Annotated in this window: 51 protein-coding genes and 2 pseudogenes (2 of these 53 only partly in view); 26 read left to right on the top strand and 27 right to left on the bottom strand. The window is 73.3% G+C overall.

All coding sequences use genetic code 11. The annotated features are described in order from the left end of the window. Positions 1-346, bottom strand: the 5' portion of a protein-coding gene (locus IE318_RS02935; RefSeq protein ID WP_030164380.1) for a luciferase domain-containing protein. It extends 35 nt beyond the left edge of the window; only the first 346 of its 381 coding nucleotides appear in the window; it begins with the start codon at positions 344-346; the stop codon falls past the left edge of the window. A gap of 208 nt (positions 347-554) precedes the next feature. Here IE318_RS02935 and IE318_RS02930 point away from each other — a divergent pair, with 208 nt between their 5' ends. The 3 genes from IE318_RS02930 to IE318_RS02920 all read left to right on the top strand — a co-directional run bounded on the left by IE318_RS02930 (position 555) and on the right by IE318_RS02920 (position 3,465). Further along, positions 555-1,136, top strand: coding sequence for an Rv1733c family protein (locus tag IE318_RS02930; RefSeq protein WP_444546213.1), 582 nt, complete (start codon positions 555-557; stop codon positions 1,134-1,136). 277 nt (positions 1,137-1,413) lie between these two features. Then, a complete protein-coding gene (locus IE318_RS02925) occupies positions 1,414-2,583 on the top strand; it encodes an MFS transporter (RefSeq protein WP_189896421.1) in 1,170 nt (389 codons plus the stop codon). Between the two features lie 108 nt (positions 2,584-2,691). After that, a complete protein-coding gene (locus tag IE318_RS02920; RefSeq protein WP_189895947.1) occupies positions 2,692-3,465 on the top strand; it encodes a maleylpyruvate isomerase family mycothiol-dependent enzyme in 774 nt (257 codons plus the stop codon). 110 nt (positions 3,466-3,575) lie between these two features. Here IE318_RS02920 and IE318_RS02915 read toward each other — a convergent pair whose 3' ends face one another. The 3 genes from IE318_RS02915 to IE318_RS02905 all read right to left on the bottom strand — a co-directional run bounded on the left by IE318_RS02915 (position 3,576) and on the right by IE318_RS02905 (position 6,271). Continuing rightward, positions 3,576-4,241 carry a response regulator gene (locus IE318_RS02915; protein ID WP_189895944.1) on the bottom strand — a complete coding sequence of 222 codons (666 nt, stop codon included), beginning with the start codon at positions 4,239-4,241 and terminating at the stop codon, positions 3,576-3,578. Beyond that, entirely contained in the window at positions 4,238-5,470 is a 1,233-nt protein-coding gene (locus tag IE318_RS02910; protein ID WP_189895941.1) for a sensor histidine kinase, read from the bottom strand. The genes IE318_RS02915 and IE318_RS02910 overlap by 4 nt, the downstream gene beginning before the upstream one ends. A gap of 111 nt (positions 5,471-5,581) precedes the next feature. Beyond that, entirely contained in the window at positions 5,582-6,271 is a 690-nt protein-coding gene (locus IE318_RS02905) for a TetR/AcrR family transcriptional regulator (protein ID WP_189895939.1), read from the bottom strand. 132 nt (positions 6,272-6,403) lie between these two features. Here IE318_RS02905 and IE318_RS02900 point away from each other — a divergent pair, with 132 nt between their 5' ends. Further along, positions 6,404-6,853, top strand: a complete 450-nt coding sequence (locus IE318_RS02900) for a nitroreductase family deazaflavin-dependent oxidoreductase (protein ID WP_030164360.1) — start codon at positions 6,404-6,406, stop codon at positions 6,851-6,853. 27 nt (positions 6,854-6,880) lie between these two features. Here IE318_RS02900 and IE318_RS02895 read toward each other — a convergent pair whose 3' ends face one another. Further along, entirely contained in the window at positions 6,881-8,152 is a 1,272-nt protein-coding gene (locus IE318_RS02895) for a geranylgeranyl reductase family protein (protein ID WP_189895937.1), read from the bottom strand. Between the two features lie 216 nt (positions 8,153-8,368). On the opposite strand from IE318_RS02895, the gene IE318_RS02890 reads away from it, so the two are divergent. Both IE318_RS02890 and IE318_RS02885 read left to right on the top strand, forming a co-directional pair. Continuing rightward, positions 8,369-9,724, top strand: a complete 1,356-nt coding sequence (locus tag IE318_RS02890; protein WP_189895935.1) for a dipeptidase — start codon at positions 8,369-8,371, stop codon at positions 9,722-9,724. Positions 9,725-9,792: 68 nt separating this feature from the next. Next, a complete protein-coding gene (locus IE318_RS02885; protein ID WP_189895932.1) occupies positions 9,793-10,509 on the top strand; it encodes an MBL fold metallo-hydrolase in 717 nt (238 codons plus the stop codon). Between the two features lie 49 nt (positions 10,510-10,558). Here the strand turns inward: IE318_RS02885 and IE318_RS02880 are convergent, their stop codons facing one another. Further along, on the bottom strand, positions 10,559-11,608 hold the full coding sequence (locus IE318_RS02880) for an NUDIX hydrolase (RefSeq protein ID WP_030164348.1): 1,050 nt from the start codon (positions 11,606-11,608) through the stop codon (positions 10,559-10,561). Between the two features lie 144 nt (positions 11,609-11,752). Then, a complete protein-coding gene (locus tag IE318_RS02875) occupies positions 11,753-11,947 on the bottom strand; it encodes a hypothetical protein (protein ID WP_030164347.1) in 195 nt (64 codons plus the stop codon). Positions 11,948-12,157: 210 nt separating this feature from the next. On the opposite strand from IE318_RS02875, the gene IE318_RS02870 reads away from it, so the two are divergent. Further along, positions 12,158-14,200, top strand: coding sequence for an NPCBM/NEW2 domain-containing protein (locus tag IE318_RS02870; RefSeq protein ID WP_189895929.1), 2,043 nt, complete (start codon positions 12,158-12,160; stop codon positions 14,198-14,200). A 77-nt stretch (positions 14,201-14,277) separates the two neighbouring features. On the opposite strand, the gene IE318_RS02865 is transcribed toward IE318_RS02870, so the two are convergent. Beyond that, a complete protein-coding gene (locus tag IE318_RS02865; protein WP_189895926.1) occupies positions 14,278-15,231 on the bottom strand; it encodes an ROK family protein in 954 nt (317 codons plus the stop codon). Between the two features lie 185 nt (positions 15,232-15,416). On the opposite strand from IE318_RS02865, the gene IE318_RS02860 reads away from it, so the two are divergent. After that, on the top strand, positions 15,417-16,517 hold the full coding sequence (locus IE318_RS02860) for a LacI family DNA-binding transcriptional regulator (protein ID WP_189895924.1): 1,101 nt from the start codon (positions 15,417-15,419) through the stop codon (positions 16,515-16,517). 45 nt (positions 16,518-16,562) lie between these two features. On the opposite strand, the gene IE318_RS02855 is transcribed toward IE318_RS02860, so the two are convergent. The 5 genes from IE318_RS02855 to IE318_RS02835 all read right to left on the bottom strand — a co-directional run bounded on the left by IE318_RS02855 (position 16,563) and on the right by IE318_RS02835 (position 21,174). Next, positions 16,563-17,867 carry a DUF6986 family protein gene (locus IE318_RS02855; RefSeq protein ID WP_189895922.1) on the bottom strand — a complete coding sequence of 435 codons (1,305 nt, stop codon included), beginning with the start codon at positions 17,865-17,867 and terminating at the stop codon, positions 16,563-16,565. Positions 17,868-18,068: 201 nt separating this feature from the next. Beyond that, a complete protein-coding gene (locus IE318_RS02850; protein ID WP_030164334.1) occupies positions 18,069-19,031 on the bottom strand; it encodes an electron transfer flavoprotein subunit alpha/FixB family protein in 963 nt (320 codons plus the stop codon). Between the two features lie 72 nt (positions 19,032-19,103). Continuing rightward, positions 19,104-19,889 carry an electron transfer flavoprotein subunit beta/FixA family protein gene (locus IE318_RS02845; protein WP_189895920.1) on the bottom strand — a complete coding sequence of 262 codons (786 nt, stop codon included), beginning with the start codon at positions 19,887-19,889 and terminating at the stop codon, positions 19,104-19,106. A 220-nt stretch (positions 19,890-20,109) separates the two neighbouring features. Then, complete coding sequence (locus tag IE318_RS02840; protein ID WP_030164327.1) at positions 20,110-20,628, bottom strand: flavin reductase family protein; 519 nt, start codon at positions 20,626-20,628, stop codon at positions 20,110-20,112. A gap of 198 nt (positions 20,629-20,826) precedes the next feature. Continuing rightward, positions 20,827-21,174 carry a TlpA family protein disulfide reductase gene (locus IE318_RS02835; protein ID WP_189895918.1) on the bottom strand — a complete coding sequence of 116 codons (348 nt, stop codon included), beginning with the start codon at positions 21,172-21,174 and terminating at the stop codon, positions 20,827-20,829. 236 nt (positions 21,175-21,410) lie between these two features. Between IE318_RS02835 and IE318_RS02830 the strand changes: the two genes are divergently transcribed. Continuing rightward, positions 21,411-22,139 (top strand): lysophospholipid acyltransferase family protein, encoded by a 729-nt coding sequence (locus IE318_RS02830; RefSeq protein WP_189895916.1) that lies wholly within the window; start codon positions 21,411-21,413, stop codon positions 22,137-22,139. 37 nt (positions 22,140-22,176) lie between these two features. Here IE318_RS02830 and IE318_RS02825 read toward each other — a convergent pair whose 3' ends face one another. From IE318_RS02825 to IE318_RS02810, 4 genes are all read right to left on the bottom strand, one after another. Beyond that, the gene (locus IE318_RS02825; protein WP_189895914.1) at positions 22,177-22,770 is read right to left on the bottom strand and encodes a transglutaminase domain-containing protein; all 594 of its coding nucleotides are present in this window, start codon (positions 22,768-22,770) and stop codon (positions 22,177-22,179) included. A 128-nt stretch (positions 22,771-22,898) separates the two neighbouring features. Further along, on the bottom strand, positions 22,899-23,969 hold the full coding sequence (locus tag IE318_RS02820; protein WP_189895913.1) for a threonine aldolase family protein: 1,071 nt from the start codon (positions 23,967-23,969) through the stop codon (positions 22,899-22,901). Further along, complete coding sequence (locus tag IE318_RS02815; RefSeq protein WP_189895911.1) at positions 23,966-24,718, bottom strand: SDR family NAD(P)-dependent oxidoreductase; 753 nt, start codon at positions 24,716-24,718, stop codon at positions 23,966-23,968. The genes IE318_RS02820 and IE318_RS02815 overlap by 4 nt, the downstream gene beginning before the upstream one ends. Before the next feature lie 35 nt (positions 24,719-24,753). Next, entirely contained in the window at positions 24,754-26,151 is a 1,398-nt protein-coding gene (locus IE318_RS02810; RefSeq protein ID WP_189895908.1) for a DUF6421 family protein, read from the bottom strand. A 509-nt stretch (positions 26,152-26,660) separates the two neighbouring features. On the opposite strand from IE318_RS02810, the gene IE318_RS02805 reads away from it, so the two are divergent. After that, positions 26,661-27,344 (top strand): glycerophosphodiester phosphodiesterase, encoded by a 684-nt coding sequence (locus IE318_RS02805; RefSeq protein WP_189895906.1) that lies wholly within the window; start codon positions 26,661-26,663, stop codon positions 27,342-27,344. A 21-nt stretch (positions 27,345-27,365) separates the two neighbouring features. On the opposite strand, the gene IE318_RS02800 is transcribed toward IE318_RS02805, so the two are convergent. Continuing rightward, positions 27,366-27,956, bottom strand: coding sequence for a GNAT family N-acetyltransferase (locus tag IE318_RS02800; RefSeq protein ID WP_373311059.1), 591 nt, complete (start codon positions 27,954-27,956; stop codon positions 27,366-27,368). 40 nt (positions 27,957-27,996) lie between these two features. On the opposite strand from IE318_RS02800, the gene IE318_RS02795 reads away from it, so the two are divergent. Together IE318_RS02795 and IE318_RS02790 are read left to right on the top strand one after the other, a co-directional pair. Further along, entirely contained in the window at positions 27,997-28,389 is a 393-nt protein-coding gene (locus IE318_RS02795; RefSeq protein ID WP_189895904.1) for a VOC family protein, read from the top strand. A 290-nt stretch (positions 28,390-28,679) separates the two neighbouring features. Next, complete coding sequence (locus tag IE318_RS02790) at positions 28,680-29,462, top strand: VOC family protein (protein WP_189895902.1); 783 nt, start codon at positions 28,680-28,682, stop codon at positions 29,460-29,462. A gap of 1 nt (position 29,463) precedes the next feature. Here the strand turns inward: IE318_RS02790 and IE318_RS02785 are convergent, their stop codons facing one another. Both IE318_RS02785 and IE318_RS02780 read right to left on the bottom strand, forming a co-directional pair. Then, entirely contained in the window at positions 29,464-30,135 is a 672-nt protein-coding gene (locus IE318_RS02785; RefSeq protein ID WP_189895900.1) for a MarR family winged helix-turn-helix transcriptional regulator, read from the bottom strand. Beyond that, positions 30,132-31,826, bottom strand: coding sequence for an FUSC family protein (locus IE318_RS02780; RefSeq protein WP_189895898.1), 1,695 nt, complete (start codon positions 31,824-31,826; stop codon positions 30,132-30,134). The genes IE318_RS02785 and IE318_RS02780 overlap by 4 nt, the downstream gene beginning before the upstream one ends. Before the next feature lie 202 nt (positions 31,827-32,028). Here IE318_RS02780 and IE318_RS02775 point away from each other — a divergent pair, with 202 nt between their 5' ends. The 4 genes from IE318_RS02775 to IE318_RS02760 all read left to right on the top strand — a co-directional run bounded on the left by IE318_RS02775 (position 32,029) and on the right by IE318_RS02760 (position 35,198). Then, entirely contained in the window at positions 32,029-32,607 is a 579-nt protein-coding gene (locus tag IE318_RS02775; protein WP_189895895.1) for a DUF5134 domain-containing protein, read from the top strand. 166 nt (positions 32,608-32,773) lie between these two features. Continuing rightward, positions 32,774-33,709 carry a M56 family metallopeptidase gene (locus IE318_RS02770; protein ID WP_189895893.1) on the top strand — a complete coding sequence of 312 codons (936 nt, stop codon included), beginning with the start codon at positions 32,774-32,776 and terminating at the stop codon, positions 33,707-33,709. Positions 33,710-33,773: 64 nt separating this feature from the next. Further along, positions 33,774-34,457 carry a phosphatase PAP2 family protein gene (locus IE318_RS02765; protein WP_189895891.1) on the top strand — a complete coding sequence of 228 codons (684 nt, stop codon included), beginning with the start codon at positions 33,774-33,776 and terminating at the stop codon, positions 34,455-34,457. Between the two features lie 15 nt (positions 34,458-34,472). After that, positions 34,473-35,198, top strand: coding sequence for an HAD family hydrolase (locus IE318_RS02760; protein ID WP_189895888.1), 726 nt, complete (start codon positions 34,473-34,475; stop codon positions 35,196-35,198). A gap of 95 nt (positions 35,199-35,293) precedes the next feature. On the opposite strand, the gene IE318_RS02755 is transcribed toward IE318_RS02760, so the two are convergent. Then, positions 35,294-35,926: a TetR/AcrR family transcriptional regulator gene (locus IE318_RS02755; protein ID WP_189895885.1), complete on the bottom strand. Its 633-nt coding sequence runs from the start codon at positions 35,924-35,926 to the stop codon at positions 35,294-35,296. A gap of 70 nt (positions 35,927-35,996) precedes the next feature. Here IE318_RS02755 and IE318_RS02750 point away from each other — a divergent pair, with 70 nt between their 5' ends. The 3 genes from IE318_RS02750 to IE318_RS02740 all read left to right on the top strand — a co-directional run bounded on the left by IE318_RS02750 (position 35,997) and on the right by IE318_RS02740 (position 39,657). Continuing rightward, positions 35,997-36,716 (top strand): NAD(P)-dependent oxidoreductase, encoded by a 720-nt coding sequence (locus tag IE318_RS02750; RefSeq protein ID WP_189895883.1) that lies wholly within the window; start codon positions 35,997-35,999, stop codon positions 36,714-36,716. Between the two features lie 149 nt (positions 36,717-36,865). Further along, complete coding sequence (locus tag IE318_RS02745) at positions 36,866-37,540, top strand: TetR/AcrR family transcriptional regulator (RefSeq protein ID WP_189895880.1); 675 nt, start codon at positions 36,866-36,868, stop codon at positions 37,538-37,540. Between the two features lie 770 nt (positions 37,541-38,310). After that, the gene (locus IE318_RS02740; protein ID WP_189895876.1) at positions 38,311-39,657 is read left to right on the top strand and encodes an FAD-dependent oxidoreductase; all 1,347 of its coding nucleotides are present in this window, start codon (positions 38,311-38,313) and stop codon (positions 39,655-39,657) included. A 79-nt stretch (positions 39,658-39,736) separates the two neighbouring features. Here the strand turns inward: IE318_RS02740 and IE318_RS02735 are convergent, their stop codons facing one another. After that, positions 39,737-40,135, bottom strand: a complete 399-nt coding sequence (locus IE318_RS02735) for an ArsR/SmtB family transcription factor (protein ID WP_030164262.1) — start codon at positions 40,133-40,135, stop codon at positions 39,737-39,739. A gap of 141 nt (positions 40,136-40,276) precedes the next feature. Between IE318_RS02735 and IE318_RS02730 the strand changes: the two genes are divergently transcribed. Beyond that, positions 40,277-41,356 (top strand): NADH:flavin oxidoreductase/NADH oxidase, encoded by a 1,080-nt coding sequence (locus IE318_RS02730; RefSeq protein ID WP_189895874.1) that lies wholly within the window; start codon positions 40,277-40,279, stop codon positions 41,354-41,356. Positions 41,357-41,417: 61 nt separating this feature from the next. Here IE318_RS02730 and IE318_RS02725 read toward each other — a convergent pair whose 3' ends face one another. Together IE318_RS02725 and IE318_RS46465 are read right to left on the bottom strand one after the other, a co-directional pair. Further along, positions 41,418-45,782, bottom strand: coding sequence for a cation-translocating P-type ATPase (locus tag IE318_RS02725; protein ID WP_189895871.1), 4,365 nt, complete (start codon positions 45,780-45,782; stop codon positions 41,418-41,420). Positions 45,783-45,790: 8 nt separating this feature from the next. Next, the gene (locus IE318_RS46465) at positions 45,791-46,597 is read right to left on the bottom strand and encodes a hypothetical protein (RefSeq protein ID WP_373311045.1); all 807 of its coding nucleotides are present in this window, start codon (positions 46,595-46,597) and stop codon (positions 45,791-45,793) included. A gap of 402 nt (positions 46,598-46,999) precedes the next feature. On the opposite strand from IE318_RS46465, the pseudogene IE318_RS02715 reads away from it, so the two are divergent. Continuing rightward, positions 47,000-47,919 (top strand): annotated as a pseudogene (locus IE318_RS02715) (pectate lyase family protein). A gap of 75 nt (positions 47,920-47,994) precedes the next feature. Beyond that, on the top strand, positions 47,995-48,798 hold the full coding sequence (locus tag IE318_RS02710) for a pectate lyase (RefSeq protein WP_189895861.1): 804 nt from the start codon (positions 47,995-47,997) through the stop codon (positions 48,796-48,798). A 152-nt stretch (positions 48,799-48,950) separates the two neighbouring features. On the opposite strand, the gene IE318_RS02705 is transcribed toward IE318_RS02710, so the two are convergent. After that, complete coding sequence (locus tag IE318_RS02705; protein WP_030164244.1) at positions 48,951-49,571, bottom strand: Rv1733c family protein; 621 nt, start codon at positions 49,569-49,571, stop codon at positions 48,951-48,953. A gap of 291 nt (positions 49,572-49,862) precedes the next feature. Here IE318_RS02705 and IE318_RS02700 point away from each other — a divergent pair, with 291 nt between their 5' ends. The 4 genes and pseudogenes from IE318_RS02700 (at position 49,863) to IE318_RS02685 (ending at position 53,867) form a co-directional block, all read left to right on the top strand. Next, positions 49,863-50,948 (top strand): WD40/YVTN/BNR-like repeat-containing protein, encoded by a 1,086-nt coding sequence (locus IE318_RS02700; RefSeq protein ID WP_189895857.1) that lies wholly within the window; start codon positions 49,863-49,865, stop codon positions 50,946-50,948. A gap of 116 nt (positions 50,949-51,064) precedes the next feature. Further along, the gene (locus IE318_RS02695) at positions 51,065-51,742 is read left to right on the top strand and encodes a uracil-DNA glycosylase (RefSeq protein WP_189895855.1); all 678 of its coding nucleotides are present in this window, start codon (positions 51,065-51,067) and stop codon (positions 51,740-51,742) included. A gap of 68 nt (positions 51,743-51,810) precedes the next feature. Further along, positions 51,811-52,738 (top strand): annotated as a pseudogene (locus IE318_RS02690) (BadF/BadG/BcrA/BcrD ATPase family protein). 205 nt (positions 52,739-52,943) lie between these two features. Then, positions 52,944-53,867, top strand: coding sequence for a sirohydrochlorin chelatase (locus IE318_RS02685; protein ID WP_189895853.1), 924 nt, complete (start codon positions 52,944-52,946; stop codon positions 53,865-53,867). Positions 53,868-54,042: 175 nt separating this feature from the next. Here IE318_RS02685 and IE318_RS02680 read toward each other — a convergent pair whose 3' ends face one another. Beyond that, the gene (locus tag IE318_RS02680; RefSeq protein WP_189895851.1) at positions 54,043-55,083 is read right to left on the bottom strand and encodes a lactonase family protein; all 1,041 of its coding nucleotides are present in this window, start codon (positions 55,081-55,083) and stop codon (positions 54,043-54,045) included. Between the two features lie 133 nt (positions 55,084-55,216). Further along, positions 55,217-55,384, bottom strand: the final stretch of a protein-coding gene (locus IE318_RS02675; protein WP_189895849.1) for an FUSC family protein. The gene runs 1,338 nt beyond the window's last position; the window shows 168 of its 1,506 coding nt (coding positions 1,339-1,506); its start codon lies off the right edge, out of view; its stop codon occupies positions 55,217-55,219.

Here is a 55,384-nt window from a genome sequence, read left to right as displayed (position 1 = left end):
TGCAGCCGGAGGGCACCGCACGGTCCTCGGCGGGACCGCTCTGGTGGGCCTTGAGCGCCACGCTCGTCAGCGACAGGAGGAGATCGACGTCGGCCGACGCGTCCAGGCGGATCGTCACCCAGGACGAGCCCGGTACGACGCGGATGGCGGCGAAGCGCTTCAGGTCGCCCGCGAGACGGCGTATGGCCCGGTCGGTGAGGTGGAGATCGACGTCCCGGCCGGAGTGGAAGTGGGCGATCTCCCCGTGCGCCGAGCTGAGCGCCTGCCCGGTGCCGCAGCTCGGGGCCGCTTCCATCAGGTCGGGCCAGGTGGCCAGTTGGGCGAGGGCACGCGCCGCGAGCGTCATGGTCCCATCATGGCGCGCTCACCGCACGGCAACCGATGCGTGAGCGAGCCTTAACCGATCCGTGTCCAAAAGCGACGGCGTGCCGTCCGATCCACTCCGGCCCTTCCGGCTCCTGGTCTCCGGTGACCCGCATTTCCGGCGGCACCAGGAGCCTCTGATCGCTTCTGGGGGCACACTTGGATTAAGGGCCGTAGGTGGGCACGAGGGGGTGTCGAAGGTGACACGTCGTGCGGGAGTCTGGCTGTGGCGGTGGCGGCGCAGTCCACTCAGGCGGACCAGTGATGTCGTGGAGGCGTGGATCCTTCTCGTCGCCTGGGCCCTCGCCCTGGCGGGCGGACTGCTGGCGGGGGTGCTGACGGCGAGCGCCATGCAGCAGAGCGCGCAACGGGTGCGCGAGCAGAGCCGGCCCGTGTCGGCCGTCCTCACCCACGAGGCGGCGCAGGGTTCCGCCCGGCCGACGAGCAGCGCCCTGGCGTGGGGGACGGTGCGCTGGAGCGAACCGGACGGCTCGACGCACACGGACCGGGCCAGGGTCCCGGCCTCCGCGACGCCCGGCTCCCATGTCACGGTGTGGACGAACGGGCACGGCACGCTGACGTCGCCGCCCGCCTCCACGGCCGACACCGCCTTCCAGTCCGGGCTGGGCGGGCTGTGGGCGGGCGCCGCCACGGCCGGCCTCGTCATCGGCGGCGCCAAGTTGATCCAGAGCCGGCTCGACCGCCGCCGCTTCGACCAGTGGGCCGAGGAGTGGGCCCGGGTGGACACCTGGTGGGGCCGCAAGACGGGCTGACGGCCCCGGCAGAGCCGCCTTCAGCACGGCCGACGCCCGTCGGTCGCGGTGCCCCGCACGAAGATCCGCGTCACAGCGCTGTCCACGCCCGTCGGCGCCTGCGGCCCGCGCGCAGATCCGCGTCACAGCACCGTGCACACCCGGCGGCGCCATGCCCCACGCCCGCTGCCCCGACGGGCCGGCCGCAGCCTCACGCAACTCACCCCTTGTCCCCGGCCCGTCCCGTACCTAGCCTGACTTTGTGCCGCTTCTAAACAAAGTCCGTCCGCACAACGCCGTGCCGGACAACGCCCTCACACGACTCCGCGCCGCCCTGACCGCCTTCTTCGCCCTGGACGGCTTCGTCTTCGCCGGCTGGGTGGTCCGCATCCCGGCCGTCAAGCACCAGACCCACGCCTCCACCGGGGCGCTCGGTCTCGCCCTTCTCGGGGTGTCCGCCGGGGCCGTCGTCACCATGACCCTCACCGGCCGCCTGTGCCGCCGGTACGGCAGCCATCCGGTCACCGTCGTCTGCGCCGTCCTTCTCTCCCTCAGCGTCGCTCTGCCCCCGCTCACCCACTCCGCCTGGGCGCTGGGCGCGGTCCTGCTGGTCTTCGGTGCCGCGTACGGCGGCATCAACGTCGCCTTCAACAGCGCGGCCGTCGACCTGGTGGCCGCGCTGCGGCGGCCGATCATGCCGAGCTTCCACGCGGCCTTCAGCCTCGGCGGCATGGTGGGAGCCGGAGTCGGCGGATTCGTGGCCGGGCACCTGACCCCCACCCGCCATCTGCTGTGCCTGACGGTGATCGGCCTGCTCGTCACCGCCGTCGCCGGGCGCACGCTCCTGCGGCAGCCGCCGCCGCGACCGGCCGAGCGGGCGCAGGACCGGTCGGAGCCGCCGCATCCGCGGCGCCTGGACGGCCGTACCCGCGGTGTCGTCGTCGTCCTGGGCCTCATCGCGCTGTGCACGGCCTACGGCGAAGGGGCCATGGCCGACTGGGGCGCGCTCCACTTCCAGCAGGACCTGGGCGCCTCGCCGGGTGTCGCGGCGGCCGGCTACTCCTGTTTCGCCCTGGCGATGACGGTCGGGCGGCTGACCGGCAGCACCCTCCTCCAGCGGCTGGGCCGCACCCGCACGATCGTGGCCGGGGGTTCCACCGCCGCGGCCGGCATGCTGCTCGGCTGTCTCGCGCCGTCGGTGTGGGCGGCACTGCTCGGCTTCGCCGTCACGGGGGTCGGGCTCGCCAACCTCTTCCCGGTCGCCGTGGAACGCGCCGGCGCCCTGGCCGGTCCGAGCGGTGTCGCGGTCGCCTCCACACTCGGCTACGGCGGCATGCTCGTCGGCCCCCCGGCCATCGGATTCATGGCCGACTGGCTCTCCCTGCCGGCCGCGCTCACCAGCGTCGCCGTCCTGGCCGCGGTCGCCGCGGCGGTCGGATTCACCACCAGGCGGTCGACCGGCGGGTGACCGACGACGGCCCCCGCTCGCCCGCACGCGCCGCTCCGGTGCCGTACGGCGTGTCCCACCCGGCAGTCTCTGCGCTCACCGGCGCGATCCGTCCGGCAGACTTCCCCCATGAAGACTGCCGAGTTCCTTCAGGCGCTGGATCGGGAGGGCCGTCTGCTGGCCGCCGCGGCCGAGGAGGCGGGGACCGACGCCGTCGTGCCGACGTGTCCGGGCTGGCGGGTACGGGACCTGCTGGGGCACACGGGCGCGGTGCACGAGTGGGCCGCCGCCTTCGTCGCCGACGGGCACACGTCACCGCGCCCCATCGGGGACCCGCCCGAGCTCGACGGCACCGAGCTGGTGGCCTGGTACCGGGACAGCCACCGGCGACTCGTGGACATCCTGGCCGGGGCGCCGGCCGACGTGGAGTGCTGGACGTTCCACCCCGCGCCCCAGGAGCCACCGTCGCCCCTGGCCTTCTGGACCCGGCGGCAGGCGCACGAGACGGCCGTCCACCGCTACGACGCGGAGCAGGCGCGCGGCGCCGCGCCGACCACGATCGAGGGCGAGTTCGCCGTCGACGGCATCGACGAGCTGCTGCGCGGCTTCCACGCCCGCTCCAGGAGCCGGGTCCGCACCCCCGAGCCGCGCGTGCTCCGGGTGCGCGCCACGGGCACGACTGACGGCGCGGACACGGCCGGCAGCGCGGACGCGGTGTGGACCGTACGGCTCTCGGACGGTCCACCGGTCACGGTCCGGGACGCCTCCGCGGCGCCCGACGCCGAACTCTCCGGTCCGGCCGACCTGCTGTACCTGGCGCTGTGGAACCGGGTCCCGGTGCCGCACGTGACGGGCGACGGTTCGCTCGTCGCGCTGTGGCGGGAGACCTCGGCGATCGGCTGAGTCCGGGCCGGACGACGGTCCGGGACCGAGCCCGGTCCGGGTTCCGAGCCCGGTCCGGGTTCCGAGTCCGGTCCGGCGGGCGTGCGGCTCGCAGCGGGCGTGCGGCTGCCTCAGCCCAGCCAGCCGGGCCTGACCAGCCCCGACTCGTAGGCCAGGACGACCAGTTGGGCCCGGTCACGGGCGCCGAGCTTCACCATGGTGCGGCTGACGTGGGTCTTCGCGGTGAGCGGGCTGACCACCAGACGGCGGGCGATCTCCTCGTTGGACAGGCCGATACCGACCAGGGTCATGACCTCGCGTTCGCGCTCGGTGAGCCGGGCGAGGGCGTCGGCGGTGGCGGGCTCCTTGGAGCGGGCCGCGAACTCGGCGATCAGCCGCCGGGTGACTCCGGGGGACAGCAGGGCGTCGCCGCCGACCACCGCCCGTACCGCGCGCAGAAGTTCATCGGGTTCGGTGTCCTTGACCAGGAAGCCGGAGGCGCCCGAGCGGATCGCCTCGAAGACGTACTCGTCGAGTTCGAAGGTGGTGAGCATGACCACCTTGACGTCCTTCAGGCCGGGGTCCTCGGTGATGCGGCGGGTCGCGGCCAGGCCGTCCAGCGCCGGCATGCGGATGTCCATCAGCACCACGTCGGGGCGCAGTTCGCGCACCATGCGCAGGGCCTCCTCGCCGTCGGCGGCCTCCCCGGCGACCTCGATGTCCGGCTGCGCGTCGAGCAGTGCCCTGAAGCCGGCCCGCACCAGTGACTGGTCGTCGGCGAGAGTCACGCGGATCACCGGTCCTCCTCCTTGATCGTCAGCGGCAGCTCGGCGAGCACCCGCCAGCCGCCGTCGGGGCGCGGGCCCGCGTCGATGGTGCCACCGAGCGCGGCGGCCCGCTCACGCATCCCGGCCAGGCCGTTGCCGCTGCCGCCCGCGTCCGCGCCGGTCGCCGGGCCGTCGTCGTCGATGCGCAGCCTCAGCGTGTCGCCGTCGTGGTCGAGGCGCACGCGCGCGTTCCGGGAGCCCGAGTGCCGTACGACGTTGGTGAGGGCCTCCTGCACGATGCGGAAGGCGGCGAGGTCGGTGCCGGGCGGCAGCCGGGGTGGGGAGCCCTCCACCTCGACAGTGAGGCCGGCTCTCGCCGCCTGGTCCACGAGTTCGGGCAGCCGGCCCAGGCCGGGCGCCGGGGCGCGCGGGGCGGCGCCGGGGGCGCGCAGGGTGTCGAGCACCTGGCGCACCTCCCCCAGTGCCTCCTTGCTGGCGGCCTTGATGGTGGTCAGCGCGGTGCGCGCCTGCTCCGGGTCGGTGTCCAGGAGCGCGAGGCCGACGCCCGCCTGCACGTTGATGACGGAGATGCTGTGGGCGAGGACGTCGTGGAGTTCGCGGGCGATGCGCAGCCGTTCGGCGTCGGCGCGCCGCCGGGCCGCCTGGGCTCGCTCGGCGCGTTCCTTGGCCCACTGCTCGCGGCGGACCCGGCCCAGCTCGGAGACGGCGACGACGGCCACCACCCAGGTGGCGATGACGAGTTGCTGCCCCCAGGAGGAGGCGGTGTCGCCGGGCGGCGGCAGCCACCGGTAGAGCCAGAGCGCGATGAGCGCGTGCCCGGCCCACAGCAGGCCCACGGACGCCCAGGCGGCCCTGCGGTGCCCGGCGACGACGGCGCTGAAGCAGCTCACGGCGACGGCCAGGAACACCGGGCCGTACGGATATCCGGCGGCGAAGTAGGCCAGCGTGGCCACGGCCGTGCCGTACGCGACGAACACCGGGTGCCGCTTGCGCCACAGCAGCAGCCCGCAGGCCACGCCCAGCAGCGTGTACGCGTAGGGGTCGAGCGCCTCCCGGTTGCCGTGCTGGTTGTGGGCCGAGAAATGGGAGCCGATGAGCACGAAGGCGGTGAACAGCGCGGTGGAGACGACGGGCCAGTGGGCGCCCGGCGTCTCCTCCTCGTCGGTGCGGGACCACCACGGGGGCCCGTGCCGCCACCAGTGCGGCGGACCGCCCGGGCGCAGGCGCTGCTCTTCCATGACCGCCACGCTAGACGCCCCTCGCCGCCCGCGCGTCACTCCGGCGAGGTGATCACTCGTACTCCCCGGGAAGTACGGCCGCCGACGTGCCGCAGCGGCCGGACAGGGAGGTCAGAACCTCAGGCCCACCTCGTGGGCGAGCCGGACGGCCGCGTGCCGGAAGAACGGCGCGCGGTCCTCCACCACCCGGTGGAACTGGCCGAACACCTCGAAGCCGACCAGCCCGAACAGCTGCGCCCAGGCGGCGATGAGGGCGGCGACCACCGCGGGGGGCAGGTCGGGCGCGAGGTCGGCTCTCATCCGCTCGGCCTCCTCGCGCAGGTCGGCGGGGACCGAGGGCGCGGTCAGCGCAGCCCGTTCGTGGGCGTCGCGGGTGATGCCGATGAAGAGGAGGCCGACGCGGGCCGCCGACGGGACGGTCGTCTCCGGCGCGGTGTAGCCGGGCACGGGCGAGCCGTAGATGAGGGCGTACTCGTGCGGGTGGGCGAGGGCCCAGCCGCGCACCGCCTCGCACACGGCGGTCCAGCGCTCCAGGGGCCCCGTGTCGGCGACCGAGCGGTGCGCGGCCTCCGCGGCCTCGCCCAGCGAGTCGTAGGCGTCGATGATCAGAGCGGTGAGCAGGTCGTCACGGCTGGGGAAGTACCGGTACAGCGCGGAGGAGACCATGCCCAGTTCGCGGGCGACGGCACGTAGCGAGAGCTTCGCCGCGCCCTCCGCGGCGAGCTGTCTGCGCGCCGCGTCCTTGATCGCGGCGGTGATCTCCGTCCTGGCCCGGGCTCGGGCGCCTCGTGCGGTGCTCATGGAGGACAGTGTTCCACGTTTCCAGAGCACTGCACACAAAAGAGAGCACCGCTCTTGCTTTGACGCACCGATCTGCGCCACACTGAGGAAAGCGAGAGCACCGCTCACACTTTCCGCTTCCGGGAGGAAGTCATGTCCGCACACGTCCGCAAGCCCGGCTGGTTCACCGTCAACGTCCTCAACCGCGCGGTGGCCTGGACGGCCCGCCGCGGCCTCAGCGTCTGGGGTTCCCGAATCCTGGCGGTGCGCGGCCGCAAGAGCGGCGAGTGGCGGACCACCCCGGTGAACCTGCTGACCGTCGACGGACAGAAGTACCTGCTGGCGCCGCGCGGCCACGTCCAGTGGACGCACAACATGCGCGCGGCGGGCGGCGGCGAACTGCGCCTGGGCAAGCGGGTGGAGGTCTTCACCGCGACGGAGGTCGCCGACGACGACAAGGCGCCGCTGCTGCGCGCCTACCTCAAGCGCTGGAAGGCCGAGGTCGGGGTCTTCTTCGACGGCGTCGGCCCCGACTCCCCCGAGGCCGAACTGCGCCGCATCGCCCCGAACCACCCGGTCTTCCGCGTGACGGTCACGAACTGACCGTCACCGTCACGGACTGATCGCCGCTCACGAACCGACCGTGTCCCGCGCGGTCCGCTCGTCCTCGTCGGCGGGCGTGACCGACGCCGAGGGCCGCCGGTCCATGGCGGTCAGGGCGCGCTGTGCGACAGGGTGGGTACGGACCAGCTCGCCCAGCGAGGTCGAGCCCTGGGTGATCTCCTTGAACGCCCTCCAGGCGGGGCGGAAGCCGGTCAGGGCCGCGTGGAAGAGACCGGGACGGCGTTCGAAGACCGCGAGCATCCGCCGGCCGACGGCCATCTCGACGCCGAGCCCGGCCTTGATCGCGAACGCGTAGTTCAGGGCCTGGCGGCGGGCGTCCACCGCGTCGTGCGCCTCGGCGATCCGCACCGCCCACTCGCCCGCGAGCCGCCCGGAGCGCAGCGCGAACGAGATGCCCTCGCGCGTCCACGGCTCCAGCATCCCGGCCGCGTCCCCGCACACCAGCACCCGTCCGCGCGACAGCGGCGAGTCCTCTGCGCGGCAGCGGGTCAGGTGCCCGGAGGAGATGCTCGGCTCGAAACCGGCCAGGCCGAGGCGGGCGATGAAGTCCTCCAGGTACCGCTTGGTGGCGGCGCCTTCGCCGCGGGCCGAGATCACCCCGACCGTCAGCGTGTCCCCCTTGGGGAACACCCAGCCGTAACTGCCCGGGATCGGGCCCCAGTCGATCAGGACCCGTCCGCGCCAGTCCTCGGCCACGGTCTCGGGCACCGGGATCTCCGCCTCCAGGCCGAGGTCCACCTGGTCCAGCTTCACACCGACATGGGCGCCTATGCGGCTGGCGCTGCCGTCGGCGCCGACCACGGCGCGCGCGAGGACCGTCTCGCCACCCTGGAGGACCACGGCGACCGTGCGCCGGTCCGGCACCGCCGAGCCGTGCTGCTCGACCCGCACCACGGTCGCGCCGGTGCGCAGCTCGGCACCCGCCTTCTGCGCGTGCTCGACCAGCTGCTGGTCGAACTCGGGCCGGTTGATCAGCCCGAACAGCATCTGCTTGGAGCGGCGGGTGCGGGTGAAGCGGCCGTTGTTCGAGAACGTCACCGCGTGCACCCGGTCCTTCAGCGGAAGCTCGAAGCCCGGCGGCAGGGAGTCGCGCGACGGGCCGATGATCCCGCCGCCGCACGTCTTGTAGCGCGGCAGCTCCGCCTTCTCCAGCAGCAGCACGCGCCGTCCCGCGACCGCCGCCGCGTAGGCGGCCGAGGCCCCCGCGGGTCCCGCGCCCACCACGACGACGTCCCACACCCGCCGCACGTCGTCCGCCGAAGAGTTCTCGCTGCTCACGATGGTCCACCGCTCCAGATCAAGCCGGCTGCCGCTGCTGTCCCCCGCATCCTACGGCGGCCGTCGCCGGGGTCCGCTGTGGGAGGATCGGCTGCGTATGCGCCCCGCCCACCGGGACGCGCCTACGCTGACACGATCATCTTCGAACACAGAAGTGCTCGGACGTACCGCCCAGGTGCGCACCGGCACCACGTCGCACCCACAAGGAGCGTGCCCATGTCGTCGAATCCGGTCGCCGAGACCGTCGCCTCCCTGATGCCCAGGGCCAAGGCGGAGCTCGCCGAACTGGTGGCCTTCAAGTCGGTGGCGGACTTCGACCAGTACCCGAAGAGCGAGAGCGAGGGCGCCGCGAACTGGGTCGCGGACGCGCTGCGCGCCGAGGGCTTCACCGACGTGGCACTGCTCGACACCCCCGACGGCACCCAGTCCGTGTACGGCTACCTGCCCGGCCCCGAGGGCGCGAAGACGGTCCTGCTGTACGCCCACTACGACGTGCAGCCGCCGCTGGACGAGGCCGCCTGGGCCACCCCGCCCTTCGAGCTGACCGAGCGCGACGGCCGCTGGTACGGACGCGGCAGCGCCGACTGCAAGGGCGGGGTCATCATGCACCTGCTCGCGCTGCGCGCCCTGAAGGCGAACGGCGGCATACCGGTCAGCGTCAAGGTGATCGCCGAGGGCTCGGAGGAGATGGGCACCGGCGGCCTGGAGCGCTACGCCGAGGAGCACCCCGAACTCCTGAAGGCCGACACCGTCGTGATCGGCGACGCCGGCAACTTCCGTGTGGGCCTGCCCACCGTCACCACCACCCTACGCGGCATGACCCTCGTCCGCGTCCAGGTCGACACCCTCGAGGGCAACCTGCACTCCGGCCAGTTCGGCGGCGCCGCCCCGGACGCGCTCGCGGCGCTGGTCCGCGCCCTGGACTCGCTGCGCGCCGAGGACGGCTCCACGACGGTCGACGGCCTGGACGGCGACTCGGCGTGGGACGGCCTTCAGTACGACGAGGAGCAGTTCCGCAAGGACGCCAAGGTGCTCGACGGGGTGGAGCTGATCGGCTCCGGCACGGTCGCCGACCGGATCTGGGCCCGCCCGGCGGTCACGGTCCTCGGCATCGACTGCCCGCCGGTCGTCGGCGCCACGCCGTCCGTGCAGGCCGGCGCCCGCGCGCTGATCAGCCTCCGGGTGCCGCCGGGCGTCGACGCGGTCGAGGCCACCAAGCTGCTCCAGGCCCACCTGGAGGCGCACACGCCGTGGGGCGCCCGGGTGCACACCGAGCAGATCGGCCAGGGCCAGGCCTTCCGCGCCGACACCACGAGCCCCGCCTACCAGGCGATGGCCGACGCGATGGCGGTCGCCTACCCGGGCCAGGAGATGCAGTACGCCGGGCAGGGCGGCTCCATCCCGCTGTGCAACACGCTCGCCGCACTCTACCCGCAGGCCGAGATCCTGCTCATCGGCCTGAGCGAGCCGGAGGCGCAGATCCACGCCGTGAACGAGAGCGTCTCTCCGGAGGAACTCGAGCGGCTGTCGGTCGCCGAGGCGCTGTTCCTGCGCAACTACGCGGCGGGCTGAGCGACACTCCGCTCTGCCCACGGCAGAGGGCCCTCGACCCCGCTGGGGGCCCTCCCTAGGGTCGTGGCATGGACGTCGTAGAGCTCCTTCCGCGGCTTCACCTGCTGCGCTTCCCCGTGGGACAGGCCTACCTCTGGCGCGACGGCGACGAGCTGACCCTCGTGGACGCCGGGGCGAAAGGCGCGGGCGCGCCGATCGCCGAGGCGATCAAGGCCCTGGGCCGGGACCCCGCCGACGTACGGCGGATCGTGCTCACCCACTTCCACGAGGACCACGCGGGCGGAGCGGCCGAGGTGGCCGGACTGTGCGGGGCCGAGGTGCTGGCCCACCGCCTGGACGCGCCGGTCGTCCGCGGCGAGGTGCCGGGGCCGCCGCCGGTCTTCGAGGACTGGGAGCGGCCCCTCCACGCCAGAGCCCTCGAGCAGCTGCCCGAGGGCGAGCCGTCGCGCCCGAAGCAGGTGACCGAACTGTCCGACGGCGACGTGCTCGACTTCGGCGGCGGCGCCCGCGTGGTCCACGCCCCCGGTCACACCCACGGCAGCATCGCCGTCCATCTCCCGGCCCACGGTGTGCTGTTCACCGGCGACGCGGTCGCCGCCTCGCCGGTGGACGGAGCGGTCGTGCTCGGCGTGTTCAACCTCGACCGGGCGCAGGCGATCGCCTCCTTCCGACGGCTCGCCGCGCTCGACGCGGAGATGGCCTGCTTCGGCCACGGCGATCCGGTGACCGCACGGGCCGGCCGGGCGCTGCGGGAATCGGCGGACCGGTACCGGACGCCCGGCTGAGAAGGGGGCATGCCCCTCGCGAACACCGTCGCCGGGCGCTTCCGGGGTGTCAGCCGCCGACCGGGACACCTGCCTCCAGGTAGACCGCCGCGCCGCGCTCACGCGCCCGCAGCGCCCAGCGCAGCCGTTCGTAGCGGACGGGCGGCAGCAGCCTGGCGGCCTCCTGCTCGGTGACGAACCGGCAGTCGCGCAGCTCGGGCCCGGGCAGCAGCAGACGGCCGGCCGCCGCGGAGTCCAGCCGTCCGCCGTCGAAGAGCAGCCGCAGACCGCCGAAGGCGGGCGGCGCGGGCCGTTCCCAGTCGACGACGAGCAGCCGGGGCACCTCGTCCAGCCGCAGCCCGGTCTCCTCGGCGACCTCGCGCATCCCCGCGCGGGCCGGGGCCTCGCCGGGTTCGACGACCCCTCCGGGGAACTCCCAGCCGGGCTTGTAGGTGGGGTCGACGAGCAGCACACGGTCCTGCTCGTCGAAGAGGAGCACGCCGGAGGCGACGGTCTCCGCGGTGGGCTCCGGCGTCTGCACGATGTCGCAGACGGGTACGGCGCCGCTGCCGACGGCCTCGGCGATGCGGACGGCCGTCTCGTACGGGGTGAGGGCGCCGGTGTCGACGAGGTGGGCGTCGGCGGTCAGCCAGGAGGCGAGGGCGGCGCGGTAGGGCTCGATGTGGTCGTAGGCCCACTGACGTGTCCGCGTCTCGCCGTCGGGCAGGTCGGGTGGCACCTCGCGGCCGGCTATCCGCTCCCGCAGGATCGTTTCCGCCGGGGCGAGGAGGACGTGCCGGACGCCGATCCGGCGGGCGGCGAGGCCGCCGAAGATCTCGTCGCGGTACTCCTGACGCAGCAGGGTCATGGGAACCACGAGGGTGCCGCCCAGCTCGGCGAGCATCGCCGCCGCCGTGTCGATCACCAGCCGGCGCCAGATCGGCAGGTCCTGGAAGTCGCCGACCTCGGCGAGGTGCTTGGGCGGCAGGAGGTGGTGCGTGAGCATGCCGCCGATGATCTCGGGGTCGAAGAGCGTGCTGTTCGGGATCAGGTCGATCAGTTCCCGTGCGGTGGTGGACTTCCCCGCACCGAACGAGCCGTTGATCCAGACGACGGTCACAGGTCCCCCTCTTCTGTTGGCCCCCTGTGGCTTGCCCGCTTCACCCTGCCACGGAAACCAGGCCCAGTTGAGGGCGCGGACACGCCACGGCGCCGGCACCCCCGCGAGGGGGCGCCGGCGCCGCCGTCCGTGTCCGGACCGGCCTCAGGCGTCCTGCCCCAGGGGGCCGTCGCCGAGGTCGAGGCTGTCCTGGCTGACGAGGTGGTCCATCGTGCCCACGGTGTCCTTGACGTTCAGATCCTCCAGGGCGCCGCGGTCGGCGGCGTGCGAGGGGGTGACGGCGGCCACCACGAAGCCGGTGGCGAGGGAGGCGAGGGCGAGCATGCTGCGCTTCTTCATGGCCGGTTCAACTGCGTCGGCCCGGCGGAGGTCACGCACCCCGTCGACGGCGGCGCGTTGCTGACAGGAACCCTCCGCTTGAACGGTATCGAACAGATCGGCCGCGCCCCTTCCAACAGAGTTCGACAGGTTCTAACGTAAGCGCGCTTCAATGATGCGAACATGACGTCACTGCCCACCTCGTCCTCGCGAGTTCGGAGGAACGCTCCCATGCGCCACCCGCACACGCGCACGATCCGCCGAAGAGTGCTCGGCACCCTCACCGCGGGACTGCTGTGTACGGCCGGACTGGCCGTACCCGTCGTCGCGGCCCCCGTCCAGTCCGGCGCCACGCCCGTCGAAGACGCGGCGACGCCCGCCCTCGCCGACGGGCTCGCCCTCACCCCGCCGATGGGCTTCAACAACTGGAACTCCACGCACTGCCGTGCCGACTTCAACGAGTCCATGGTCAAGGGCATCGCCGACCTCTTCGTCGACAAGGGCCTGAAGGCCGCCGGATACCAGTACGTCAACCTCGACGACTGCTGGGCCCTGCCGAGCCGGGACGCCGACGGCAAGCTCGTCCCCGACCCGGTCCGCTTCCCGAACGGGATCAAGGCGGTCGCCGACTACGTGCACTCCAAGGGGCTCAAGCTCGGCATCTACACCAGCGCGGGCACCAAGACGTGCAACAGCGCCGGCTTCCCGGGCGCCCTCGGTCACGAGTACAGCGACGCGCAGCAGTTCGCCGACTGGGGCGTCGACTACCTCAAGTACGACAACTGCAACAACCAGGGTGTGGACGCCAAGCAGCGCTACACCACCATGCGGGACGCCCTCGAGGCGACCGGCCGGCCCATCGTCTACAGCATCTGCGAGTGGGGGCAGAACAAGCCCTGGGAGTGGGCGTCGGACGTCGGACACCTGTGGCGCACCACCGGTGACATCAGCGACAGCTGGGGCTCGATGCTGTCGATCCTGAAGCAGAACCTGCCGCTCGCCCCGTACGCCGGTCCCGGCCACTGGAACGACCCGGACATGCTGGAGGTCGGCAACGGCGGCATGACCGACACCGAGTACCGCACGCACTTCTCGATGTGGTCGGTCATGGCGGCGCCGCTCCTCATCGGCTCGGACCTGCGCAAGGCCTCCCCGGCGACCTTCGACATCCTGGCCAACAAGGAGGTCATCGCCGTCGACCAGGACCCCCTGGGCAAGCAGGGCGCCGTCGTCTCCTCCGAGGGCGGACGCTGGGTGGTCGCCAAGGAGATGAAGGACGGCAGCCGCGCGGTGGCCCTGTTCAACGAGACCGGCGCCCCGCAGCGCATCGCCACCACCGCGCGGGCCGTGGGACTGCCCGACGCGGACGCCTACACCCTGCGCGACCTGTGGCAGCACCGGAGCTACAACACCGCCGGCGCGATCTCGGCCACCGTCCCGGCCCACGGCACGATCCTCGTCCGGGTGTCGGCGGACCCGCGCTGGGCCGAGAACCCGCCCGCCGTCGAACTCGGCCTGAGCGGCAGCCCGCTGATCCAGGCGGGCAAGCCCGCCGGCCTGACCACCACGGTCACCGACCTGGGCCGCACACCGGCCACCCGCGTCAGCGTGTCGCTGAGCGGCCCGGAGGGCTGGACGGTGCGGGCCCAGTCCCCGACGACCGCCCTCGTCGTACCGACCGGCAGGGCACTGCGCACCGCGTGGACGGTCACGGCGCCGCCCGGCACACCCACGGGCTCGTACGACCTGACGCTGAAGGCGACTCACCGCTCCCCGACCGGCGAACGCGTCGACAGCACCCTGCCGCTCAGCGCGTCCGTGGTGGTACCGCCGCCCGCCGGAACGTCGTACCTCGGTGACCTGCCCTGGCTGTCGGCGACCAACGGCTACGGTCCCGTGGAGCGCAACACGAGCAACGGCGAGAGCGCCGCGGGCGACGGCCATCCGATCACCATCGGCGGTGTGGTGTACGCCAAGGGGCTCGGCGTCCATGCCCAGAGCGACGTGGAGTACTACACCGGCGGGGCGTGCACCAAGGTCACCGCGGACGTCGGCGTCGACGACGAGAAGGGCGCCAAGGGCACCGTCGCCTTCGAGATCTGGGCGGACGGCACCAAGGCCGCCTCGACCGGCGTCCTCACCAACGCCATGCCCGCCCAGCCGATCACGGCGGACGTCACCGGGGCGCAGGTGATCCGGCTCGTCGTCACCAACGGCGGCGACAACACCGACTCCGACCACGCGGACTGGGCGAACGCGCAGCTCAGCTGCTGAGGCACCCGACAGTCTGCGTGCGGGACCCGGCCGAGAAGGGCGGGTCCCGTGCGGGGCCTCCGCGGCGGTCGTCGCCGTCAGACGCCGGCGGCCGTGGTGTTCGCCCGGGCCTCCAGGGCCGCCGCGGCGGCTCCCACCAGGCCGGCGTCGGTGCCCATGCGGGCCGGGACGACGGTCAGGTGCCGGACGAAGGAGAGGGTCGCGTAGTCGGCGAGGGCCTGGCGCAGAGGGGCGAGGAGCACGTCGCCCGCCTTGCCCACTCCCCCGCCGATCACCGCGATGTCGATCTCGACGAGAGTCGCGGTCGCGGCGATGCCCGCGGCCAGGGCCCGGGCGGCACGCTCGAAGGAGGCCACGGCCACCGCGTCCCCGGCGCGCGCGGCGGCGGCCACCGCGGCGGCCGAGGTGTCACCGTCGGGACCCGGGCGCCAGCCGTTCTCGAGAGCCCTGCGGGCGATGTTCGGGCCGCTGGCGATGCGCTCGACGCAGCCGCGTGAGCCGCACGGGCACGGGTCGCCGTCCAGGTCGACGCTGATGTGGCCGATGTGGCCGGCGTTGCCCGTCGGCCCGGGGTGCAGCCGGCCGCCCAGGACCAGGCCGCCGCCCACGCCGGTGGAGACCACCATGCACAGCGCGTTGTCGTGGCCGCGGGCGGCGCCCTGCCAGTGTTCGGCCGCCGTGATGGCCACGCCGTCACCGATCAGCACCACGGGCAGCCCTCCCGTGGCGGCCCGGGCCCGCTCGACGAGCGGATAGTCGCGCCAGCCCGGCACGTTGACGGGGCTGACCGTGCCGGCGGAGGCGTCCACCGGGCCCGCGCTGCCGATGCCGAGGGCCCGGGCCCTCCCCCACAGCGGCGTCGCGGCCAGTTCCCCCAGCACGTCCTCCACGGCCCGCATCACGGTGTCGCCGTCCTCCTGCGCGGGCGTGGCGCGCTGCGCGCGCACCAGGATGCTGCCGTGGCCGTCCACCAGCGCTCCGGCAATCTTGGTGCCGCCGATGTCGAGCGCCGCCACGAGGTCGGTGTGCATCTGAGTCAGATCTCCCCGTCAACCATGAAGGAACCAAGAGGTGCGCGCAGCCCGGTCTCGCGGTGGGGGCGCAGGCCGGAGTATGCGGTGAACAGTCTCTCTCGCTGATGACAACGTTGTCCAGGCTCTATGCTCGACGCCACATCCTCATACGCACCGCACCCGGGGATCGAACCGCCCCCTCCGTGGACGACAGGACAGGACGCCGCATCGTGCCAGAGCCCGCACCCCGAGCAGACCGCCCGGCCGACCGCCTCCGGGACCGCCCGTCCGGGACCCGCTACGGCAACCGTCCGACGATGAAGGACGTGGCGGCCCGGGCCGGCGTCGGTCTGAAGACCGTCTCCCGGGTGGTCAACGGCGAGCCCGGCGTCACCCCGGACACCGAGCGGCGCGTCCAGGAGGCCATCGAGGCCCTCGGCTTCCGGCGCAACGACAGCGCGCGGGTGCTGCGCAAGGGCCGTACGGCGAGCATCGGGCTGATCCTGGAGGACCTCGCCGACCCGTTCTACGGGCCGCTGAGCCGCGCGGTCGAGGAGGTCGCCCGGGCGCACGGGGCCCTGCTGATCAACGGCTCCAGCGCGGAGGACCCCGACCGTGAGCAGGAGCTGGCGCTCGCGCTGTGTGCGCGCCGGGTGGACGGGCTGGTCGTGATCCCGGCCGGTGACGACCACCGGTACCTGGAACCGGAGATCAGGGCGGGCGTGGCGACGGTGTTCGTGGACCGCCCGGCGGGCCGCATAGACGCCGACGTCGTGCTGTCGGACAACTTCGGCGGTGCCCGCGACGGCGTGGCGCACCTGATCGCGCACGGCCACCGCAGGATCGGCTTCATCGGCGACATGCCCCGGATCCACACCGCCGCCGAGCGTCTGCGCGGCTACCGGGCGGCGATGGAGGACGCGGGGATATCCGTGGCGGACTCCTGGATGTCGCTGGGCGTCACCGATCCGGAGCGGGTGCGCCGGGCCGCCGAGGCCATGCTGACCGGGCCGGAGCCGGTCACCGCCGTCTTCACGGGCAACAACCGGGTGACGGTCACGGTGATCCGCGTCCTGGCCGGGCTGCCCCGTCCGGTCGCCCTCGTCGGTTTCGACGACATCGAGCTGGCCGACCTCCTCCAGCCGGGCGTCACCGTCGTCGCCCAGGACGCGGCGGCCCTCGGGCGCACCGCCACCGAACGCCTCTTCCGGCAGCTGGACGGCACCCTTCTCGGCCCCGAACGCATCGAGCTGCCGACCCGGCTGGTCACACGGGGTTCGGGCGAGCTGCCGCCCTCGGTCTGAGCGGACGCCGGCGCATCGCGCGACACGGGCGGCGTCCGCCCCGGACTACTGGGCGGAGGCCGTGAGGTCGCCGCGGCGCGGTGCGGCGAAGCCCTCCAGGTCGGCCCGGGTCAGGCCGGTGAGGCGGGCCACCTCGGCGATGTCGAGGGCGCCGCAGTCCAGGCCGCGCAGCAGGTAGCCGCCGAGTGCCTTGGCGGTGGCGGGCTCGTCCATCACGTCGCCGCCGGTGCGGCTGGCGTAGCGGGACAGACGGGCCGCCGCCTGCTCGAACCCCTCGCGGTAGAAGGCGAACACGGCCGCGTACCGGGTGGGGATGTGGCCGGGGTGCATGTCCCAGCCCTGGTAGTAGGCGCGGGCCAGGGCACGGCGGGTGAGGCCGTAGTGCAGCCGCCAGGCGTCGTGCACCTTCTCGGTCGGGCCGACCGGCAGGACGTTGGTGGAGCCGTCCGAGACGCGTACGCCGGTGCCGGCCGCGGCGACCTGCATGACGGCCTTGGCGTGGTCGGCGGCCGGATGGTCGCTGGCCTGGTAGGCGGCCGAGACGCCGAGGCAGGCGCTGTAGTCGAAGGTGCCGTAGTGCAGGCCCGTGGCCCGGCCCTCGGCGGCCTGGATCATACGGGCGACGGTGGCGGTGCCGTCGGCGGCGAGGATGGACTGGCTGGTCTCGATCTGGATCTCGAAGCCGAGGCGGCCCGGCTGAAGCCCATGGGCCTTCTCGAAGGCCTCCAGGAGCCGGACCATCGCAGTGACCTGCTCGGGGTACGTCACCTTGGGCAGCGTCAGGACCAGCCCGCCGGGCAGGCCGCCGGCCTCCATCAGCCCGGTGAGGAAGACGTCGAGGGTGCGGATGCCCCGGTCGCGCACCGGTGCCTCCATGCACTTCATGCGGATGCCCATGTAGGGCGCCGCCGTGTCCTTCGCGTACGCCTCGGCGACCAGCCGGGCCGCGCGGGCGGCCGCCTGGTCCTCCTCGGCGTCGGGCCGGGGCCCGTAGCCGTCCTCGAAGTCGATGCGCAGGTCTTCGATCGGCTCGCGTTCCAGCTTGGCGCGGACGCGCGAGTAGACCGGCTCTGCGAGTTCGTCGCTCAGCCCCAGCACGCGGGCGAAGGCGGCGGCGTCGGGGGCGTGTTCGTCGAGGGCGGCGAGGGCCTGGTCGCCCCAGGAGCGGATGGTGTCGGCGGCGAAGACGTCACCGGGTACGTAGACGGTGTGGACGGGCTGGCGGGTCCCCGGGTCGCCCGGGTAGCGGCGCTCCAGCTCGGCGTCGACCGGTGCGAGGGAGGCGCTGATCTCCTCGCTGACGGCGCCCGCCAGGCTCGTCGCCACCTGCTCCTGCTGGCCGTGACCCATTCCCACACCCTCCAGTTATTCCACTCTACGGAATCAACAATCCGTAGAGCGAAGTTATCCATGGATCTTCCGTGGGGTCAACACCTGTCCGCAGCCTGGGCCCTCGGCGGCCCGAGGACAACCGGAGAACGCCGAGGCCCCCGTGACCGGGCGGGTCACGGGGGCCTCGTGGCGACTCGGGTACGAGCCGGCGGGCGGGACTCAGCCCTTGCGGGCCTTGATCTCCTCGGTCAGCTGCGGGACGACCTCGAACAGGTCGCCGACCACGCCGTAGTCGACCAGGTCGAAGATCGGGGCCTCCGGGTCCTTGTTGACCGCCACGATCGTCTTCGAGGTCTGCATGCCGGCGCGGTGCTGGATGGCGCCGGAGATGCCGTTGGCGATGTACAGCTGCGGAGACACGGACTTGCCGGTCTGGCCGACCTGGTTGGTGTGCGGGTACCAGCCCGCGTCCACCGCGGCACGCGAGGCGCCGACGGCCGCACCGAGGGAGTCGGCGAGCGCCTCGATGATCGCGAAGTTCTCGGCGCCGTTGACGCCACGGCCGCCGGAGACCACGATCGCGGCCTCGGTCAGCTCCGGACGGCCCGTCGACTCACGCGCCGTACGACCCGTGACCTTGGTGCCGGTGGCCTGGTCGGAGAACGTCACGCTCAGGGCCTCGACCGCACCGGCGGCCGGAGCGGCCTCCACGGCGGCGCTGTTGGGCTTGACCGTGATGACCGGCGTGCCCTTGGAGACACGGGACTTGGTGGTGAAGGAGGCGGCGAACACCGACTGGGTGGCCACCGGACCCTCGTCGCCGGCCTCCAGGTCGACGGCGTCGGTGATGATGCCGGAGCCGATGCGCAGCGCGAGGCGGGCGGCGATCTCCTTGCCCTCCGCGGAGGACGGCACCAGCACGGCGGCCGGGGACACGGCGGCGACCGCGGCCTGCAGCGCGTCCACCTTCGGCACCACCAGGTACTCGCCGTACTCGGCGGCCTCGTGGGTCAGGACCTTCACGGCACCGTGCTCGGCCAGCGTGGCGGCGGTGTCGGCGGCACCGTTGCCCAGCGCGACGGCGACCGGCTCGCCGACACGGCGGGCCAGGGTCAGCAGCTCCAGGGTGGGCTTGCGGACGGCACCGTCCACGTGGTCGACGTAGACGAGGACTTCAGCCATGGGACTTCTTCTCTCCTGCTTGCGAAGTATGAGGGGCGGAAAGCGAATGCGGGCTCAGACGAACCTCTGGGCTCAGATGAACTTCTGGCTCGCGAGGAACTCAGCGAGCTGCTTGCCGCCCTCGCCCTCGTCCTTGACGATCGTGCCCGCGGTGCGCGCGGGGCGCTCGGCCGCCGACTCGACCACCGTGTAGGCGTTCTCCAGGCCGACCTCGTCCGCGTCGATGTCCAGGTCGGACAGGTCCCAGGACTGAACCGGCTTCTTCTTGGCCGCCATGATGCCCTTGAAGGACGGGTAGCGCGCCTCACCGGACTGGTCGGTCACGGAGATGACGGCCGGAAGCTGCGCCTCGAGCTGCTCCGAGGCGGCGTCCCCGTCGCGGCGGCCCTTGACCGTGCCGTCCTCGACCGACACCTGGGACAGCAGGGTCACCTGCGGAACGCCCAGGCGCTCGGCCACCAGCGCGGGGACGACGCCCATGGTGCCGTCGGTGGAGGCCATGCCGGAGATCACCAGGTCGTAGCCGGCCTTCTCGATCGCCTTGGCCAGCACCAGGGAGGTGCCGATGGCGTCGGTGCCGTGCAGGTCCTCGTCCTCGACGTGGATCGCCTTGTCCGCACCCATGGACAGCGCCTTGCGCAGCGCGTCCTTGGCGTCCTCCGGGCCCACCGTCAGCACGGTGACCTCGGCGTCGTCGGCGTCCTCGGCGATCTGCAGCGCCTGCTCGACGGCGTACTCGTCCAGCTCGGAGAGCAGACCGTCCACGTCGTCCCGGTCGACGGTCAGGTCATCGGCGAAGTGCCGGTCGCCAGTGGCGTCGGGCACGTACTTCACAGTGACAACGATCCTCAAGCTCACGCCGGCTCTCCTACTGCATCGTCATTTCAGGGCTGCCTTCTTGCAGGCAGCATAGGCGCCTGAAGCGGCCGATCCCGGTCGGGGCGACCCCGCGTCCCGGCCGGAACATTACTCGCCAGTACACCCAGTTCATGCCCGCTAAGCAAGCGCTTTGAACTGTGACCTTCGCAACGCAGCGTAACCGGAACTCGACCGTTCCGCAGGCGGGTGGGCCGCGGGTTCAGTCGCGCAGACCGTTGAAACGTCCCTGGTGGTACACCAGCGGACGCCCGGTGCCAGTGGGGTCGCCGTGGACGACCTCGGCGATGACGAGGCGGTGGTCGCCCGCCGGAACGCGCCCGACGACCCGGCAGACCAGCCAGGCCAGTACGTCGTCGAGAACGGGCACCCGCTCGGGGCCCTCGCGCCAGGACGTGGCCGGGCCGAACCGGTCGGCGCCGCTGCGGGCGAAGGTGGCGGCCAGTTCCTCCTGGTGCTCGCCGAGTATGTGGACGCCGATGTGGTCGGTGCGGGAGATCGCGGGCCAACTGGAGCCCGTGGTGCCGATGCCGAAGGAGACGAGCGGGGGCTCCGCGGAGACGGAGGTCAGGGAGGTGGCGGTGAAACCGACCGGTCCCGCCTCGCCGCGAGCGGTGATCACCGCGACGCCTGCCGCGTGCCGCCGGAAGACGGAGCGGAGCAGGTCGGGCGAGGCGAGCCGGGCGGCGGCGGGCGGGACGAGGTCGGACGGGGCCGTCATGGAGTTGTCCTTCTGCTGGAGGGAGGCGCGGGATCCGTGGCTGCTCAGGAGTCCGGACAGCGCGCGCTCGCGGTGCGGGCGAGGACGGCCGTCCGACGGCGTTCCCGTCCGGGACGAAGGAGTTCCCAAGGCATACGGGTCAGGCTGACGATAGGTGGTGCGTGCAGTCAAGTACGCCCCCGGAACGTGGGAGATGCCTCACTGGCCCGTGCCGGGGCCTTTGACCGCCGCTCCGAGGGCCGCGATGACGTCCGCCCTGCGGGGCTGACCCGCGGCGCGGCGCACGATGCGGCCGCCGGCGTCGAGGACCAGCACGGTGGGGGTCCGGACGATGTCCAGTTCGCGTACGAGGTCCAGGTGGTCCTCGGCGTCGATGTCCACGTGGGCGACTCCGGGGACCATTCCGGCCACCTCGCTCAGGACCCTGCGGGTCGCCCGGCAGGGTGCGCAGAAGGCGGTGGAGAACTGCACCAGCGTGGCGCGCGCGCCCAGCCCCTCGCCCAAATCGGCCGCACCCAGCCACCGGTCCCCGGTCCGTCCGCCCACCTGTGCTCTCCTGTTCCACCGTCATCGCGCCCGCGTGGGCGCGCTGCTGCCGTACGGTTCAGCGTTCACCGGCCCGCGACGATTCCCCCGACGTGACGAGGATCTCGCCGCGGACGGGCACGCTGACTGGCCCCCCGGCCGTTCTTCGGGCACGATCTGCGACAGGCCGTAAACCTACGGCAGCGTAACTTTGCCGGGAGCCCCTTCCCTGGCAGACAGAAGGGTCCGCCTCGCCCATGGCAGAACTCGTCTACCGTCCCGTCATCGGCCTGGCCCGCACGATGTTCAAGGTGTGGGACCTCAAGATCGACTGCCGTGGTTCGGAGAACATCCCGCGCTCGGGCGGCGCCGTGCTGGTGAGCAATCACATCAGCTATATGGACTTCATCTTCAACGGGCTGGCGGCACTGCCCCAGAAGCGCCTGGTGCGCTTCATGGCCAAGGAGTCGGTCTTCCGGCACCGGATCTCCGGTCCGCTGATGCGCGGCATGAAGCACATTCCGGTGGACCGCTCCCAGGGCGAGGCGGCGTACGCCCACGCGCTGGACTCGCTGAGGTCCGGCGAGGTCATCGGCGTGTTCCCGGAGGCCACCATCTCCGAGTCCTTCACCCTCAAGAGCTTCAAGTCGGGTGCGGCCCGCCTGGCCCAGGAGGCGGGCGTCCCGCTGATCCCGATGGCCGTCTGGGGCACCCAGCGGCTGTGGACCAAGGGCCACCCGCGCAACTTCCGGCGCAGCCACACCCCCATCACGGTCCGGGTGGGCGAGGCGGTCGAGGCCCCTCGCGACCAGTACGCGGGGGCCATCACGCGCCGGCTGCGCGAGCGCGTCCAGGAGCTGCTGGAGGCGGCCCAGCGCGCCTACCCCGTACGCCCCAAGGGCCCGGAGGACACCTGGTGGATGCCCGCCCACCTCGGCGGCACGGCCCCGACCCCGGAACAGCTCCGCATGGCCACGGCGCACTGATCCCCCGCCGAAGCGGCATCCGTCCCTCGCCTCGGGATCAGAGTGCGGTGGGCAGCGTCCTCCACAGCGACGACCGGTCGGGCGCGGCCTTGAGGGCGCTCAGCACGGCCGGGTGCGGCTCGGAGTACAGAACCGGGTGGTCCGCCTCATCCGACTCCGGGTCGGGCGCGAAGGCCAGGCGTTCACCGGCGAGGGAGAACTGGGCGTCGACGCCCGGCTTGTTGCCGCGCGGGTCCTGCCGGTGCCAGGCGCCGTTGAACCGTACGGCGACCAGTCCGTGCACCACGTGCCCGCTGCCGTCGTCGAACGTCAGCCGCTGGTAGCACAGCGCCGTCGGGATGTCCTCGGCCCGCAGCAGGGCGGCCAGCGCATGGGCCTTGGCGTGGCAGATGCCGGTGCGTCGCGTCAGGACGTCGGAGGCCCGCCAGGTGACGCGCGGGTCGCCGGAGTCCTGCGAGTGCGGGATGGTGTCGCGCACGAACTCGTACGCGGATCGCGCATAGGCATACGAGTCCGCCACCCCCTCGGCGAGACGCGCGGCCGTCTCGCGGACCACCGGGTGGTCGTGGTCGATCGCTTCGTCCGCGGCCAAATAGGCGGACAGGTCGGGGGTGTTCTGGATCAGCTCCATGTCCGCAGAGCATAGGAATGCGATCACTCGCCAGTCAATGACTTTTCAAGTGATCGCATAACTATGCAGATCTCGCCGACAGCTCACCGCCGCTCTCCGGCGCTCACCCGCGGTCTCCGGCGGCGCCGTCAGCGGGCCATCTCCTCCTTCAGCGCCGCCACGAAGGCGTCCACGTCGTCCTCGGTGGTGTCGAAGGAGCACATCCAGCGCACGACACCCGCCGCCTCGTCCCAGAAGTAGAAGCGGAACCGCTTCTGCAGGCGCTCGCTCACGTCGTGCGGCAACTGGGCGAAGACACCGTTGGCCTGGACCGGGTGGAGGATCTCCACCCCGTGCACGGCCCGCACGCCCTCCGCCAGCCGCTGGGCCATCTCGTTGGCGTGCCGGGCGTTGCGCAGCCACAGGTCCTTGGCCAGCAGGGCCTCCAACTGCACCGAGACGAAGCGCATCTTGGAGGCGAGCTGCATGCTCATCTTGCGGATGTGCTTCATCCGCCGGACGGCGTCCTGGTTGAGGACGACGACCGCTTCGCCGAACATCGCGCCGTTCTTCGTCCCGCCCAGGGAGAGGATGTCGACGCCGACCGCGTTGGTGAACGTCCGCATGGGGACGTCCAGGGAGGCGGCCGCGTTGGCGATCCGGGAGCCGTCCATGTGCACCTTCATCCCGTGCGCGTGGGCGTGCTCGCAGATCGCGCGGATCTCCTCGGGCGTGTAGAGGGTGCCCAGCTCCGTGCTCTGGGTGATCGAGACGGCCTGCGGCATCGCGCGGTGCTCGTCCTCCCAGCCGTAGGCCTGCCGGTCGATCAGCTCCGGCGTGAGCTTGCCGTCGGGCGTGGGCACGGTGAGCAGCTTCAGGCCGGCCATGCGCTCGGGGGCGCCGCCCTCGTCGACGTTGATGTGCGCGCTCTCCGCGCAGATCACCGCGCCCCAGCGGTCGGTGACGGCCTGGAGCGCGACGACGTTGGCGCCGGTGCCGTTGAACACCGGGAACGCCTCGGCGGTGGCGCCGAAGTGGCTGCGGACGATCCGCTGGAGGTTCTCGGTGTAGTCGTCCTCTCCGTACGCGACCTGGTGCCCGCCGTTGGCCAGGGCCAGTGCGGCGAGCACCTCCGGGTGGACCCCGGCGTAGTTGTCGCTGGCGAAACCGCGGACCTCCGGGTCGTGATGGCGACGCGCGTCGGTCCTGGGAGGGTTCACGGCTTCTCGGTCAGCCACAGACGGTTTCCGTTCACTTCCGCGGCGGGCTTGTCCCAGACGTCGGTGATGGCCTCGGCCAGGTCCTTGACGTCCGTGAAGCCCGCGAACTTCGCGTTGGGGCGCTCGGCGCGCATCGCGTCGTGCACCAACGCCTTCACCACCAGGATCGCAGCCGCCGACGTCGGCCCCTCAGGACCCCCCGCCTTGCGGAAGTAGTCGGCCATCGCCAGCGTCCACGCCTCGGCGGCGGCCTTGGCGGCGGCGTAGGCGGCGTTGCCGGCGGTGGGCTTGGTGGCGCCGGAGGCGCTGATCAGGACGTACCGGCCGCGTTCGCTGCGCTGGAGCGCCTCGTGGAAGGCGAGGGAGGTGTGCTGCACCGTGCGGATGAGCAGCAGCTCCAGGAAGTCCCAGTCGTCGAGGCTCGTCTTGGTGAAGGTCTCGCTGCCGCGCCAGCCGCCGACGAGGTGGACCAGGCCGTCCACCCGCCCGAAGTCCTTCTCGACGTGGGCCGCCCAGTCCTGGGTGGACTTCAGGTCGAGCAGGTCGACGGTGTCCCCGGTGACGGTGGCGCCGCCGCAGGCGTAGCGAGCCGCGTCTACGGCCTGGGAGAGCCGCTCGGGGTCGTTGTCCGCCCCGACCACGGTCGCGCCCGCCTCGGCGAGCCTGAGCAGCGCCGCCCGGCCGGCGGGTCCGCCCGCGCCCGCCACCGCGATCACCGCACCGCTCAGTGGCCCGTTGCCGTTCCCCATCTTCTCCTCCTGAGCAAGTTTTCCGGTGCGGTCGCTCACGCGGCGACCCGCTCGGCGCTGTCCGCAGTGATCCCCTTGGTGGAGGCGATCACGTTCTTCAGTTTCTTGGACAGGGCCTCGTAGAACATGCTCAGCGGAAACTCGTCCGGAAGCACGTCGTCGACGAGCTTGCGCGGCGGCTGGGTCAGGTCCAGGGCGTCGGGGCCCTTGGCCCACTTGGAGCCGGGGTGCGGGGCGAGGAAGCGGGAGACCAGCTCGTAGCCGGCGAACCAGTGCACCAGCTTCGGGCGGTCGATGCCGTCGCGGTACAGCTTCTCGATCTCGGCGCACAGCTGGTTGGTGACCTGCGGGGCGCGCTCCCAGTCGATGGCGAGCTTGTTGTCGGTCCAGCGCACCACGTCGTGCTTGTGCAGGTAGGCGAAGAGCAGCTGGCCGCCGAGGCCGTCGTAGTTGCGCACCCGCTCACCGGTGACCGGGAAGCGGAACATGCGGTCGAACAGCACCGCGTACTGCACGTCACGGGCCTGCGGGACGCCGTCCTTCTCCAGCCGCACGGCCTCCTTGAAGGCGGTGAGGTCGCAGCGCAGCTCCTCCAGGCCGTACATCCAGAACGGCTGGCGCTGCTTGATCATGAACGGGTCGAACGGCAGGTCGCCGTGGCTGTGGGTGCGGTCGTGCACCATGTCCCACAGCACGAAGGCCTCCTCGCAGCGCTTCTGGTCGTGGACCATCGCGGCGATGTCCTCGGGCAGGTCGAGGCCCAGGAGGCCGACGGCGGCATCGGTCACCCGGCGGAAGCGGGCGGCCTCGCGGTCGCAGAAGATGCCGCCCCAGGAGAAGCGTTCCGGGGCCTCGCGCACGGCGATGGTCTCGGGGAACAGGACGGCGGAGTTGGTGTCGTAGCCGGCCGTGAAGTCCTCGAACGTGATGCCGCAGAACAGCGGGTTGTCGTAGCGGGTGCGCTCCAGCTCGGCCAGCCAGTCCGGCCAGACCATGCGCAGCACGACCGCCTCCAGGTTGCGGTCCGGGTTGCCGTTCTGCGTGTACATCGGGAAGACGACCAGGTGCTGGAGGCCGTCCTCGCGGTGCGCGGCGGGCTGGAAGGCCAGCAGCGAGTCGAGGAAGTCCGGCACCTCGAAGCCGCCCTCGGCCCAGCGCCGGAGGTCCTTGACCAGGGCCTCGTGGTAGGCGGCGTCGTGCGGCAGCAGCGGGGACAGCTCCTCCACCGCGTCGATCACGCGGCCCAGGACGGTCTCGACGTCCTTCCGGGCCGGGGCGCCCTCGGCCTCGAAGTCGATGGAGCCGTCCTTCGACTGCCATGGCCGGATCTGCTCCACGGCATCCTTGAGCACGGGCCATGACGGGTGCTCAACCACCCTGCTCACGGGAGGAACCTGTCCCTCCGCACCCACTTGCACAAGAATTTCCGTCATGACCCATCCTCCACGGGAGAAGCTCGCGTAAGAAGACCGTATACATGCGGGGTTTCTCGCAGCAAGGGCACCCTCCGAAAATTATCCTGCGGTCGCCCGTCGCCGCCGCCCATTTTCCTGTCGAGTGCCCCGGACACGGCCACTTCCCCTAAGGGGTGTCTCGTCGATCAGGCCGGATCAGCCGCCGCGAGCCCGGCATGATCGGCGAGACACCCCCTAGGCCACTCGGGTGAGGCGCCGTCCCCGGAGCCGGGGTCGGATTCCGGCCTGCGGCGACGGCGGAACGGCCTTCGGGTCACCGGGGTCAACATCCGCGGGACTCGCCCACGACGGAGTGACAGCCCAGGGGGTCACGGGCCCGTCGCATCCCGGCCGTCACCCCACTGCCCCGTGTACGCACGGGTTCATCGCGGGTCCGGGCCATTAGGCTGCGGCACTGCCGCGTGGACGACGAGGTCCCTGAGGTCCGCGTGCGTGCCGAGCCGCCGTCGACGGAAGCGAGTTGAACCTTGAACTTCCTTACCATCGGTCACCGCGGAGTCATGGGTGTCGAGCCCGAGAACACCCTCCGTTCCTTCGTCGCCGCCCAGCAGGCCGGCCTCGACGCCATCGAACTCGATCTGCACCTGAGCAAGGACGGCGCACTCGTCGTCATGCACGACGCCGACGTGGAGCGCACGACCGACGGCAGCGGTCCGATCGCCGACAAGACCCTCGCCGAACTGCGCGCGCTCGACGCCGGCAAGGGCGAGCGGATCCCGGTCTTCGAGGAGGTCCTCGACGCGGTGCGGGCGCCGCTCCAGGCCGAGATCAAGGACGCGGCGGCGGCGCGGGCGCTGGCGGAGGTCATGCACCGGCGGGACCTGGTGTCCCGGGTCGAGGTGCTGTCCTTCCACGACGAGGCGATCGCCGAGATCGCACGCCTGGTGCCCGGCGTCCGCACCGCGCTGGTCGCCGACCACTACGGCAAGGAGGTCGTCGAGCGCGCCCTCGCGGTCGGCGCCGCAACCCTCGTCCTCAACATCCGCCGGCTCACCCTGGAGATCGTCGAGCACGCGCGCGCGGCGGACCTGAGGATCATCGGCTGGGTGGTGAACACCCTGGCCCAGCTGCGGTTCGTACGCGCCCTGGAGCTGGACGGGGCCACCACGGACTTCCCGGAGATCAAACGCACCGGCCGCTTCACCGCGTGACGCGGGCCGGTGGCGCGGTGACTACGCGAGCTCCTTGACCAGCAGCTCGAACTGGAGGTCGTCGCGTTGCGGGATGCCGAAGCGCTCGTCGCCGTACGGGAAGGGGGTCATCCGTCCCGTACGGCGGTAGCCGCGGCGCTCGTACCAGGCGATCAGGTCCTCGCGCACGGAGATCACCGTCATGTGCATCTCCGTGACGGCCCACGTCTCGCGGGCCTGCCGCTCCGCCTCCGCGATGATCAGCTTGCCCAGGCCGGCGCCCTGAAGGGTGGGGCTCACCGCGAACATGCCGAAGTAGGCGTGGTCGCCGCGGTGCTCGAGCTGGCAGCAGGCGACCACGCGGCCGCCCCGCTCCACCGTCAGCAGCCTGCTGTCCGACGACTTGATCACGGCCCGCACACCCTCCGGGTCCGTCCGCTGTCCCTGGAGGATGTCCGCCTCGGTGGTCCACCCCGCCCGGCTGGAATCCCCCCGGTACGCCGACTCGATCAGCGCGACCAGGGTCTCGACGTCGGCTTCGGTGGCGTCGCGGAAGGTCAGTCCGGGGGCGGCGGTGTCCATGGCTGATGCCTTTCGGTCTCGGGCGCGACCGAAGGGTCTCGGGCGCGGCAGGGCGGGGGCGAAGGCAATCCTGCCACTAGGCTCCGGGCGCATGGTGCACGTACTCAGCAGCCGGACGCTGCTCCAGCCCACCGACCCCGAGCGTTCCCGCACCTTCTACGGCGAGCAGCTCGGTCTGGCCGTCTACCGCGAGTTCGGCACGGGTCCGGAGCGCGGCACCGTCTACTTCCTCGGCGGCGGCTTCCTGGAGCTGTCGGGCCGCTCCGAGGCCCCGCGCTCCCCCGCGGTGCGGCTGTGGCTCCAGGTGGCGGACGTGGCCGCGGCCCACGAGGAGCTGCGCGAGCGGGGCGTCGAGATCGTACGCCCGCCGGTGCGGGAGCCGTGGGGACTGATCGAGATGTGGATCGCCGACCCGGACGGCACGCCGATCGTCCTCGTCGAGGTGCCGGCGGACCATCCGCTTCGGTACCGGGCCGGAATCTAGGGGGTGTCTCGCCGATCAGGCCGGATCAGGGAGCGGCGGCTGGTGGTGGGGGCACCTCCCACCCCGTTCAGGCAGTGGGGGAACATCGCAAGGCGGAGGAGGGAGTCGATGCGGAGCATCGGCGACCGACGACAACGCCGCGAGGTGCGGTGCCAGCCGCCGCGAACCCGGCATGATCGACGAGACACCCCCTGAGGCAGGCGGGGCTCCGGGACGACTCCCACTGGCCACCGAGGGTGACCGGGGATAGCGTGCTTGTGGTGGGGGCGGAGCCTTCCCGGAGGAATGCCATGGAGTTCGACAAACCGGTGATCGGCGGCCCCAGCTGGGCGGAGCTGGGAACCAGCGATCTCGCGGCGGCGCAGCAGTTCTACGGAGAGGTGTTCGCCTGGCGGTGCGAGACGGACCCCCGTCCGGAACTGCGTGGGTACGCCATCGCCCGGCTGGGGGACGCGGCGGTCGCGGGCATCGGCCCGCTGTACCGGCCCACCCAGCCGGTCGCCTGGAACGTCACGTTCGCCGTCGCCAACGCCGACAAGGCCACGAACAAGGTGGTGGAGGCCGGTGGAACGGTGATCCGCGGTCCCATGGACATCTTCGACGAGGGTCGCCGGACCGTGGCGCTCGACCCGTCCGGCGCGGCCTTCCAGATGTGGCAGGCCGGGGACTTCCCGGGCGCGGGGGTGTTCAACCGGCCCGGCGCGCTGGGCTGGGTGGAGCTCGCGACCCGGGACGTGAAGCGCGCCCGGGACTTCTACACCAGCGTCTTCGGGTGGAGCGTCAACGCCTCGGAGTGGTACACGCAGTGGGGCATGCACGGCATGGACTTCGGCGGCGTGACGACGCTGCACGAACGCTTCCCGGCCGATGTGCCCCCGCACTGGCTGCCGTACTTCGCGGTCGAGGACGTCGACGCGACGACCGAGGTCGCCGTGCGGGCCGGCAGCAAGGCGCTGCAGGAGCCCACGTCCGTCGAGGGCGGGCCCCGCATCGCGGTGCTGCGCGATCCGCAGGGCGCGGCGTTCGGGATCTACGTGGCCGGGGACGAGGAGCCCCGACCGGAGGGAATCTGAGTCACCGCGCCGGCCGTGCCAGGCCCTGACGGCCTTCCAGGCGGCCCAGCAGCATGCACAGCAGGCCGGCCAGTTCGTCCTGCCGCTCGCTGTCCAGTCCGGCGAGGACGGTCCGTTCGTAGCGGAGCTGCTCCGGCAGGATGCCGTCGACGAGGTCCCGCCCGGCGTCCGTGAGGTGGACGTGGGCCACGCGGCGGTCGCGGGTGTCGCCGCGGCGCTCCACCAGGCCGCGTTCGGTCAGCTGCTTGAGCCGCTTGGTGACGGCGGCGCCCGAGGAGAACGTCTCGCGGGCCAGTTCGCTCGGCGTGAGCTCGTGTCCGGTGCGCCGCAGCGCGCCGAGCAGGTCGAACTCGGCCCGGCTGAGCCCCGCGCGGCGCAGCGGCGCGTCCTCCGCCTGCTGGAGGAGGGCGGCGCAGCGGTTGACGCGGCCGATGATCTCCATCGGTCCGGTGTCCAGGTCGGGGTGGACGGTCCGCCACTGGCGGACGACTCCGGCCACGGTGTCGTCGCGGGCGGCGCCGGGCACCGGCCGCGGCGCGGGCCCGGACGAAGGACGTCCGTGTCCCTCGGCGGCAGCCTCTCCGGGTGCCGTCCGCGCCGCTGCCGCTTCCCCCGCGACCGCCTCTCCGGATGCCGCTTCCCCCTGTTCCGGCCGTCCGTTGTGCGCCGTCATGGCCGTGCGTCCTCCGTCGTCCTGCCCGTGCTCGCCACCGGGGCGTCGAGGCCCAGGCGTCGTACCGTCGCCGCGAGCGTACGGTGTGCGGACTGCTCGGTGAGCACGACCCGCTCCTGGGGCAGGGCGCGCTGCCACCACTCGCCGGACGCGGCGTCCACGGTGGCGCGCAGCTCGACCAGCGCGGCGGCCAGGCACCGGCGGGCGGACTCCAGCGCGGCGGGTGCGGGCCGTTCCTCGGCGAGCAGGCGCGCGGCCCGCTCGCGGGCCCGGTCGACGGCGGTCAGGGCGTGCTCGACGCGGTCGCCGGTCCGGCGGTTGGTGACGGCGACGGCGGCCGCGAAGCCGACCAGGGCGCCGACGACGGTGTCCACGGCCCGCTCGGTGATCAGCTCGCCCTCGGCCTGCCGTCCGGCGAACTCGGTGATGAGCAGCGCCATCGGGGTCACGCAGATGGTGCCGAGCCAGTAGTTCCGGCCGATCAGCGCCTCGGCACCGAAGTTGAGGGCCGCACAGCACAGCACGAGGGCGAGGCCCCCGGAGTGCGCGAGCGGGGCGATCGCGGCGAAGACGAGGACGCCGACGAGGTTGCCGACGACGCGCTGGACGCTCCGGCTCCAGGTGAGGGCGAGGTTGGCCTGGTAGAGGGACGCCGCGGTGACCAGGGCCCAGTAGGGGCGGCCGATACCGAGCGCGAGGGAGGCGTACCCCGCGAGCGCGCAGCCGAGGGCGGTGCGCACCGCGACCGGGGCGAGCGGGCCGAGCCGGCTCCACCAGGGGCGGTGCGGGGCGGCGTTCTCGGCGTCCACGCCGAGGAGTTCCTCCGTGGCCGCCGCCGTCTCGCCGGCACTCGGGAGCGGGCCGGTGCCGCGCAGCTGCCGCGCCCAGCCCCGCAGCCGCTCCGGGTCGGTGTCGGCGGGGGCGGCGAGCGCGACCTCGGCGCGGACGATCAGACGCTCCAGGGCGCGCCGGGGCCCGGGGCGCGCGCCGGTGGCCGACAGGGCCTGCCAGGCGGCCTGGACGGCGGCGGCAGCGGCGGCGCGGGTCCGGGCGTGACCGTCCGAGGTGCCGCGCGTGGCGGCGTACGCGGCGGCCGTGTCCAGCGCCTGGGCGGTGGCGCGGCGTTCCGGGCCGTGCGGGCGGCGCAGGCCGGGCGCCATGCCGACCAGCCACGCCCACGCGGCCGCGGCGGCGGCCAGCGCCAGATGGCCGGGGACCTGGCCGAGCGTCTGCGGGACGAACAGGGAGGCGGAGCTGACGAAGGTCAGTACGACGTTGCCGGGCGGGCCGAGGCGGGTGGCGTCGCACAGCGCCTTCTGCACGGCCGCCATGAGGGCGCCGACGGCGACCAGGACGACCGCGTCGGAGGTGAGCGAGGCGGCCACCAGGGAGAGCGCGAGACCGCCCAGCATGCCCAGGACCACCCAGGCCAGGACGCGGGCCCGTGCGGCGTAGGGGCGGTTGTGGGCGTACAGGGCGCACAGCGATCCGGCCATCGTGTACATGGCCAGGTCGAGCCTGCCGAGGGCGAGCAGCGTGAGATTGGGCGGGGCGACCGAGACGACGACGCTCAGGGCGGGCTTGAACCAGATGTCGGAGGGACGGCCCAGCCGCAGCACGCCGGCGAGCGGGAGGCGGCGGACGGGGCGTGTCGTCGGGGTGGGGTCGGGGGTGGGGGGCGCACTGCTCATGGAACAAGTTTAGCAGGTGTTTTACTAGTAAAGGACACCGACGAGTGCGCACCCGTGGGCGCGGCGCGACGGCTCGCGCCCCTCGAATGCTCCCCGCGTACACCCTTGCGCTCGTGTGCGCACCGCGTGCCCCGGGCATCGCAACAGCGACCGACCGGAACGCCGCCCGGCGCCCCGGAACCGTCGAACGGGGAGGTGGCGGGTGCACGGACCGGCTTCGCCCGGCTGGCTGCTGGTCGCGCTCTGCGTGGCGACCGGCGCCTACTGTCTGCTGCGGATACGCAGCCCCGTGGAGGAGCAGCGCCGCGCCGCGGGCGGCGAGGCGCTGATGGGCTTCGGGATGGCCGCCATGGCCGTGCCCGCGGCCGTGTTCACCCCGCCGGCGTGGGCCTGGCCCGGCTACGCGGCCGTCTTCGGCGCGGCGGCACTGCGCGCCCTGTGGTCGGCGCGGACGAGTCGGCACCATCTGCACCACCTCGTGGGCGCGGGCGCCATGGTCTACATGTCCGTCGTCATGGCCGCCTCGCCGGAGTCCCACCACCATGGGCACGGCGGATCCGGCATACCCCTGCTCACCGGTGCCCTGCTGCTGTACTTCGCCGGCTACGTCCTGCTGTCGGGCGCCCGGCTGGTGCCGGCGGTGGCCGGGACGGCGGGTGCGGGTGCGGGTCCAGGTGCGCCGGGAGCCGGAGTCCTGCGCTGGGGCGACCGGCCGGAGCTGGCGCGGGCGTGCCGGCTGTCGATGGGGATGGCGATGGTCGCCATGCTGCTGACCCTGTGAGCGCCGACCCTGAGAGCACCGTGCCGCCGACGCACCCCGAGTGAGACCGCGCGGCGGGACGGGTGGGACGCGGGACGGCCGTACGGCGCGCCGTGGGTCCGTGGTCTGTGTCACTTCGGCGCGGGCAACCGTGTTCCGAGCGGTCGGCCGCTCATAGGGTGCTCGCATGATGGTGCCCGCGGTCCTGCTGCTGCTCGGCGCGCTGACCGCCGTAGCCGCTCCCCGGCTGCTCACCCGGGCCGACTGGACGGACCGGGAACCGGTGGTCGCCCTGTGGGTCTGGCAGTGCGTGGTGGCCGGCGTCCTGCTGTGCTGCGCGCTGTCGATGACCCTCAGCGCGGCGGCCGCCTGGCAGGCGGTGCGCGGCCATGTGTTCGCCACGGCTCCGCATGCGGTGGTGGATGCCTACGCCTTCGGCGCGGCCGGCGCCTGGGCGCCGACGACCGCGGTGGCGCTGGCGTGCGCGGGGGTGTGGAGCGCGGCGATGCTGGTCCGCGAGGTCGTACGGGCCCGGGCGCGCCGCAACCGGCGACGTGCCGAACTCCTCGTCCGCGCCCCGCTGTTGCCCGGCGAGCAGCCCGGCTCCGACCGGCTCGTGGTCCTGGAGGGCGAGCGGCCGGAGGCCTGGTGGCTGCCCGGCGCTCCACCGCGACTGGTCGTCACCACGGCGGCGCTGCGCCGACTGAAGGGACGCCGGCTGGACGCCGTCCTGGCCCATGAGCAGGGTCACGCGCGGGCCCGGCACGACTGGCTGCTGCACTGTTCGGCCGCGCTGGCGGGGGGCTTTCCCCAGGTGCCGGTGTTCGCCGCGTTCCGCGACGAGATGCACCGCCTGGTCGAACTCGCCGCCGACGACATGGCCTCGCGCCGCTTCGGCCGGCTGACGACCGCGCTGGCACTCGTCGAACTCAACGAGGACCGGGGCGTGTTCGGCCCCTGCCCCACCGCGCAGGCCCATGTTCCGCAGCGGGTGCACCGTCTGCTCACTCCGCCGGACCGGCTCACCGCGGCCCGCCGGCTGCGTCTGACGGCGTTGGCCTCGCTCGTCCCGGTGATCCCCGTTCTGGTGACGCTGACACCGGGGTTGCGGGCGCTGGGCTGACCGGGCCGTAGCGACGTTCGGCGTTTGCCCGTGGATCCGTCCGCCCGTGGGCGAGGATCGAGTCATGCCTGCCGCTTCCGTCGACTCCCCGGCCCGTCCGCCCGTCCGGCGCACCGGCGCCGCCCGGGCCGCCTCGGTCCTGGCCCTGTGCTCGGCGGTGCTGGCGGCGCTGGTCGTCGTCCGATGGCGCCCGCTGATGACGTTCGACGGCGCTGTCGCCCGCACCACCCACGGCTGGGCGGTCGACGATCGCGGCCTCACGCACGCGTTCCGTGTCCTCACCGACTGGGTGTGGGACCCGCTGACGATGCGCCTGCTGTGCGCGGCGGTCGCGGTGTGGCTGTTGTGGCGTCGCTCGGCCTGGTGGACGGCGTCGTGGCTGGTGGGCACGTGTGCGCTGGGCGCGGTGCTGCAACAGGGGCTGAAGGCCGCGGTCGGCCGGCCCCGCCCTGTGTGGCCCGACCCGGTGGACTCCGCCCACTACGCGGCCTTCCCGTCGGGTCACGCCATGACCGCGACGGTCGTGTGCGGCCTGCTGCTGTGGCTGCTGCGCCGCGGGGGTCTCTCAGGCATCCCGTGGGGCGCCGCCGTGACGCTGGCCGTGCTCTCGGTCGCCGGGGCCGGCATGACCCGCGTCTGGCTGGGCGTGCACTGGCCCTCGGACGTCCTCGGCGGCTGGCTGCTGGGCGCGGCGGTGGTGGCGGCTGCGGCGACCGTCCGCACATGGTGGCCGACGTCGTCCGAATGAGCGATGATCACTCCCATGTCTGCCGTTCTTTTCGACTTCTCCGGGACCCTCTTCCGTATCGAGTCCACCGAATCCTGGTTGCGTGCCGTGCTCGACGAGGCCGGTCTGGCGCTCGGGGAACGGGAGCTGGCCGAGGCGGCGCGGGCGCTGGAGGAGGCCGGGGCGCTGCCGGGCGGGGCGTCCCCGGGGCGGATCCCCGACGAGCTGGCCGAGCTGTGGGAGAACCGCGACCGCAGTGCCGAGCAGCACCGGGCCGCCTACACGGGTCTGTCCCGTCAGGTATCGCTGCCCGACCCGGCGTTGCACGACGCGCTGTACGACCGGCACAGGACTCCGGCCGCCTGGTCCCCGTACCCGGACACGTCCGAGGTGCTGCGCACCCTGCGCGAGCGCGGGATCGCGGTCGCCGTGGTGAGCAACATCGGCTGGGACCTGCGCCCGGTGTTCCGCGAACACGGCCTGGACACCTACGTCGACGCATACGTCCTGTCGTACGAACACGGCATCCAGAAGCCGGACCCGAGGCTGTTCGCGGTGGCGTGCGAGGCGCTCGGCGCGGACCCCGGTGACGTGCTGATGGTCGGGGACAACCGCCACGACGACGGAGGTGCGGCGGCCCTGGGGTGCGCGGTGCACTTCGTGGACCATCTGCCGGTGGAGAAGCGGCCCGACGCGCTGCGGCCGGTGCTCGACCTGGTGGCCGCGGCGCCTGAACAGCCGGTGCGGAACGGCCAGGGCTGAACCGCCGGGGCTGAACCCCGTCGGGCTCGACGGCCGGGCTCAACGGCAGGCTCAACGGCCTGCGTGGACCCGAACCCCATGTGTCGTGTCACCTGTCACGCGGTGCGTGACAGGCGTGCGGGCAGCCGGTGCGCTCGGACCGGCACCGTTCTGCCGTGCAGGGCCGCCCGCAGCGCGGGGGCCAGGATCCGCCGTACGTCGGCGGCGTCGAGGGCGACGACGGGGCCCAGCGGGTTCAGATAGCGGGTGAAGATCAGTCCGCCGAGCACGGCCACCGCGGCCGTGGCCCGCTCCCTCGCGTGCCGGCCGCCGAGGTGGTCGGCGATCCTGCCGAGCACCTCGCGCTCCAGGAACTCCCGGAACACCCGCATCACGTCCTCGTCCCGCATCGCCACCGGCTCCAGCGCCGCGAACCCGGCACCGTCCGGCTCCTCCCAGAGCGCCGTGACCGCGTCGACGAGCCGTTCGGCCAGGTACGCCGGATCGCCGTCCAGCGCGCGGACGATCGCGGTCGAGCGGCCGCAGTCGATATTCATCGCCTCGCCGAACAGGCCCTGCTTGGAACCGAAGTGGTAGCCGATCAGCGCCACGTCCACGTCCGCCGCCGCGGCGACGGCCCGCAGTGTCGTGCCCTGGTAGCCATGGGCCAGGAACAGAGCGCGGGCCTTCTCGGCGATCCGGGCCTTGGTGGCGGGACGGCCGCGCGGGCGGCCACGGTTTTTATTCATCAGCGTTGAATATCCAGGCCTCCGGGCGGCACCGTCAAGGCGTTCCGCGAACCTCGACGAGGAGAAACCCATGCGCATCGCCGTCTTCGGAGCCGGCGGCCCCACCGGCCGCGAACTGCTCACCCAGGCCCTCGACAACGGGCACGAGGTCACCGCGGTCACCCGCCGACCGAAGCTCGTCCCCGCCCGCGAGGGCCTCGTCGTGGCCGACGCCGACGCGCTGGACGCGCGGGCCGTCGACGCCGTGGTCGCCGGCCAGGACGCGGTCCTCTCGGCGCTCGGCGTCCCTCCGGGGAAGGGGCCGGTCACCCTCTACTCCGACACGGCCGCCCATATGACCGCCGCCATGGAGCGGCACGGGGTGAAACGGCTGATGGTCGTGAGCTCCAGCGTCCTGGACCCCGGCTGGCGGCCGAGCGGGGCGTTCTTCTTCAACAACGTCCTCGACCCCTACGTCAACCGGGTGATCGCCCGCGCGGCCCACGAGGACATGCGGCGCATGGAGGACGTGGTCCGCGCCCACGACCTGGACTGGACGATCGTGCGCCCCTCGGGCCTCTTCGACCATCCCGGCCCGACGCCCTACCTGCTCGCCGAGAACAGCGCGGACGGCGTCTTCACGGCCCGTTCCGACCTCGCCGCGAGCATGCTCGCCCAGTTGGCCGACGACCGCTTCGTGCGCCGGGCGATGGGGGTGGCCACCACCCGGGTGCGGCCCAGTGTTCCGCGCATGATCTGGCGTGAAATTCGGAAGAACGCCCGTGCCGGACGCGCCAGAAAAGTAGCCTGAGGACACCAGTCGGGCACAGAAGAGCCCGTCTCGGACGATCCCCCGCGTCGCCCGAGACGGGCGGCAGCACGACCTGGCCCCCAATCGGGGGCTGGTCCGCTCGCGTTGAGTATAGTTGGCTGGCAGCCAGTCAACGCAGGAGTTTCAGCATGTCCCCGCGCAGCGCCTCGGTCAATGAAGAATTGCGGCGGCGTTCCCGGGAGCGGCTCCTGCAGGCGGCGGTCGAGCTGGTCGGCGAGCACGGGTACGACGCGACGACGCTCGGCGCCATCGCCGACCGGGCGGGATCGGCCCGGGGCCTGGTGTCGTACTACTTCCCCGGCAAGCGCCAGCTCGTGCAGTCGGCCGTGCACCGGCTGATGCACCGCACGCTGGAGGAGGCGCTGGAGCGCGAGCCGCGCACGGAGGACGGCCGGGAGCGGATGGCACGGGCCATCGACGCGATTCTGGGGCTGGCCCGGGACCGGCCGGTGCTGATGCGCCAGCACATGGCGGGGATGCTCCAGGCCGAGGGGTTCGTGCAGTGCCCGGAGCAGCAGCGCCTGGCCCAGCTGCTGCGGGAAACCGTGGCCCGGCACGGCTCGGCGGACGCCGACACCGACTACCCGATGCTGCGCGCGCTGCTCATGGGCGCGGTCTACGCGGCGCTGGTACCCGGAGCGCCGATGCCGGTGCCGGTGCTGCGGGCCGAGCTGTTCAAGCGCTACCGGCTCGACTGGGACATGGGGCTCTCCCCGGACACCGAGGCACCCACCGGCTCGTGCCGCACGGACGTCTCCCGCTTCTTCGCCACCGACCAGCACCCGGCGGACGGGAGGAAGTAGCCGGTCGGGGAGGTCGAGGTTCGGCTGGGGGCCCGGCGGGGGTCGGGGAGGTTCGGCCCGGAGGCCAGCCCGGTTCGAGGTTCGGCCCGGAGACCGGCGCGGGAGTTGGCGGCATGGGTCCGCGGGACCGGGCGCGGCGCGGGTTCGCGGGCCGGGAAGCAGACGCCACGAGTCCGCGGGGCCAGAGCCAGGGCCCTGCGCGGGTCCGCGGGCGGGAGTGGGCGGCACGGGATCGGGACCCGGCGCGGAGCCGCAGACCCGTAAGCAGACGCCACGAATCCGCACGACCGGGGCCCGGTATGCATCGGTGGCCCGGAGCAGGGCGGCGCAGGTCCGCAGGACCGAAGTCCGGCACGGATCCGCGGACGGGAGCAGGCGGCACGAGGTCGGGGCGCGGCGCGGACCCACAGACCCGGAAGCAGACGCCACGAATCCGTGCGGCCAGAGCCAGAGCCCGGCACTGGTCCGCGGGCCCGAAGCAGGGCGGCGCAGCGCCGCAGCACCGGAGTCCGGCGCGAGACCGCGGGCCGGGAGCAGAGGGAGCCGGTCCCCGGGTTCGGGACAGCCGGAGCCGCCTGAGCTGCCTGAGCACCTGAGCAGCCGAGCAGGAGCGGGTGGACCGTGCGGCAGGGCTTCGGGCGGCTCCCGGAGGAAACGGGCGGGCGACACGCCGTTCGGTGGCGTGTCGCCGCACTCCCCCCGCGGGCCGCTTGCTGCCATGCTGGAGTCATCAGCGATCTCCTCCGACCACCGGGGTAAGGAGTTCCGCCGTGCTGCGTGTCGCCGTCGTCGGCTCGGGTCCGAGCGGGTGCTACACCGCTCAGGGTCTTGTCCAGCAGGATCCCTCGGTGTGTGTCGACGTCCTCGACCGGCTGCCGTGTCCGTACGGGCTCGTGCGCTACGGCGTGGCGCCGGACCACGAGAAGATCAAGTCCCTGCAGAACAACCTGCGGACGGTCCTGGAGCACGACCGGGTCCGGTTCCTGGGCGGTGTGCAGGTCGGCGGCCCGGGCGGGGTGCCCGCCGGGCGGCTGCGGGAGCTGTATCACGCGGTCGTGTACTGCGTGGGTGCCGCGACCGACCGCCACCTCGGGATCCCGGGCGAGGACCTGCCGGGCAGCTGGTCGGCGACCGAGTTCGTGTCCTGGTACAGCGCCCACCCGGACGCCGTGGACGACGGGTTCGTACGCGGGGCGCACAGCGCCGTGGTGATCGGTGTGGGCAACGTGGCCGTGGACGTCACACGCATGCTGGCACGCGGCGCGGCGGAGCTGAGCCCCACGGACGTGCCCGAGGCCGCGCTCGCCGCGCTGGCCGCGAGCCGGGTGTCCGAGATCCACATGGTGGGCCGGCGCGGCCCCTCGCAGGCCCGTTTCACCACCAAGGAACTGCGTGAGCTGGGCGCCCTGCCGGACACCGAGGTCGTCGTCGACCCGGAGGAGCTGGCGCTGGATCCGGGGTACGCGGACCCTTCGGCGCTGCCCGCCGCCCAGCGCCGCAACGTGGAGGTGCTGCGCGAGTGGGCGGCCACGCCCCCGCGGGGCGCCGCCCGCCGGATCCGGCTGCGCTTCTTCCTGCGTCCCGTGGAAATGCTCGCCGCGGACGGCCGGGTGGCGGCCGTACGGTTCGAGCGGACGGTCCCGGACGGCCGCGGTGGCGTCACGGGCACGGGGCGGTACGAGGACGTGGCGGCGCAGCTGGTGCTGCGGTCCGTGGGCTACCGCGGGGTGCCGCTGGAGGGGCTTCCGTTCGACGCCGACACGGGCACGGTGCCGCACCAGGAGGGGCGTGTGCTGCGCGACGGTGCGGTCGCTCCGGGCGAGTACGTGGCGGGCTGGATCAAGCGGGGACCCACCGGTGTCATCGGCACCAACCGGCCGTGCGCCAAGGAGACGGTGACCTCACTGCTCGCGGACGCGCCGGCGCTCGTACGTGCGCAGGTACCCGAGGACGCCGTCGAGGTGTTGCGTGCCGAGGGTGTCGAGCCGGTCGAGTGGGAGGGGTGGCAGGCCATCGAGCGGGCCGAGGCGGAGCTCGGTGCCTCGCTCGGACGGAGCGTGGTCAAACTTCCCGACTGGGCGTCCCTGCGGGCGGCGGCGCGCACCTCGGTGCCGTAGGGGCCGTAGGGCCTGACCTGCGGCCAGGGGCCCGTGTCACCGGTGTCCCGGGGCGGCGGACCTGTGCCTGCCGGCTGCCTCACCGGTCCTCGTCACGACCGACGGTTTCACCCTCACCGTGGCGGGCGGCCTGCCGGATGGCGGCATCGACGAGGCTGTCGAGCAGCCCCGGGAAGAGGTCGTCCAGGTCGTCGCGGCGCAGGCCGTTCATTTTCGCCGTGCCGCGGTAGATCTGCCGGAGCACACCGGCCTCGCGCAGCACCCGGAAGTGGTGCGTGCTCGTCGACTTCGAGACGGGCAGGTCGAACTGGGAACAGGTCAGCTCCTCGGCCCCGGCGGCCAGCTCCCGCACGATCTGCAGCCGCTGAGGATCGGACAGCGCGTGCAGCACGCTCTCCAGGCGGATCTCCTCCCGTGCGGGATGCGGAAGATCACGGCTGCCGGCGGTGGGGACGGAGGCGGGGGCGGGGGCGTTCACGGCGGCTCCACTTCGTACGAGTGCCTCATTCTACGAGAAGCATCGTAGTTTGACAGCCAACGTACTACGAGAGCTATCGTACAAGTCGCGATCGGTCCGGTGACGAACGCGACCGGTCCCCGTGACGAAATGGAGTCCGCCATGAGTGCGCTCTTCGAGCCCTACGCACTGCGTGAAGTGACGATCCCGAACCGGGTCTGGATGCCCCCGATGTGCCAGTACTCGGCCGAGCCCACGGGGCCCGCGGCCGGCGTCCCGCGGGACTGGCACTTCGCCCACTACGCGGCGCGGGCGACCGGCGGCACGGGCCTGATCATCGTGGAGGCCACCGCGGTGTCGCCGGAGGGCCGGATCTCGCCGTACGACCTGGGCATCTGGAACGACACCCAGGCCGAGGCGTTCCGCCGGATCACCGGCTTCCTGAAGAGCCAGGGCACCGTGCCCGCGATCCAGCTGGCGCACGCCGGCCGCAAGGCGTCGACGGACCAGCCGTGGAAGGGCGGTGCGCCCCTCGGAGCGGAGGAGCTCGGCTGGCGGCCGGTGGCGCCGAGCGCTGTCGCCTTCGCCGACCAGCACCCGGTCCCGCACGAGCTGAGCGCCGATCAGATCCAGGAAGTCGTCCGGCAGTTCGCGGACGCCGCACGGCGGGCCCTGGCCGCGGGCTTCGAGATCGCCGAGATCCACGGTGCCCACGGCTACCTGATCAACGAGTTCCTCTCCCCGCACTCCAACCACCGCACCGACGCCTACGGCGGCTCGTACGAGAACCGGGTGCGCTTCGCCCTCGAGGTCGTCGACGCGGTGCGCGCGGTGTGGCCCGAGGACAAGCCGCTCTTCTTCCGCATCTCCGCGACCGACTGGCTGGAGGACGCCGGCTGGACCGCGGACGACACGGTGCGCTTCGCGGCCGAGCTGCACGCGCACGGTGTCGATCTGCTCGACGTCTCCACCGGCGGCAACGCCCCCGGCGCGAGCATTCCGACGGGGCCCGGATACCAGGTGCCGTTCGCGACGCGCGTGAAGGCCGAATCGCCGCTGGCGGTCGCCGCCGTGGGACTCATCACCGACGTGGAGCAAGCGGAGAAGATCGTCGCCAACGGCGAGGCCGACGCGGTCCTCCTGGGCCGCGAACTGCTGCGCAACCCGTCCTGGGCCCGCCACGCGGCCCGCGAACTGGGCGGCCAGGTACACGTCCCCGACCAGTACCACCGCTCCGTCTGACGACCCGCTCCGCCTGACGACCCGCTCCGGGCAGCGCCCGTCAGCCCTGGAGTCGTGGCCGTCACTCCTGGAGCCGCGTCCGGCCGGCCCGGAAGCCCCCTCCGGCCCCGCTCCCCCAGCGCGGCGGCAGCAGGCGGGACACCGTCTCCTCCAGGCGGGGCAGTGTCCGCTGGCCCGCGAGGGCGAGGGCGATGGCCGCGACGACGCCGGCCCAGGCGACCGGTCCCAGAGGAGTGCAGCCGAAGACGCGGCTGACGCCCGGGGTCTGGACCAGGGCGACGAGGGCGACGGCGGAGCCGAGGGACGTCACCCGGACCAGCGGGCTGTCGCGCCGGTCGAGGAGCGTCTGGGCGAGCTGGGTGCCGACCACACCGCACAGGGCCATCGTGCCGGAGCGGCGGGCGCTGCCCGGTGTGAAGCGTCCGATCAGCCAGGCCGTGACCGCGCCCAGACAGGTCGTCAGGGCGCGGTGGCGGATCTGCCGGATCAGCGGCTCCCCGAGGACACCGCCGGCCGCGTCCTCGGGCGATCCGGCCTGGGCCTGCTCGACGTCCTCCTTGGGCGTCACCGCGACCGCCATCGCCGGGAACAGGTCGGTGAACAGGTTCACCATCAGCATCTGCCGGGTGGACAGCGGCGCCCTGCCCGACATCAGGGTGCCGAGGATGCCGAAGCCGACCTCGCCGGCGTTGCCGCCGATGAGGATGGCGATGGCGTCCGCAACGCTGTGCCACAGGGCGCGGCCCTCGCCGATCGCGTCGATCAGGACGGTGAGGTCGTCGTCGGTGAGGACGATGTCCGCGGCGTTGCGCGCGGCCGCCGAGCCCCGCGCGTTGATGCCCACGCCGATGTCGGCGGCGCGGATCGCCGCGGCGTCGTTGGCGCCGTCGCCGACCATGCCGACCACCCGGCCCGCGTCCCGCAACGCCTCGACGACCTGGAGCTTCTGCTCGGGCGCGACCCTGGCCACCACGCCCGCGTCGCGCAGCATGCGGGCCCGGGCCGAGCGGTCGGCGGCGGCCAGTTCGTCCCCGGTGACCACGGGGGTGTCGGCCGGCCAGCCGAGTTCCATGGCGATCGCCCGCGCGGTCTGCGGGTGGTCGCCGGTGAGCATGACCGGCCGGACACCCTCCTCGTAGAGGCCGTGGACGAGCGCCGTGGAGGTCTCGCGCGGCACGTCCGACAGCGCCAGCAGACCCGCGAACTCCAGTCCCGCCAGGGGTTGTTCGAGTACGTCCGTCTCCTTCTCGCGCGCGGCGAGCCGCCGCCGGGCCACCGCCAGGACCCGCAGCCCGTCGCCGGCCAGGGCGTGCGCGGCGTCGGAGGCGTGGGTCGGGAGGTCCGGGCAGGCGGGCAGGACGGTCTCCGGGGCGCCCTTGACCACGAGCACCCGCGGTCCGTCCGCGTCGCGGCCCACGGCGGCCGCGTAGCCGCGGGCGGCCTCGAAGCCGAGGCCTTCGAGCTGGGTCCACTCCGGGTCGGGGCGGGCCGCGTCCAGGACGGCCTCGTCGGTGGCGTGCACCGGCCGGTCGGAGCCGCCGTTGACCCGCGGGCAGGCCCGCGCGGCCGCGCGCAGCGTCTCCGCGGCGGCCTCGTCGCGCACCGCGTGGACCGTGCCGCCCGTGTCGCTGACGCGCACCAGGCGCAGCCGGTTCTCGGTGAGCGTGCCGGTCTTGTCGAAGCAGAGGGTGTCCATGCGGCCCAGCGCCTCCAGGGTGCGCGGGGTGCGCACGAGCACGCCGCCCCGGGTGAGCCGCCTGGCCGCAGCCAGCTGGGCCACCGTGGCCACCAGCGGCAGGCCCTCGGGAACGGCGGCCACGGCGACGGCCACGCCGCCGCTGACCGCCTCGTGGACAGGGGTGCCGCGCAGCAGCGCGATGCCCGTCACCGCGGCACCGCCCGCCAGCGTCAACGGCAGGGCCTTGCGGGTGAGTTCCTGGAGCCTGGCCTGGACTCCGCCGGCCGGGGGCGTACGGGCGGCGAGGTGCACGGCGCGGGCGGCCTCGGTGTGCTCCCCGATGTCCACCACGACGGCCCGGGCCCGCCCGCCCACCACGGTCGTGCCCTCGAAGACCATGCACCGCCGGTCGGCGACGGCCGCGTGCGGGGTCGGTGCGGTCTGCTTCTGCACCGGCAGGGACTCCCCGGTCAGCGCGGACTCGTCGACCTCCAGGCCCTCCTCCCACAGCAGGCGCGCGTCGGCGGGCACGACGTCGTCGCCCTTCAGTTCGATCACATCGCCCGGACGCAGCTTGCCGGCGTCGACCGTGCGGGTGCCGCCGGCCGGGGCCTCCGTGTCCGGGGGTGCGAGGCGCGCCTTGCGTTTCTGGTCGGCGAGCAGCCCGGACAGCGCCCGCTCGGCGCGCAGCCGCTGCACGCCGCCGACGAGGGCGTTCAGGTCCAGGGCGCCGACGACGAGCAGGGCGTCCAGCATGGAGCCGAGGATCGCGGATGCCGCCGAGCCGACGGCCAGCACCGGGGTGAGGGGGTCGTGCAGTTCGCCGCGTACGGCCGCGCCGAGCTCGTAGGTCCAGCGCACGGGGGTCAGGGCCGGGTGCCGGGCGACGCCGTCGGCGGCCTTGCGGAGGCGGGCGGTGGCCTGCTCGAACGCGGTCGGTACGGCGGCCGGTTCGTGCTCCAGTTGCTCGCGCGCCTCCTCCGAGTCCAGCTCGTGCCAGTGCACGCGCGGGCTGGGGTGCGGGGCGCGGGCGGCCGCGACCCCCAGGGCGGCCCGCGCCCCGGACAGCAGGGCCGCGGCCGCCGCCGCGTCGACCGGTGCGTGCCGCAGCCCGGGCAGTACGGACCGGCGCCCGCGTCCGCCCTTGGACTCGCCGACGGCGACGAGCAGCCCGGACAGCGCGGCGCCGGACCGGGCCAGCATCTGCGCCCGCCGGCCGACGGCGCGGGCGGCCCTGACCGCGGTCAGTACCCGCCACACGTCGGGCAGACCGTGCACGGCCAGGATGTCCGCGCTCCAGACGACGGCGCTGTCGCGGTCGGCGAGGGCGACGGCGATGTCGCTTGCGCGCAGCCCGGCCAGGAGGCCCTGCTCGTCGGCCGACCGCATCCGGGCGACGGTGAGCACCACGCCCTCGTCCTCGCCGCCGCGCAGCCCGTACACCACGTCGTCCAGGGGCCGCCGGGCGTCCACGACCTCGTCGGCGAGGCCGGTGAGGTCCTCCAGGGCCGGGTCGTCGACGAGAACGACCTTGAGCCGGGCCCGGCGGGCCGCGTCGAGCACGGGCTCCGCCCACGGATCGACGTCCCCGGTCTCGGTGCGCAGCGCGCTCGGGTGCAGCACGACGGTGCCGGTCATCCCCAGCTGCCGCAGCCGTTCCGTATCCCGCACCAGCACGCCGGTGCGTGCCAGCGACGCGCTCAGCACCGAGTGGAACAGGGCGGGCCCGTAGCGCGCGGCCTTGGGCGAGCCGGCCAGCACCGCCTCGGCCGCCTCGGCGGCGTCGTGCTTGACCATCAGGGTCACCGCCGCTCCCAGCAGACTGCCTGCGGAGGCGTGTTCGGCGTACTCCTGGGCCGGGGTCAGGCGCAGCGGCGGGCGGGGGAAGGCGCCGGCGGCGACGCTGACCCGGTCCGGGGCGCACAGCCGGTCGTGGACCGTGTCGAACGCGGCCGAGCGGGCCACCGTCTCGGCCAGCTGGCAGGAGCGCAGCACCCCGTCGAGCACGAGCGAGGTGGGGGTCTGCCCGGCGCCGTGGACGGCCGCGTTGGCGCAGGCCAGCAGGAGGTCCATCCGCTGGTGGCCCAGCCGGGCGCGCAGCCGCGCCCGAAAGCGCGGGTTCTCGCGCAGCAGCGTCACCATGGCGGTCGCCATGCGCGGTGACGGCGGCAGCCGCAGGGCGCCGGCGGTCAGTCCCGCGGCGATGCCGACGACGTCGGCGGCGAGCGTGGCCGCGGCGAACCGCACCCCCGCGGGGTCGGCCGGATGGGTCGTCTCCTCGGGATCGCCGCCCGCCAGCGTCAGATCGTGCTGGGCGGCCAGTTGGGCCGCGCGATCCATCACCCGTTCGGCGGCCTCCTCCTGGGTGGCGGTGACGACCAGACGCCCGAGCCCCTGGTCCCAGTAGGCGAACAGCACGTCGGGGTGCTCGGCCAGGGCGGCCGCGACGCGGCGCGCCAGGTGCTCGGTGCCGCCGGCGCGCCGGACCCGCTCCGGCTCGGCGGGGCGCAGCGCGAAGTGCGCGCGCGTGCCGGAGCGCCAATGGACCCCCGCGCCGGGCAGCGCGTTGCGCGCGACCCGCACCACCCGCGCCGCCACGTCCAGGCCGTGCACGCCGGCGCGAGCCGTGCCGGCCATCGTCCCGGCGGCCACCCCGACCGCCGGGGCCGCCGCCCGCGCCAGCAGCCGGGGCGCCTCGTTCAGCCGTCGCGCGGCTGCCGCCGGGACCGTCAGCAGACCGAGCACCATGACGTCCCTCAGCCGGTGGTACGGGCGCGCCGCGCCGTCGGACCGAGCGTCCCCGTGGTGGACCTGCTGGAGGACGCCTTCGCCGTGGTGGCCTTGCCGGTGGCGGCTTTGGCGGTGGCAGCCTTGCCGGCGGCGGTCTTACGGGTACGGGTGGCCTTGCTCGTGGCGGATGTGGTGGCGGACCTGGTGGTGGCCGCCTTGGCCGTGGCGGCCTTGCGCGTGGACGCCTTGCTCGTGGCGGTGCCGCCCGTCGGCGCCTTCGCGGTGGCGGCGGCCTTGGCCGTCGCCGGCTTGGCCGCGGAGGTCCTGCCTGCGGACGGCCTGGTCCGGCTCCGGGTGCCGGGAGACCTGAGGGCCGCGGTGCCGATGTCCTCGGCACCTTCGCGGGTGGCGGCGGCGCGTTTGCGCGCGGCCTGCCGGGCGGCGGCCGTGGTGCCGGTGGGTCGTGCGACGTTGCGGGCCGCCGGTTCGCTGACCGGCATGGCCTCTCCGGTTTCCAGGCCGCCGTCCGGTGCGGTGCCCAGGGCCTGCGGCGGCTGTCCGGCTCGTTCGGGGTGATCGGGCCTCGGCTGGGTCAGCCAGGCCACGGCCGCGCCCGTGAGGGCGACCGGCCACTCCACCACTCCGGCGACGCCGAGCACCCCGGCCCCCGTGTAGACCGCGATCCGCCGGCCCCTCGGCGACACGGCGCCGACCTTCTCGAGCGTTCCCTGGGCGGCCTTGCCCACGAGCCCTGCGCCGGGTACCCGCCGCAGCACCGAGGCAGCGCCATGCAGGGGCGCCGTAAGGATCGACGACGACTTCTGCTCAGCCATGACTCTCCTCGCCTGGGGGTGAGATCCCTTTCCGTGGCCGGGTGCCCGCGACAGTGCTGGTCATCCCGCCATTTCTCAGGGAACGCCAGGGGCTGCGCACGCGCCACCCGACCCCTGTCTCCCCGGGCTCTCCGAGGGAGCGCTCCCACGACTTTGTGCGCCAGGCGTTGACCAGAAAGCGCTTGCATCCTACGTTCTGTTCAACAGTGTGACCGACAGGAGCGAAAAGTGACCTCCTCGGCCACTCTGCCGCACACACAGCGTTCCAAAAGGCGTACGGCGTTCACATACACGTACACAGGTCCTCCTGAAGGGACACATCCGCATGCGTACTCGCCCCCCACGTACGGACGCGCGAAGGCCGGGCTTACCCGCGCGCAGGCCGGCACTGGCGGCGCGCTCGTGGCCTCCGCCGCCGCCGTCGCCGTGCTCGCCCTGCCCCGGCCGGCCGGGGCCGCCGAGAGCTCGCCGGTCGGGTTCGGCGCCGTGACGACCGGCGGCGGCAGGGCCACGGCGGTGACCGTCTCGACGCTCGACGCCTTCAAGGCGGCCGTCACGGGCAGCTCGGCCAAGGTCGTCAGGGTCAGCGGCACGATCTCGCTGAGCGGCCAGGTCGACGTCGGCTCCAACACCACGGTGCTCGGCGTCGGCTCGTCCTCCGGGTCCACGGCGGCGGTCTGCGACTGAAGAAGGTCACCAACGTGGTGATCCGCAACCTCAGCATCAGCAAGGCGGTCAAGACGGACGCGATCACCGTCCAGTCCTCCACGAAGGTGTGGATCGACCACAACTCCCTGTCGTCCGACCGCGACCACGGCAAGGACTACTACGACGGCCTGGTCGACATCTCGCACGCCTCGGACTACGTGACGGTGTCCTGGAACGTCTTCAAGGACCACTACAAGGGTTCCCTCGTCGGCCACAGCGACAACAACGCCGACGAGGACACCGGGCACCTGCGGGTGACGTACCACCACAACTGGTTCGACAACGTCAACTCCCGCATCCCCAGCCTGCGTTTCGGCACCGGCCACTTCCACGACAACTACGTCGTGGGCGCCGAGACCGCCGTGCACTCGCGCATGGGCGCCCAGACGCTCGTCGAGAACAACGTCTTCCGCAGCACCCAGGTCGCCGTCACCACCAGCCGGGACAGCGACGAGGACGGCTACGCCGACCTGCGCGGCAACGACCTCGGCGGAGCCGCCACCGAGATCTCGCAGGTGGGCACCTTCACCGACCCGCCCTACGGCTACACCGCCGAGCCCGCCTCCAGCGTGGTCGCCTCGGTGACCGCCGGTGCGGGTGCCGGGAAGCTCTGACCTCCCGAGCCCCTCACCCCGCTCGATGCACCACAGAAGACCCCCCACCCCCGACAGGACAGAAGGAAACGGGACATGACTTCTGAAGCACGTCCGCGCGCCCGGCGGCGCGCACTGCCCGGCGGCCTCGCCGCACTCGGACTCGCTTCTGTCATGATCATGACAGAAGCGCTCTCCCCCGCGAGCGCCGCCAGTTGGCCCACCGCCAACGGCAGCCAGGCGGTCTCCAAGACCATCTCGGTCTCCGGCACCAAGGACTACGGGATGAAGCGCCTCTACGGCAGCGGAGACCTGGGCAGCGGCAGCCAGGACGAGGACCAGGGGCCGCTCCTGGAAGTGGCCGACGGCGCCGTCCTGAAGAACGTGATCATCGGCTCCCCCGCCGCCGACGGCATCCACTGCCTGGGCAGCTGCACGCTGCAGAACGTCTGGTGGGAGGACGTCGGCGAGGACGCCGCCACCTTCCTGGGCAAGTCGTCGTCCTCCTCGTACAGCGTGATCGGGGGCGGCGCGAGGAAGGCGTCGGACAAGGTGTTCCAGTTCAACGGCGCGGGCAAGCTGACGGTCTCCCAGTTCCAGGTGGAGGACTTCGGCAAGCTGGTCCGCTCCTGCGGCAACTGCAAGACGCAGTACAAGCGCACGATCGCGGTCAGCGACGTCGACGTCATGTCGCCCGGCAAGGCCATCGTCGGCATCAACCAGAACTACGGTGACACGGCGACGCTGAGCAAGGTCCGCGTCCACGGCGACAGCTCGAAGAAGATCAAGCCGTGCGTGCGCTACCAGGGCAACAACACCGGCGCGGAGCCGACGGAGATCGGCAGCGGACCGGACGGCACGTACTGCCGCTACTCGGCGTCGGACATCACCTACAGCTGACGCGTCGGGCACGCGGCGTCCACGGTGGCGGAAGATCCCCTGCCCCCGTGGGCGCCGCGTGGTGTCGTCGGGTCAGGCGGTGAAGCGCCGGTTCCGGCGTACCCGGGTACGCGGGCTCGCCAGGTTCCGCGGTGTCACCAGGACCCGCGGTGTCACCAGGTCTTGCGGCCCCACAGCGGATCGAAGCGGGCCCACTCGGCGTCCCACCGGTCCAGGCGGCGGCGTTCCAGGCGGCCGCGCAGGACGCGGCTGCCGGCCAGGGGGACGGCGGCGGCGCTCATGCCCGCCAGCCCGCCGATCAGCAGGGCACGTGTGTGGGCCTGCCTGACTGTGGCGGGCCTGGCGACCAGCCGGCCGTCGGGGTCGGTCCACACGGTGACGCGGGTGCCGGGCGCGCTTCCGGACGGTACCCGCGCCTGGCCGGTGTGCGCGGAACCGTCGGCCGCGGTCCAGCGCACCTTCGCCCACACCCTGAGCGTGTCGGTCCCCTGCGCGACCCCGCGGCCGCTACCGTCGCCCGCCGGGTCCGTGTCACCGGGCCGCAGTCGTGGTGCCTGCTGGGTCACCAGCGCCGCCGTGGGCCGCCACTCGAGGCGTTCCCGGGCCATGACGCCCTCCACTCCCCCGGCCACGGTCCACCCCGCGAGCACCCCGGCGACCACGGTGAGCAGCCACGCCCCCAGCACGACCCAGGCCTCCACCGTGTCGGAACGGCGTTTGAGCGGATTGCGGCGCCACCGCCACAGCCACACCTCGGGACCCCGGAACGCCACGACGGCATCCTCCTCACAAGCTCACGGGCCACACGGACCTGCCCCACCGCCCTTCCTTACGGCAGACGGCTCCCCGACGCTCATCACGGGTTCCCCGGCCCGGCGCACCCATGAGTCCGGCGGCGGCCCGAAACCGCTCCTCCCCCACGCCCCCGGTTCGCGGGGCACGCCGACCATGCCGGTCCGACCTGCGACGACGTCATCGCGGGGGTGACTGTCAGTGGTGGGGTGCAGACTGACCGGTGTCCGAGACAAGGATGTCCGGACGAAGACCTCTCGGAGGTGATCGGCATGACCGAGGTACTGCTCGCCGTGGGTACCCGAAAGGGCCTGTTCATCGGGCGACGGCGGGACGGCGCCTGGGAGTTCGACGACAGCCCTTACTTCAACGCGCAGGCCGTGTACTCGGTGGCCATCGACACCCGCGGCGCCGTTCCGCGGCTGCTGGCCGGTGGCGACAGCGCGCACTGGGGTCCGTCCGTGTTCCACTCCGACGACCTGGGCCGTACGTGGACGGAGCCCGCCCGGCCGGCGGTGAAGTTCCCCAAGGAGACGGGCGCCTCGCTGGAGCGGGTGTGGCAGCTGCACCCGGCGGCCGCCGAGCCCGACGTGGTGTACGCGGGCACGGAGCCGGCCGCGCTCTACCGCTCCGAGGACCGCGGTGAGAGCTTCGAGCTGGTCCGCCCACTGTGGGAGCACCCCACGCGGTCGAAGTGGGTGCCGGGCGGCGGCGGTGAGGGCCTGCACACCGTGCTGACGGACCGGCGCGATCCGAGGGCCGTCACGGTCGCCGTGTCCACCGCCGGGGTCTTCCGTACGGCCGACGGCGGCGCGAGCTGGGCGCCCTCCAACTCCGGGGTGTCCGCGGTGTTCCTGCCCGACCCCGACCCGGAGTTCGGCCAGTGCGTCCACAAGGTGGCGCGGGACTCGGCCAACCTCGACCGGCTCTACCTCCAGAACCACTGGGGTGTGTACCGCAGCGACGACGGGGGCGCGCACTGGACGGACATCGGCGAGGGCCTGCCGTCGACGTTCGGCTTCGCGGCGGCCGCCCATCCGCACCGCGGCGACACGGCGTACGTCTTCCCGATCAACGCCGACGCGGACCGGGTGCCCGCCGACCACCGGTGCCGCGTGTTCCGCACGGCCGACGCGGGCAAGAGCTGGGAGGCGCTCACGGCGGGCCTGCCGCAGGAGGACCACTACGGCACGGTGCTGCGCGACGCGCTGTGCACCGACGACGCCGACCCGGCCGGCGTGTACTTCGGCAACCGCAACGGCGAGGTGTACGCCTCGGCGGACGACGGCGACAGCTGGCAGCAGTTGGCCGCGCATCTGCCGGACGTGCTGTGCGTACGGGCGGCGGTGATCGGCTGAGCATGACGGCACCCGCCGGCCCCGACGCGGAGCCCCGGCCGTCCCCCGTGACGGCCGGGCCCGGGTTTCGGCCACAGCTTGATCAACGGCCGGTGCCCGGCAGTAGGGTGACGCGCGTGGCACCACGACCGTTGCATGAAATCGTCGAAGCAGGCTGGGCGAAGGCCCTGGAACCCGTGGCCGGGCGGATCGCCGCGATGGGTGACTTCCTGCGCGCGGAGATCGCCGCCGGACGCACCTACCTCCCGGCCGGCGCGAACGTTCTGCGCGCCTTCCAGCAACCCTTCGACGACGTACGCGTCCTGATCGTCGGCCAGGACCCGTACCCGACCCCAGGGCACGCCGTCGGCCTTTCCTTCTCGGTCGCGCCCGAGGTGCGTCCGCTGCCCGGCAGTCTCGTCAACATCTACCGGGAGCTGAACGGCGACCTGGGACTGCCCCAGCCGTCGAACGGTGACCTGACGCCCTGGACCCGCCAGGGCGTGCTGCTGCTCAACAGGGCGCTCACCACGGCCCCGCGCAAGCCGGGCGCCCACCGCGGCAAGGGCTGGGAGGAGGTCACCGAGCAGGCGATACGGGCACTGGCGGCACGCGGAAAGCCGCTGGTGTCGATCCTGTGGGGCCGTGACGCCCGCAATCTCCGTCCGCTGCTCGGCGACCTGCCCTCGGTGGAGTCGGCCCATCCCTCGCCCATGTCGGCCGACCGCGGCTTCTTCGGCTCGCGCCCATTCAGCCGGGCCAACGACCTGCTGGTCCGGCAGGGGGCGCAGCCCGTGGACTGGCGCCTGCCGTGACGGGCCGGCCGGAGGCCGGCACGGACACGGTGGCCGGCTTCCTCGCCGTGGACTCGGGCGGTTCCGGAATGCGGGTCGTCATCGGTGTGCCCGGAGCCGGGACACTCGCTCAGCGGGCGTCGGAGGAACCGGTGCGCACAGGTGACCGGGGGATCGATCCCGGACACCTGATGGAGCAACTCGTGCCGATGGCACGGGCGTTGTCCGCCGAGACCGGGGTGGGGCGGCTGGAGGCGGCCGTCGTGGGAGCGGCCGGACCCGCCACCCTGGGCGACGCCCTGCGCGCCGAACTCCCCGGGGCGCCGGCGCGGGAACCGGGGGTGCGCAGGGTCGCGCTCGTCGCCGACGCGGTCACCGCCTATGTCGGCGCCCTGGGCCCACGGCCCGGGCGGCGATCGCCGCCGGGACCGGCCTGATCGCGATCGGCACCGACCTCTCCGGCCGGCACCGTGCCGACGGCTGTGGTCATCTGCTCGGCGACTGCGGCAGCGGGGCGTGGATCGGGCGGGCGGGCCCGGAGGCCGCGCTGCGCGCCCACGACGGACGGGACGGCGGCTCGGCGGCGTTGCCGGCGCGTGCCGAGGAGGCGTTCGGGCCGATGCCGCAGCTGCCCGGCAGAATCTATCCGCGCTCCGACCGCGCCGCCGTCCTCGCCTCCTTCGCGCCCGAGGTGCCGCCTGTGCCGCCGAGGACCCCGTGGCGGCCGGCGTGCTGCGCGCGGCGGCCCGGCACATGGCCGAGTCGGCCGCCGCCGTCTGCCCTCTCTTCGGAGAGCCCCTGGTCGCCCTCACCGGAGGCCTGTTCAAGGTGGGCGACCCCCTCCTCTTGCCGCTGGAGCAGGAGTTGGCCGTCCGGCCGCCGCACGCACGGCGCGTGGCCGCCGAGGGGGATCCGCTGCACGGCTCCGTGCGCATCGCCACCGACCTGGCCCGAGGCACCTTCGCCCTGCCCGGTGACGAGAAGCTGCTCTACGCACCACCGGCACAAGGGGATTGATCCCGGCACGTCCGCCGCGTCCGCATGTGTCCGGCACATGTCGGACAAGTGCGCCCATGTCACGGGCGAGTTGCCGTATCCGGCCCCCTGCACACATCCACCGGTTCGGATCACCGCGTCACGCATCCGACAAAAGCGGACGGATACCGCTCACCTGCACCCTCCCCGAACAGCAGGTCCCGGAAAGCCAGTAACATGCGGCGCCATGAGCTCCCCCACTGGGCCCGCGTCCGGCCTGCCAGTACGAATGCCGCGCCCCCGCCAGCCCGGACGGCACCGCCGACCCGAACCGCTGGCGGCTCCCGAGGGCGCGCCCGCGCTCGTCCTCGCGGTGCCGGGCACGCCCGGCGCCGCCACGCGCAGCCTCGCCGAGGAGGTCGTGAGCATCGCCCGCTCCGAGCTCCCCGGCCTCGACGCCCTGATCGGGTACGTCGACGGGGACGACGAGGAGTTCCCGACCCTGCGGTCCGTGCTCGCGCACGCGGCCGACCAGCGGACCGCCCGCTACGAGCAGGCGCTCGCCGCCGGTGCCGAGGTCAAGGAGCCCGACGGCCCGGTCGGAGTCGTGGTGCCGCTGCTGGCCGGCCCGGACAGCGCGCTGCTGCGCCAGATCCGCCAGGCCGTGATGGACAGCCGGGTCGCCGCCGAGCTGACCGATGTGCTGGGCCCGCACCCGCTGCTCGCCGAGGCGCTGCACGTGCGGCTGTCGGAGGCCGGCCTGGCCCGCGCCGACCGCGCCCGCCTGTTCACGGTGGCGACCGCCGCCGACGGCATCATCCTCGCGTCGGTCGGCGGCGAGGAGGCCGTCCAGGCCGCCGGGATCACCGGCATGCTGCTGGCCGCCCGCCTCGCCGTGCCGGTGATGGCGGCCGCCCTCGACCAGGAGGGCTCGATCACGGCCGTCGCCGAGCAGCTGCGTTCCTCCGGATCCCAGCAGCTGGCGCTGGCGCCGTACCTGATCGGCCCGGAGATCGACGCGGAGCTGATCGAGGCGGCCGCCAAGGAGGCGGACTGCCCGGCCGCCGAGGCGCTCGGCCCGTACCCGGCCATCGGCAAGCTCGCCCTGGCCAAGTACACGACCGCGCTGGGCATCGCTCCGCAGCAGTCGCAGGGCACGCCGGTCCGCTGATCCGCGCGTCGCCGGCGCCCGGCGGCATCGCGCATGCCCGGACGACAGGCGCCACCCGCACGACCCGTACGACCACGCCGAAGGGCCCGCTCCGGACAGCCGGGGCGGGCCCTTCGCCGTGCGGCGGGCGGTGGCGGTGGCCGCTGGGTGGCGATGCGGGACCGGGTCAGGGGCGTCAGCCGAAGACCACGCAGGACGCCGCGGCCACCGGCACCGCGCCGGTGCGCTCCGGGAGCCCCGTGTCCGGGTCCACCGCGAACCAGGTCACATCGCCGGAGCGCTCGTTGGCGACGTAGAGGAAGCCTGCGGACAGGGCGAGCGCCCGGGGCCAGTGGCCACCGCACGGCACCGTCGCCACCAGCTCCAGCCGCTCCCCGTCCGCCTCTACGGCGAACACGGACAGCACGTCCTCGCCGCGGGTGGCGGTCCACACGAACCGGCCGTCGGGCGCGGCCACGACGCCCGAGGGGTAGGCGTCGCCGGCCGGGGCGTGCGGCAGCACCGGCGTCTCGGAAAGCGGCTTGAGGGAGCCGCTCGCGGCGTCCCAGCGGCAGGCGGTGACGGTGGGGGTGAGTTCGTTGACGACGTAGGCGTGCCGGCCGTCCGGGTGGAAGGCCAGATGGCGGGGTCCGGAGCCGGGCCGCAGCGCGATCTCGCGGTGGACGGTGAGCTTGCCGTCCGCCAGCGCGTACACCCGCACCGAGTCCGTCCCGAGGTCGACGCCGACGGCCCAGCGTCCGCTCGGGTCCGGCTGCACCTGGTGGGCGTGCGGACCACGCTGCCGGCGTTCGTGCGGGCCGGAGCCGGTGTGCCGCAGGACGTCGGAGGGCGCGTGGGCGAGCCGGCCGTCGGCGCGGACGGGGACGGCGCTGACGCTGCCGGAGCCGTAGTTGGCGGTGAGGACGTGCCCGTCGAACACGCTCAAGTGGGTCGGTCCGCTCCCGCCGACTCGCACCGGGGCTCCGGTGAGCTCGACGGTCTCCTCCTTAACCCGGTACGCGGCCACCGCGCCCTCGGCGGTCTCGCTGACCGCGTACAGCGTGCCGCCGTCGGGCGACAGGGCCAGGTACGACGGGTCCAGCACGCCGTCCACGCTGCTCAGCAGGGTCAGCGCGCCGCCGCTGTGGGCCACGGCCGCGGTGACCACGCCGGGTCCTCCCGCCGCCGTGAACGACCCGATGAACGCCCGCCGCCGCCCGCCGCCCTCGCCTGCCACCACTGTCCCCTCTCGCTCGGCCGCTCGACCCGTCTCGGGCTGACGGTAGCAGTCGATCAAGCGCGGTCTAGACCAAGGCCGGAGAATCTCGGGGTGTCCCGGCGCTTGGCGTGGGGTCGCTGCGCCGTGGTGTTCAGGCGCCGACCAGGGGGGACCCCGAGGGGGCGCGGAGGGGGGCGGCCAGGTCGGCCAGGGCCCGTTCCAGGCCGTGGAGGTGGGCGAGGGCGCCCGCTTCCGCGGTCGGGCGGGCGGTGTCGGCGGCGGGCGTGGCGGTGACGGGTTCGGTGCCGCCGGTGAGCGC

It is taken from the genome of Streptomyces spiralis (assembly GCF_014654675.1).
Taxonomy (GTDB): domain Bacteria; phylum Actinomycetota; class Actinomycetes; order Streptomycetales; family Streptomycetaceae; genus Streptomyces; species Streptomyces spiralis.
Note: the sequence above shows the minus strand (reverse complement) of the source record. Positions and strands in the feature narration are given on the sequence as shown.

What these genes read in the sequence shown, in the direction of transcription:
- IE318_RS02725 (WP_189895871.1), bottom strand. Translation starts at nt 45,782, where the DNA reads ATGGTGCTCGGTCTGCTGACGGTCCCGGCGGCAGCCGCGCGACGGCTG.
- IE318_RS02770 (WP_189895893.1), top strand. Translation starts at nt 32,774, where the DNA reads ATGATGGTGCCCGCGGTCCTGCTGCTGCTCGGCGCGCTGACCGCCGTA.
- IE318_RS02810 (WP_189895908.1), bottom strand. Translation starts at nt 26,151, where the DNA reads ATGACGGAAATTCTTGTGCAAGTGGGTGCGGAGGGACAGGTTCCTCCC.
- IE318_RS02885 (WP_189895932.1), top strand. Translation starts at nt 9,793, where the DNA reads ATGGACGTCGTAGAGCTCCTTCCGCGGCTTCACCTGCTGCGCTTCCCC.
- IE318_RS02755 (WP_189895885.1), bottom strand. Translation starts at nt 35,926, where the DNA reads ATGAATAAAAACCGTGGCCGCCCGCGCGGCCGTCCCGCCACCAAGGCC.
- IE318_RS02875 (WP_030164347.1), bottom strand. Translation starts at nt 11,947, where the DNA reads ATGAAGAAGCGCAGCATGCTCGCCCTCGCCTCCCTCGCCACCGGCTTC.
- IE318_RS02765 (WP_189895891.1), top strand. Translation starts at nt 33,774, where the DNA reads ATGCCTGCCGCTTCCGTCGACTCCCCGGCCCGTCCGCCCGTCCGGCGC.
- IE318_RS02905 (WP_189895939.1), bottom strand. Translation starts at nt 6,271, where the DNA reads ATGAGCACCGCACGAGGCGCCCGAGCCCGGGCCAGGACGGAGATCACC.
- IE318_RS02865 (WP_189895926.1), bottom strand. Translation starts at nt 15,231, where the DNA reads ATGCACACCGACCTCGTGGCGGCGCTCGACATCGGCGGCACCAAGATT.
- IE318_RS02910 (WP_189895941.1), bottom strand. Translation starts at nt 5,470, where the DNA reads ATGGAAGAGCAGCGCCTGCGCCCGGGCGGTCCGCCGCACTGGTGGCGG.
- IE318_RS02840 (WP_030164327.1), bottom strand. Translation starts at nt 20,628, where the DNA reads ATGACGGCCCCGTCCGACCTCGTCCCGCCCGCCGCCGCCCGGCTCGCC.
- IE318_RS02855 (WP_189895922.1), bottom strand. Translation starts at nt 17,867, where the DNA reads ATGGGTCACGGCCAGCAGGAGCAGGTGGCGACGAGCCTGGCGGGCGCC.
- IE318_RS02745 (WP_189895880.1), top strand. Translation starts at nt 36,866, where the DNA reads ATGTCCCCGCGCAGCGCCTCGGTCAATGAAGAATTGCGGCGGCGTTCC.
- IE318_RS02920 (WP_189895947.1), top strand. Translation starts at nt 2,692, where the DNA reads ATGAAGACTGCCGAGTTCCTTCAGGCGCTGGATCGGGAGGGCCGTCTG.
- IE318_RS02850 (WP_030164334.1), bottom strand. Translation starts at nt 19,031, where the DNA reads ATGGCTGAAGTCCTCGTCTACGTCGACCACGTGGACGGTGCCGTCCGC.
- IE318_RS02780 (WP_189895898.1), bottom strand. Translation starts at nt 31,826, where the DNA reads ATGAGCAGTGCGCCCCCCACCCCCGACCCCACCCCGACGACACGCCCC.
- IE318_RS02790 (WP_189895902.1), top strand. Translation starts at nt 28,680, where the DNA reads ATGGAGTTCGACAAACCGGTGATCGGCGGCCCCAGCTGGGCGGAGCTG.
- IE318_RS02815 (WP_189895911.1), bottom strand. Translation starts at nt 24,718, where the DNA reads ATGGGGAACGGCAACGGGCCACTGAGCGGTGCGGTGATCGCGGTGGCG.
- IE318_RS46465 (WP_373311045.1), bottom strand. Translation starts at nt 46,597, where the DNA reads ATGGCTGAGCAGAAGTCGTCGTCGATCCTTACGGCGCCCCTGCATGGC.
- IE318_RS02900 (WP_030164360.1), top strand. Translation starts at nt 6,404, where the DNA reads ATGTCCGCACACGTCCGCAAGCCCGGCTGGTTCACCGTCAACGTCCTC.
- IE318_RS02750 (WP_189895883.1), top strand. Translation starts at nt 35,997, where the DNA reads ATGCGCATCGCCGTCTTCGGAGCCGGCGGCCCCACCGGCCGCGAACTG.
- IE318_RS02825 (WP_189895914.1), bottom strand. Translation starts at nt 22,770, where the DNA reads ATGGAGCTGATCCAGAACACCCCCGACCTGTCCGCCTATTTGGCCGCG.
- IE318_RS02785 (WP_189895900.1), bottom strand. Translation starts at nt 30,135, where the DNA reads ATGACGGCGCACAACGGACGGCCGGAACAGGGGGAAGCGGCATCCGGA.
- IE318_RS02795 (WP_189895904.1), top strand. Translation starts at nt 27,997, where the DNA reads ATGGTGCACGTACTCAGCAGCCGGACGCTGCTCCAGCCCACCGACCCC.
- IE318_RS02730 (WP_189895874.1), top strand. Translation starts at nt 40,277, where the DNA reads ATGAGTGCGCTCTTCGAGCCCTACGCACTGCGTGAAGTGACGATCCCG.
- IE318_RS02890 (WP_189895935.1), top strand. Translation starts at nt 8,369, where the DNA reads ATGTCGTCGAATCCGGTCGCCGAGACCGTCGCCTCCCTGATGCCCAGG.
- IE318_RS02700 (WP_189895857.1), top strand. Translation starts at nt 49,863, where the DNA reads ATGACCGAGGTACTGCTCGCCGTGGGTACCCGAAAGGGCCTGTTCATC.
- IE318_RS02830 (WP_189895916.1), top strand. Translation starts at nt 21,411, where the DNA reads ATGGCAGAACTCGTCTACCGTCCCGTCATCGGCCTGGCCCGCACGATG.
- IE318_RS02710 (WP_189895861.1), top strand. Translation starts at nt 47,995, where the DNA reads ATGACTTCTGAAGCACGTCCGCGCGCCCGGCGGCGCGCACTGCCCGGC.
- IE318_RS02870 (WP_189895929.1), top strand. Translation starts at nt 12,158, where the DNA reads ATGCGCCACCCGCACACGCGCACGATCCGCCGAAGAGTGCTCGGCACC.
- IE318_RS02685 (WP_189895853.1), top strand. Translation starts at nt 52,944, where the DNA reads ATGAGCTCCCCCACTGGGCCCGCGTCCGGCCTGCCAGTACGAATGCCG.
- IE318_RS02760 (WP_189895888.1), top strand. Translation starts at nt 34,473, where the DNA reads ATGTCTGCCGTTCTTTTCGACTTCTCCGGGACCCTCTTCCGTATCGAG.